Annotated in this window: 33 protein-coding genes and 9 pseudogenes (2 of these 42 running past the window's edge); 16 read left to right on the top strand and 26 right to left on the bottom strand. The window is 71.2% G+C overall.

The annotated features are described in order from the left end of the window. Positions 1-628, top strand: a pseudogene (locus BM536_RS01375) (acyl-CoA dehydrogenase family protein); it begins 511 nt to the left of the window's first position. Positions 629-689: 61 nt separating this feature from the next. Here BM536_RS01375 and BM536_RS01370 read toward each other — a convergent pair. The 7 genes and pseudogenes from BM536_RS01370 to BM536_RS01330 all read right to left on the bottom strand — a co-directional run bounded on the left by BM536_RS01370 (position 690) and on the right by BM536_RS01330 (position 13,786). Further along, positions 690-2,522, bottom strand: a complete 1,833-nt coding sequence (locus tag BM536_RS01370) for an AMP-dependent synthetase/ligase (protein WP_094102385.1) — start codon at positions 2,520-2,522, stop codon at positions 690-692. A 227-nt stretch (positions 2,523-2,749) separates the two neighbouring features. After that, a pseudogene (locus BM536_RS01365) lies at positions 2,750-3,151 on the bottom strand (thiolase family protein); the annotation flags it as partial. Between the two features lie 77 nt (positions 3,152-3,228). Next, a complete protein-coding gene (locus BM536_RS01360; RefSeq protein WP_094102384.1) occupies positions 3,229-4,377 on the bottom strand; it encodes an acyl-CoA dehydrogenase family protein in 1,149 nt (382 codons plus the stop codon). Continuing rightward, positions 4,374-5,397 (bottom strand): annotated as a pseudogene (locus BM536_RS01355) (LLM class F420-dependent oxidoreductase). Before BM536_RS01355 ends, BM536_RS01360 begins: the two are co-directional and overlap by 4 nt. Further along, positions 5,397-7,988, bottom strand: a complete 2,592-nt coding sequence (locus BM536_RS01350; RefSeq protein ID WP_094102383.1) for an SDR family NAD(P)-dependent oxidoreductase — start codon at positions 7,986-7,988, stop codon at positions 5,397-5,399. The pseudogene BM536_RS01355 and the gene BM536_RS01350 overlap by 1 nt, the downstream one beginning before the upstream one ends. A gap of 295 nt (positions 7,989-8,283) precedes the next feature. Continuing rightward, a pseudogene (locus BM536_RS01345) lies at positions 8,284-11,739 on the bottom strand (beta-ketoacyl synthase N-terminal-like domain-containing protein); the annotation flags it as partial. 1,753 nt (positions 11,740-13,492) lie between these two features. Further along, entirely contained in the window at positions 13,493-13,786 is a 294-nt protein-coding gene (locus tag BM536_RS01330) for an IS5/IS1182 family transposase (RefSeq protein WP_073491541.1), read from the bottom strand. A 481-nt stretch (positions 13,787-14,267) separates the two neighbouring features. Here BM536_RS01330 and BM536_RS01325 point away from each other — a divergent pair, with 481 nt between their 5' ends. Continuing rightward, positions 14,268-15,986, top strand: coding sequence for a VanW family protein (locus tag BM536_RS01325; protein ID WP_073491540.1), 1,719 nt, complete (start codon positions 14,268-14,270; stop codon positions 15,984-15,986). Positions 15,987-16,344: 358 nt separating this feature from the next. On the opposite strand, the gene BM536_RS01320 is transcribed toward BM536_RS01325, so the two are convergent. Beyond that, positions 16,345-16,956: a TetR/AcrR family transcriptional regulator gene (locus BM536_RS01320; protein ID WP_094102381.1), complete on the bottom strand. Its 612-nt coding sequence runs from the start codon at positions 16,954-16,956 to the stop codon at positions 16,345-16,347. Between the two features lie 156 nt (positions 16,957-17,112). On the opposite strand from BM536_RS01320, the gene BM536_RS01315 reads away from it, so the two are divergent. Then, a complete protein-coding gene (locus BM536_RS01315; protein ID WP_094102380.1) occupies positions 17,113-18,558 on the top strand; it encodes an FAD-dependent monooxygenase in 1,446 nt (481 codons plus the stop codon). A 380-nt stretch (positions 18,559-18,938) separates the two neighbouring features. Here the strand turns inward: BM536_RS01315 and BM536_RS01310 are convergent, their stop codons facing one another. After that, the gene (locus tag BM536_RS01310) at positions 18,939-20,165 is read right to left on the bottom strand and encodes a WS/DGAT domain-containing protein (RefSeq protein ID WP_094102379.1); all 1,227 of its coding nucleotides are present in this window, start codon (positions 20,163-20,165) and stop codon (positions 18,939-18,941) included. 179 nt (positions 20,166-20,344) lie between these two features. Beyond that, the gene (locus BM536_RS01305) at positions 20,345-21,832 is read right to left on the bottom strand and encodes a pyridoxal phosphate-dependent decarboxylase family protein (protein ID WP_073491537.1); all 1,488 of its coding nucleotides are present in this window, start codon (positions 21,830-21,832) and stop codon (positions 20,345-20,347) included. Positions 21,833-21,873: 41 nt separating this feature from the next. Between BM536_RS01305 and BM536_RS01300 the strand changes: the two genes are divergently transcribed. The 3 genes from BM536_RS01300 to BM536_RS01290 all read left to right on the top strand — a co-directional run bounded on the left by BM536_RS01300 (position 21,874) and on the right by BM536_RS01290 (position 25,088). After that, positions 21,874-22,791: a hypothetical protein gene (locus BM536_RS01300; protein ID WP_143650734.1), complete on the top strand. Its 918-nt coding sequence runs from the start codon at positions 21,874-21,876 to the stop codon at positions 22,789-22,791. A gap of 114 nt (positions 22,792-22,905) precedes the next feature. After that, complete coding sequence (locus BM536_RS01295) at positions 22,906-24,054, top strand: MMPL family transporter (RefSeq protein ID WP_079274889.1); 1,149 nt, start codon at positions 22,906-22,908, stop codon at positions 24,052-24,054. Positions 24,055-24,143: 89 nt separating this feature from the next. Beyond that, positions 24,144-25,088: an MMPL family transporter gene (locus BM536_RS01290; RefSeq protein ID WP_079274888.1), complete on the top strand. Its 945-nt coding sequence runs from the start codon at positions 24,144-24,146 to the stop codon at positions 25,086-25,088. A gap of 577 nt (positions 25,089-25,665) precedes the next feature. Here BM536_RS01290 and BM536_RS01285 read toward each other — a convergent pair. The 9 genes and pseudogenes from BM536_RS01285 to BM536_RS42185 form a co-directional block, all read right to left on the bottom strand. Further along, complete coding sequence (locus BM536_RS01285; protein ID WP_245873213.1) at positions 25,666-26,445, bottom strand: alpha/beta-hydrolase family protein; 780 nt, start codon at positions 26,443-26,445, stop codon at positions 25,666-25,668. Next, a pseudogene (locus tag BM536_RS01280) lies at positions 26,408-26,713 on the bottom strand (PLDc N-terminal domain-containing protein); the annotation flags it as partial. The gene BM536_RS01285 and the pseudogene BM536_RS01280, both read right to left, overlap by 38 nt. A gap of 870 nt (positions 26,714-27,583) precedes the next feature. Continuing rightward, entirely contained in the window at positions 27,584-28,918 is a 1,335-nt protein-coding gene (locus tag BM536_RS01275) for a hypothetical protein (protein WP_073491533.1), read from the bottom strand. Between the two features lie 116 nt (positions 28,919-29,034). Further along, complete coding sequence (locus BM536_RS01270; protein WP_073491532.1) at positions 29,035-29,691, bottom strand: HdeD family acid-resistance protein; 657 nt, start codon at positions 29,689-29,691, stop codon at positions 29,035-29,037. A 532-nt stretch (positions 29,692-30,223) separates the two neighbouring features. Continuing rightward, positions 30,224-30,421: a hypothetical protein gene (locus tag BM536_RS01265; protein ID WP_073491531.1), complete on the bottom strand. Its 198-nt coding sequence runs from the start codon at positions 30,419-30,421 to the stop codon at positions 30,224-30,226. A gap of 137 nt (positions 30,422-30,558) precedes the next feature. Then, entirely contained in the window at positions 30,559-31,050 is a 492-nt protein-coding gene (locus BM536_RS01260) for a hypothetical protein (RefSeq protein WP_073491530.1), read from the bottom strand. A 19-nt stretch (positions 31,051-31,069) separates the two neighbouring features. Then, positions 31,070-32,649 (bottom strand): annotated as a pseudogene (locus tag BM536_RS01255) (MFS transporter). A gap of 200 nt (positions 32,650-32,849) precedes the next feature. Then, the gene (locus BM536_RS01250; protein ID WP_094102377.1) at positions 32,850-35,531 is read right to left on the bottom strand and encodes a winged helix-turn-helix domain-containing protein; all 2,682 of its coding nucleotides are present in this window, start codon (positions 35,529-35,531) and stop codon (positions 32,850-32,852) included. A 139-nt stretch (positions 35,532-35,670) separates the two neighbouring features. After that, positions 35,671-35,970: pseudogene (locus tag BM536_RS42185) on the bottom strand (DUF2252 family protein); the annotation flags it as partial. Positions 35,971-36,486: 516 nt separating this feature from the next. On the opposite strand from BM536_RS42185, the gene BM536_RS01240 reads away from it, so the two are divergent. The 3 genes and pseudogenes from BM536_RS01240 to BM536_RS01230 all read left to right on the top strand — a co-directional run bounded on the left by BM536_RS01240 (position 36,487) and on the right by BM536_RS01230 (position 43,082). Next, positions 36,487-38,322 (top strand): glycoside hydrolase family 15 protein, encoded by a 1,836-nt coding sequence (locus BM536_RS01240; RefSeq protein WP_073491529.1) that lies wholly within the window; start codon positions 36,487-36,489, stop codon positions 38,320-38,322. 318 nt (positions 38,323-38,640) lie between these two features. Further along, positions 38,641-39,918, top strand: coding sequence for a sulfite oxidase (locus BM536_RS01235; protein ID WP_073491528.1), 1,278 nt, complete (start codon positions 38,641-38,643; stop codon positions 39,916-39,918). A gap of 384 nt (positions 39,919-40,302) precedes the next feature. Next, positions 40,303-43,082, top strand: a pseudogene (locus tag BM536_RS01230) (SpoIIE family protein phosphatase). An 82-nt stretch (positions 43,083-43,164) separates the two neighbouring features. Here the strand turns inward: BM536_RS01230 and BM536_RS01225 are convergent. Together BM536_RS01225 and BM536_RS01220 are read right to left on the bottom strand one after the other, a co-directional pair. After that, positions 43,165-44,043: an ABC transporter substrate-binding protein gene (locus BM536_RS01225; protein WP_245873212.1), complete on the bottom strand. Its 879-nt coding sequence runs from the start codon at positions 44,041-44,043 to the stop codon at positions 43,165-43,167. A 327-nt stretch (positions 44,044-44,370) separates the two neighbouring features. Then, positions 44,371-45,363, bottom strand: coding sequence for a LacI family DNA-binding transcriptional regulator (locus BM536_RS01220; protein ID WP_073491526.1), 993 nt, complete (start codon positions 45,361-45,363; stop codon positions 44,371-44,373). 327 nt (positions 45,364-45,690) lie between these two features. On the opposite strand from BM536_RS01220, the gene BM536_RS01215 reads away from it, so the two are divergent. The 3 genes and pseudogenes from BM536_RS01215 (at position 45,691) to BM536_RS01205 (ending at position 49,552) form a co-directional block, all read left to right on the top strand. Further along, positions 45,691-47,415: a discoidin domain-containing protein gene (locus BM536_RS01215; RefSeq protein ID WP_073491525.1), complete on the top strand. Its 1,725-nt coding sequence runs from the start codon at positions 45,691-45,693 to the stop codon at positions 47,413-47,415. A 174-nt stretch (positions 47,416-47,589) separates the two neighbouring features. Then, positions 47,590-48,959: pseudogene (locus BM536_RS01210) on the top strand (DUF1996 domain-containing protein). Positions 48,960-48,985: 26 nt separating this feature from the next. Beyond that, entirely contained in the window at positions 48,986-49,552 is a 567-nt protein-coding gene (locus tag BM536_RS01205; RefSeq protein WP_143650732.1) for a DUF305 domain-containing protein, read from the top strand. 216 nt (positions 49,553-49,768) lie between these two features. Here BM536_RS01205 and BM536_RS01200 read toward each other — a convergent pair whose 3' ends face one another. Both BM536_RS01200 and BM536_RS01195 read right to left on the bottom strand, forming a co-directional pair. After that, on the bottom strand, positions 49,769-50,164 hold the full coding sequence (locus BM536_RS01200; RefSeq protein WP_073491522.1) for a hypothetical protein: 396 nt from the start codon (positions 50,162-50,164) through the stop codon (positions 49,769-49,771). Positions 50,165-50,942: 778 nt separating this feature from the next. Next, positions 50,943-52,193 (bottom strand): MFS transporter, encoded by a 1,251-nt coding sequence (locus BM536_RS01195; RefSeq protein WP_073491521.1) that lies wholly within the window; start codon positions 52,191-52,193, stop codon positions 50,943-50,945. Positions 52,194-52,263: 70 nt separating this feature from the next. On the opposite strand from BM536_RS01195, the gene BM536_RS01190 reads away from it, so the two are divergent. Continuing rightward, the gene (locus BM536_RS01190; protein WP_073491520.1) at positions 52,264-52,650 is read left to right on the top strand and encodes a MerR family transcriptional regulator; all 387 of its coding nucleotides are present in this window, start codon (positions 52,264-52,266) and stop codon (positions 52,648-52,650) included. 718 nt (positions 52,651-53,368) lie between these two features. Here BM536_RS01190 and BM536_RS01185 read toward each other — a convergent pair. Next, complete coding sequence (locus tag BM536_RS01185; protein ID WP_073491550.1) at positions 53,369-53,938, bottom strand: TetR/AcrR family transcriptional regulator; 570 nt, start codon at positions 53,936-53,938, stop codon at positions 53,369-53,371. Positions 53,939-54,054: 116 nt separating this feature from the next. Here BM536_RS01185 and BM536_RS01180 point away from each other — a divergent pair, with 116 nt between their 5' ends. From BM536_RS01180 to BM536_RS01170, 3 genes are all read left to right on the top strand, one after another. After that, entirely contained in the window at positions 54,055-54,747 is a 693-nt protein-coding gene (locus BM536_RS01180; RefSeq protein ID WP_073491519.1) for an SDR family oxidoreductase, read from the top strand. A gap of 84 nt (positions 54,748-54,831) precedes the next feature. After that, positions 54,832-55,278, top strand: a complete 447-nt coding sequence (locus tag BM536_RS42180; protein ID WP_245873211.1) for an aldo-keto reductase family protein — start codon at positions 54,832-54,834, stop codon at positions 55,276-55,278. 103 nt (positions 55,279-55,381) lie between these two features. Continuing rightward, complete coding sequence (locus tag BM536_RS01170) at positions 55,382-56,386, top strand: NADP-dependent oxidoreductase (protein ID WP_073491549.1); 1,005 nt, start codon at positions 55,382-55,384, stop codon at positions 56,384-56,386. A gap of 246 nt (positions 56,387-56,632) precedes the next feature. Here the strand turns inward: BM536_RS01170 and BM536_RS01165 are convergent, their stop codons facing one another. Both BM536_RS01165 and BM536_RS01160 read right to left on the bottom strand, forming a co-directional pair. Beyond that, on the bottom strand, positions 56,633-57,073 hold the full coding sequence (locus BM536_RS01165; RefSeq protein WP_073491518.1) for a hypothetical protein: 441 nt from the start codon (positions 57,071-57,073) through the stop codon (positions 56,633-56,635). Positions 57,074-57,602: 529 nt separating this feature from the next. Beyond that, positions 57,603-57,671, bottom strand: partial view of a TauD/TfdA dioxygenase family protein gene (locus tag BM536_RS01160; protein ID WP_073491517.1) — the 3' end only. Its footprint extends 816 nt past the window's final position; 69 of the gene's 885 nt are visible here — the last part of the coding sequence; its start codon lies beyond the right edge, outside the window; it ends in the stop codon at positions 57,603-57,605.

Here is a 57,671-nt window from a genome sequence, read left to right as displayed (position 1 = left end):
GGCCCGCACGGGCGAGGACAAGCACGGCGGTCTGACCATGTTCCATCTGCCCGCCCGCACCCCGGGTGTGGAGGTGCGGGGCATCGAGACCATGGGCGGCCGGGAGGTCAACGACGTCTTCCTCACCGGCGTGCGGCTGCCAGCGGACGCCGTCGTCGGCCAGGTGGACGACGGCTGGCGGCAGTTGATGGCCGGCCTGAACTACGAGCGGCTCTTCCTGGCCGCGAACATGCTGGGCCTGGCGCGCCGCGCCTTCGACGACGCGGTCACCTACGTTCGCGAACGCGAGCAGTTCGGGCGGCCCGTCGGCTCCTTCCAGGCGCTGCGGCACCGGATCGCCGATCTCGCCACCGAGATCGAGTGCACCCGGCTGCTGGTGCGCGAGGTGGCTCTGGACTGCGACGCGCAGCCGGACAAGCTGTTCCCGCGCGAGGCGTCCATGGCCAAGCTGAAGGCGACCGAGACCGCCAAGCGGGCCGCCCTGGAGGGCATGCAGATGATGGGCGGCTATGGCTACACCACGGAGTTCGACATGGAGCGCCACCTGCGGGCCGCGGTCGCCTCCACGGTCTACGGCGGGACCAGCGAGATCCAGCGGGACGTCATCGGCAAGACCTACGGCCTCTGAGACGGCCCTCGTGTGACAGGGCGGCCGCCCTGTCACATCGGCGCGGAAGGAGACGCCGGGCTCAGCCCTGGTAGAGCCCGGACAGCGAGTCGGCGTACTTGTCCCGGATGACCCGGCGCCGCATCTTGAGCGACGGCGTCAGCTCGCCGGTCGCCGGACCCCACTCCTCGGTCAGCAGCTCGTACCGCTTGACCTGCTCGGTGCGGTTGAGCCGGGTGTTGGCGGCGGCGACCGCGCGGTCCACCTCCGCCCGGACGGCGGGGTGTCGCGCCAGCCCGGCCAGTCCCCCCGCCGCCTCGACACCGTTGGCGGCGGCCCAGGCGGGGGCGGCCTCCGCGTCGAGCACCAGCAGGGCGACCAGGTAGGAGCGGTTGTCGCCGTGCACCATCGCCTGGCCGATCAGCGGGTGTTCCTTGAGCGCGTTCTCCACCAGGGCCGGCGAGACGTTCTTGCCGGTGGAGGTGATGATCATCTCCTTCTTCCGGTCGGTGAGCCAGAGATAGCCGTCCTCGTCGATCCGGCCGATGTCACCGGTGGCCAGCCAGCCGTCGGCGTCCAGGGCGGACCGTACCGAGCCGTCCGGCCGGAGGTAGCCGGAGAAGACGGACGAGCCCCGCACCAGGATCTCGCCGTCCTCGGCGATGCGGATCTCCACGGACTCCACCGGGCGCCCCACCGAGCCGAGCCGGAAGCCGGTCCTCGGGCTGTTGCTGGTGGCCACGCCGGTGGTCTCGGTCAGCCCCCAGGCGTCCATGATGACGATGCCGAAACCGGCCCAGAACCTCACCACGTCGAGCGGCATCGGCGCCGACGCGCTGGCCGACCAGGTCACGCGGTCCAGACCGCCCGCGGCCAGCATGGGCAGCAGCACGTCCTCGCGGGCGCGGCCGTAACGCTCCTCCAACTCGGCGGGTGGCGTCTCGCCCCGCTCGCGGTAGCCGACGTGCTCGCGGGCGATCTCGAACGCCCGGTCGATGAGCACCCGCTGCTCGGCCGGCATCAGCGAGAGCACGGCCCGTACGGCGGCGGACAGCTTCTCCCAGATCCTCGGCACGCCGAAGAACTGCGCGGGGCGCACCTTGCGCACCACCTCGCCGACGCGCGTCGGGTCGGCGCAGAGGTAGACGTGCGAGGCCCGGTGGCACGGCAGGTAGATGCCCAGCATCCGCTCGGCGATGTGGGCGAAGGGCAGGTAGCAGATGTGCTCGACGTGACGGGGCAGCTCCACCACGGCGTCCAGCGCCAGGGCGTTGGCCATCACCTGACCGTGGGTGAGGACGACCCCCTTGGGCTCGCCGGTGGTTCCGGAGGTGTAGACGACGGTCAGCGGATCCTCGGGGCGGGCGCCGTCCAGTTCCTCGGCGAACCGCTCCGGCACCGGCCCACGGAGCAGGGCCGCGTACGGGAGGTGGCTGTCCTCCGCACCCGCCTCGGCCACCACCAGACGCTCCAGCGGGGCGTCGGCGTCGGCCAGCAGCGGCTCCCATACGGCGACCTGCGCCGCCCCCTCCACCACCGCGAGGCGGGCCCGGCAGTTGCGGGCGATGTGGGTGATCTGCTCGGGAGCCGCGGTGCCGTAGACACTGACCGGGACCGCGCCGAGTCGGACCAGGGCCAGGTCGGACAGCCAGTGTTCGGACCGGTTGGCCATCATCAGCAGCACGTGGTCGCCGCGGCCGACGCCGAGGGCCCGGTAACCGGCCGCGAGGCTCCGGGTGTGCTCGTGGACCTCCGCCCAGGTGAACGTCGTCCAGTCGGCGTCCGGTTCCGCCGACTGCCAGGACAGGGCCGGAAGTCGGGGATACGCGCGTGCGTTGCGGGCCAGCAGCTGCGGCAGGGTCCGGTCGGCCGGGTCGTCGGGCAGGTCACCGGTGGTGCGTGGTGCCGATGTCATCGGGGCCTCCTTGCGGGTCGGATGGGAACGTCTGGGAGACCGGGGCGGGGGAAGCCCCTGCGGGCGCGCCCGGTGAAGCCGGGCCGGTGTGGGAATTGAGGTGGGCCGCCCGTGGGGTCCTGGCCCCGGGGAAGGACGGCCCCACCCTCGGGAACCGGGCCGGTGCTCAGGAGGTACGGACTCGGACCAGGCTCCCCCCGGCGCTCGGAAGGTACGGACTCGGATCAGGCGCCGCCGTCACTGCCCATCGGCACCCGTGACATGGACTCCACCCCGCCCGCCAGGACCAGGTCCTCCCAGCCCGAACGGACTTTCATCGCCGCCATGTTGACGGCTTCGAGGCCGGACGCGCAGAAGCGGTTCTCCTGCACGCCGGCCACTGTTTCCGGCAGACCCGCCAGGAGGGCGGCGGTGCGGGCGATGTCCGCTCCCTGGTCGCCGAGCGGGCTGACCACGCCGAGCACCACGTCGTCGATCGCCGCCGGGTCGAGATCCGGGAAGCGGCGGAGGGTCTCGTGGATCAGGCCGACGACCAGGTCGACCGGCTTGGTGCCGTGCAGGGCCCCGCCTGCCTTGCCGCGACCGCGCGGGGTGCGGATCGCGTCGTACACGTACGCTTCGGTGGTCACCTTGGGTGCCTTCCATGTGGGGTCCGAGGACGCGCGCGAACGCGACACAGGTGTCATCGAGGGGAGTCGGCCGGCGCTCAGCCGAGCAGCGAGCGGCCGATGATCTCCTTCATGATTTCGGTGGTGCCGCCGTAGATGGTCTGGACACGGCTGTCGAGGAACGCACGGGCCACCGGGAACTCGCTCATGTAGCCGTAACCGCCGTGGAGTTGCAGACAGCGGTCGACGATCCGCTTCTGCAGTTCGGTCGCCCACCACTTGGTCATCGAGGCGTGCACGGCGTCGAGCCGGCCCTGGCTGTGCTCGGTGACGCAGCGGTCCAGGAACGTCCGGGTGACGGCGGTCTCGGTGGCCATCTCCGCGATCTCGAAGCGGATGTGCTGGAGCTTGGCCAGTGGCCGGCCGAACGCCTCGCGTTCCTTCACGTACCGCGTGGTGACGTCCAGGATCTCCTCGGCCGCGGCGGCGGCGCCGACCGCGATGGCCAGACGTTCCTGGGCGAGGTTGCCCATGAGGTAGGTGAAGGCCTGGTTCTCCTCGCCCAACAGGTTCTCCCTGGGGACGCGCACGTCGTCGAAGAACAACTCGGCGGTGTCCTGGGCCTTCTGGCCGATCTTGTCGAGGTTGCGGCCGCGTTCGAAGCCCCGCATGCCGCGCTCGACGACGAGCAGGCTCTGCCCGGCGCTGCCGCCCTCGGGGGTGGTGCGGGCGACCACGACGACGAGGTCGGCGAGGATGCCGTTGGAGATGAAGGTCTTCGCGCCGTTGAGCAGGTAGTGGTCGCCCTGGTCGGTGGCGGTGGTGCGGATGCCCCGCAGGTCGGAGCCGGTGCCGGGTTCCGTCATGGCGATGGCCGTGACGATGTCACCGGAGGTGAAACCGGGCAGCCAGCGGCGCTTCTGCTCGTCGTCGGCGAGCCTGGTCAGGTAGGGGCCGACGATGTCGTTGTGCAGGCTCAGGGCCAGTCCGGAGGCGCCGACACGGGCGAACTCCTCGATGAGGACGGCGCTGTAGCGGAAGTCGCCGGTCCCGCCGCCGCCGTACTCCTCGCCCACGGCCATGCCCAGCAGGCCCTGGCGGCCCGCCGAGCGCCACACCTCGCGGTCGACGACACCGTCCTTCTCCCAGCGTGGGTGGTGCGGGAGGACCTCCTTGGTGAGGAAGGCCCGCACCGTCTCGCGGAAGGCCTCGTGATCGGGGCCGTACAGGTCTCGTTCCAGGGTCACAGCCAACTCCTGACGTGCTCGATCAGCCGAGCGGGATCGGGGCCGACGGGCGTGACGTTGAGCATGGTCACGCCCGCTTCGCGCAAGACCTCGACGCGGTCGCGGACATGGCCCTCGGGGCCGGCCAGGCAGAGCCGCTCCAGCAGTTCGGCCGGTACGGCGGCCTCCGCGTCCTTCTTGCGGCCCGCGAGGTAGTGCTCCTGGATGGCGGCCGCGTCGGACTCGTAGCCGTAGGAGCAGATCAGGTCGTGGTAGAAGTTGCGGCCGGGCGCGCCCATGCCGCCGACGTAGAGGGCGACGGTGGGGCGCATCAGGTCCCGGACGCCTCGGCGTCGTCGCCGATGGCCAGCGGGCCGCCCGCCACGACCTGGAGCGGGCCGAGCGCCGGGTCGCGGGCGGCGGCGCCTCGGCCAGGGACCGGCCCCAGACCTCGGCGGCGTGCTCGGGGACGTAGAGGAACGGAAGCCAGCCGTCGGCGATCTCGGCGGTCATCCGGACGTTGGCCGGGCCGAGCGCCGCGACGTGGACGGGGATGGTGTGGCGGACCGGGTGGTTCAGCAGCTTCAACGGTTTGCCGAGGGTGCCTCCCTTCTCGGGCGGCAGGGGCAGGTCGGTGATGCCGTGGTGCTCGATCACCTCGCGCCGCCAGATCCGCCGGGACAGCTCGATCACCTCGCGGGTGCGGCCCAGCGGGCGGTCGTAGCGGCGGCCGTGCCAGCCCTCGACGACCTGGGGTCCGGAGGCGCCGATACCGAGGATCGCCCGGCCGCCGGTCAGGGCGTCGAGTCCGGCCGCGGTCTGGGCGAGCAGCGCGGGGGTGCGCGAGTAGACGTTGAGGATGGCCGAGCCGATCCGCATCCGCTCGGTCTTCGCGGCGAGGTATCCCATGATCGTCGGCGAGTCGAAGCCGTACGCCTCGGCCACCCAGACGGCGTCGAGGCCCGCGGACTCCAGAGCGGCGGCCCGGTCCGCGGCGGCGCGCGGGTCGCCGGTGTACGTCAGGGGTGTGGACAGTTCCATCAGCTCGGGTCCTTCAACAGTTCGGGCAGGTCCCAGTCGCGGGCCACATCGGGGGTGTGCGCGCCGGGGACGGCCGGGGGGAGCGAGTCGTCGCTGGGGTCGGGTCCCGGGAGAACTGGCATGGCCGGGGTGGCGGGAGTGGCAGGCGTGCCTGGCATGGCCGGAGTGGCAGGCATGGCGGGATTGGCGGGCATGGCGCGAGTGACGGGGGCACGGACCTCGGCAGGGCCGGCCGGTACTTGTGCCCCCGCTGAGACCTTGATGTCCGTCCGTGCGGGAGTGCTGACCGGGAGGCGGCTGTCCACGCCCGTCAGGTCGGCGATGATCAAATGGGCCGTGTCGACGGCACAGGCCGCGCGCAGCGCGCGCAACGCTTCGGCCGGGGCCAGGGGGACACCGCCGGCTCGCAGAAGCGAACCGTCCCCGACGGCGGCCGCGAGCCCGGTACGGGCCACGGGGCCGAAGTTCAGCGCCAGCCAGCGGCGCCCGGCGGCGCGTTCGGCCGCGGCGAAGGCGTCGAGAAAGGCGTTGGCCGCCGCGTAGTCGCCGAGCGCGCCCGCGGCGCCGGGAAGCACTGAGGCCACCGAGGAGAAGGCCACGCACAGCTTCGGGCGGTGCCCGTGGTGGTCCAGGGCCCGCGCCAGCAGCGGGGTGCCGTGCGCCTTGGCGGCCAGCGAACGGCTCGTGTCCTGCGGGCCGGTACCGCGCAACGACCCCGGCAGGACCACCCCGGCCGCGTGGAAGACGACATCCGGCGCGGGAGCCTCCGCGAAGAGGGCGTCGAGCTGCCGCTCGTCCGTCACGTCGGCCTGCCGGTAGTGCGCGTCGGCGCCGAACTCGGTGAGTTCCGCGAGCAGTCCGGCGGGCGGCTGCGCGGAGCGGCCGGTGAGGACGAGAGTGGGGCGGCCGCGTCCGGCGAGGTCCCGGGCCAGCGCCGCGCCGAGGCCTCCCGTGCCACCGGTGATGAGGTAGACGCCGTCCGCGGGCAGCGGACCGTCTCCGTCGGGCACGGCGGTGGCGGGCAGGGGTTCCACGCCCCGGAGCAGCCGGGTGCCGCGCCGCCAGGCGGTCACGTGGATGTCGCCGCCGTTGGCCCTCACCTCGGCGAGGACTGCGTCCAGCCGCTGCTCCCGCGTGTCGTGGGAGGACAGGTCGGCGCAGACCAGCCGAGTGCCCTCGGTCTCCTGCGGGAACGCCAGCGCGATCCCGGTGAGCAGCGCCTGCTCGGGGCGTGGCCGGGCCTCGCCATCGGCTCCGGTGCGGTGGGCGTCCTCCGTGAGCACCAGCAGGCGCCGTGCGCCGGCCCGGTCGAACTGCCGCACCGTGTGCCGGAAGTCGGTTAGCGCTGCTGATCCGTCGGTGCCCTCCGCCGCCCGCCGCGGAAGGTGCACGACCGTGTGGGCGGAGGTCGTGCCCGCGTGCGTCATCGGCACGCCGCGCTCGGCCAGCCGCGCGGACAGCTCCCGTACCGCCTCGGCATCGGGCCCGGTGACGAGGGTGACCGGGGCGGTTCCGGCGGGCGGGGTGAGCGGAACCGGCGTCCACGTGACCCGGTGCAGCAGCCGGGCGGCGTCTGGGCCGGGCCGGTAGGTGCGCCGCCGGAAGGGGTACGTGGGCAGCGGTACGCGACGTCCCGTCGACGTCAGCGCGGCGTGGTCGACGGCGACTCCGAGCGTCCACAGGCGGGCGACGGTGCGCAGCAGTCCTGCGCGCCCGCTGCCGTCCTCGCGATGTCCGGCGGGCAGGGCGGAGAGTACGGCGGTGGGGGCGCCGGGCAGGTCGGCGGTGGCCGTGCGCAGGGCGGCCGACAGGTCGGTGCCGGGCCCCATCTCGACGAAGGTGTCGTACCCGTCCTGCGCCAGCCGCCGGGCCGCTTCCCCGAACAGGACGGGGCGCAGGGCGTGTTCGCGCCAGTGGGCGGCGTCGGGGGCGGACGTCCAGTCGGCCGTCAGGGTGCTCAGCAGCGGTATCCGGCCGGTACCGCGCGGCAGATCGCGTGCGGCGTTGTGCACCGCCTCGGCGGCCGGCTCCATCAGCGGTGAGTGGAAACCGTGCGAGACCCGGAGTCCGCGCGCGGCCATGCCCCGCGCGGTGAGTTCCGCGACGGCGTCCTCCACCGCCCGTACTGTGCCGGACAGCACCAGACGGCCGGGTGCGTTGCGGGCCGCGACGGCCAGGGTGCCGCCCGAAGCGGCGATCAGCGCCTCCACGGCGTCGTCCGCGCCGAGCACCGCGGCCATCGCGCCGCGTTCGGTCAGCCCGGCGATCGCACGGCCGCGTGCGGCGGCGAAGCGCACCGTGTCGGACAACGGCAGCAGGCCCGCGGCGCAGGCCGCGGTCAGTTCCCCGACGCTGTGGCCGACGACCGCGTCCGGTACGACGCCCCAGGCACCCAGCTGGCGGGCCAGCGCCACGCCGAAGGCGACCAGGAGGGGTTGGGTGATCTCGGTGCGGCCCAGTTCGGCCGGATCGACGCCGGGATCGGTGCACCAGTGGACGAGGGTGCGGCCCCGCAAGGGGCCGAGCGCGGCGGACGCCTCGTCGAGGGTGTCCCGGAACACGGGTGCGGTGGCGTACAGCCGCGCCGCCATGCCCGGAAGCTGGGTCCCCTGTCCGGGGAAGAGGAAGGCGAGGCGGGGGCGGGTGGCGGACGGTTCCGGTGAACACGTCCGTGTCCGGGGGCGGACCGTCCGGCGCGGGGGTGGCGTGCGACGCGGGGGCGGCGTCCAACGCAGGGGCAGCGTCCAACGCGGAGTCGGTGTCCAACGCGGGGGCGGCGTCCACCACCCGGTCGACGGCGACGGCCAAGGCAGCGGCGAGAGCCGTCAACCGCGCGCGTATGTCGCCGTCGTCGTCGCAGACGAGGGCCAGCCGGTGCCGGTCGTCGTCCCGGGACGTCGCGGCGGTCAGGCACAGGTCGGCCGTGGCCATCCCGGGATGGGTGTCCAGGTGGGCCGACAGTTCGCGGACCAGGGCACCCAGCGCGGGCCGGGTGGTGGCGGAGAGCGCCAGCACATGAGGGCCGTCGTCCGGCCGGGGCCCGTGCGGGGGGCGCCCGGTGGCCTGCTGGAGGACGGCGTGCGCGTTGGTGCCGCCGAAGCCGAAAGCGTTGACGCCGGCGACCAGCGGGCCCCCCGAGGGCGGCGCCGGCCAGGCGACGAGCCGGTTGGGCACCTGGAACCCGGACGCGGTGACGAGCGCGGAGGGCGGGTCGGCGTGCAGCGAGGGCGGTACCTGTCCGTGGCGCAGCGCCAGCACGACCTTGACCAGGCCGGGCAGCGCGGCGGCGTTCAGAAGGTGGCCGACGTTGGTCTTGGCGGAGCCCAGCAGCCGGGGGCGTTCGCCGGGCAGCGGCGGGAAGGCGTGGGCGAGGGACTTCAGCTCGACGGGGTCGCCAAGAGCGGTGCCGGTGCCGTGCGCCTCGACGTACGTCACCTCGGCCGGGTCGACGCCCGCCGCGCTGTGGGCAGCGGTGATGACCTCGCGCTGGCGGGCCGGGTTGGGGGCCATCAGGCTCAGCGAGGCACCGTCGTTGTTGACGGCGGTGCCTCGCACCACGGCGAGCAGGTCGTCGCCGGAGCGCCGGGCATCCTCCTCCCGCCGCAGCACGAGCACCGCGCCGCCCTCGCCCGGTACGAACCCGTCGGCGTCGGCGGCGAACGCCCGGCTGCGGCCGGTCGGCGAGAGAGCCTGCGCGGCGTGCAGCATCCGGTGCGCGGTCGGGGTGAGATGCAGGTTGACGCCGCCGACGAGGGCGATGTCGCACTCGCCCGCCGTGAGACTGCGGCGGGCCAGGTGCAGGGCGGCCAGGGCGGAGGAACAGGCGGTGTCCACGGCCAGGGCCGGGCCGTCGAGGTCGAAGTGCCGGGCGATCCGTGCGGCGAGGAGGTTGGGGAGGTTCCCGGTCAGCGCCGAGGGCGGCAGGTCCGTGCCGCTGTCCCCGGCCGCGCGGTCCAGCAGTTCCCGGTAGCCGCTGTCCCCCGCCGTCGTGAAGACGCCGATGCGGTGGGCGCGGCGGCGCGGGCCGGCGTATCCCGCCCGTTCCAGCGCCTCGTGCGCCAGTTCCAGAAGAAGACGGGCCTGTGGATCGAGGGTGCGGGCCTCTTCCTCTGACATCCCGAAGCGTTCCGCGTCGAAGGCGTCCGGGTCCTTGAGGAAGGCGCCCCAGCGGGCCGCGGGAACCCGGTCGCCATCCCAGCGATGCGGCGGCACCGGGGTGACGAGGTCCCGCCCTTCGGCGAGCAGCCGCCAGTACGCCTCGGGCGTGTCGGAACCGGGGAACCGGCAGGCCAGAGCGACGACGGCGAGAGTCCCGCTGTCCTGCGGGACCGGGCCGCCGGAACGAGCGGTGCCGGGCGTGCCGTCCGGACCCCCTCGGTCCCCGGCGTCCGCACGGCTGTCCGCCTGTGCCAGGAGATGGTCGACGAGCCCGGCCAGCGTGTCGGCCCCGCCGCGCAGAGCCGCCGTCTCCAGCGGTGTGCCGAAGACGTCCTCCAGCGCGGCCAGCACCTCCATGGCCTTCAACGAGGTGCCGCCCAGCACGCGGAACGACGCGTGGGCGTCGATCCGCGTGCCGTCCATCCCCAGCACCTCGGCCCATGTCTCGCGCACCACCTGCTCGATGGCCGCCCTCGACCGCGGCACACCGGCGCCGGCCGCGGCACGCCGTCCGGTGGGAGCGGCCGGAGCGCCACCGCGACCGCGTAGGACGACGCGGGGGTACCGGCCCGACTCGAACCGGTCCCGCAGCACGTGGCGGCGCACCTTCCCGCTGGTGGTGCGCGGGAACTGGCCGGGCGGCAGGGCGACGACCCGTACGTCGTCGTGGAAGAGCGCCTCGCCCACCCGGGCGGCGACCCGTCGCAGCACCTCGTCGGCCGAGCGTGGCGGGCGGGCCCAGGAGACGAAGACCACCACGCGCTCACCTCCGCTGTCCGGATCCGTGGACCCCACGACCGCGGCCGTGCCGGGCGGCAGCCCTGGCGTGGCGGCGACGACGTCCTCCAGGTCGGCGGCGTGGTGCTTCAGCCCGTTCAGGAACAGCACGTCCTTGTACCGGCCGGTGACGCACAGGCGGCCGTCACGCAGGAAGCCCATGTCCCCGGTGCGCAGCCACCCCTCTGCGGTGAAGGCGGCGGAAGTGGCCTCGGGCAGACGGCAGTAGCCGCGGGCCGTCTGGGGACCCCGCACCTGGATGTGCCCCACGCGCCGGTCGCCGAGTTCACGCCCGGCGTCGTCGACGATCCGGACGGCACAGCCGGGCACGGGATGACCCAGGTCCATGAGTGCGACGGCGGAGTCGTCGGCGTCCGGAGCGTCCACCGCGCGTCCACGGCTGAACGCCGCGCGGTCCAGCGCCAGCGGTACGGCGATCTCGCCCGCCGGCGGAAACGTCACCGCGAGGGTCGCCTCGGCCAGGCCGTACACGGGCTGGAGAGCGTGCGGCGCCAGCCCGGCTGGCCGGGTGCGGCGGGCGAAGTCGCGCCAGACGGACGCGGAGATGGGTTCGGCGCCCACGACGACCCGCCGGACCCTGGTGAGGTCGAAACGGGCCATGTCCTCGTCGGACAGGCGCCGTGTCGCCAGCGCGAGAGCGAAGTTGGCGGCCGACAGGTGCGTGGCCCGGTGCGCGGTGGCCGTCTCGAACCAGATCCCGGGCCGCCGCGCGAACGTCAGCGGCCCGATCTTGACCTGCTTGGCTCGGGCGGCCAGGGGTGCGAGATGGGTGCCGATCAGGCCCATGTCGTGGAAGTACGGCATCCAGCTGACCACCACGTCGTCGGGGCCCAGGTCGGAGACGGCCACGATCTGACGCAGGTTGGCGGTCACCGCAGCGTGGGTGAGTTCGACGCCCTTGGGCACACCGGTGCTGCCCGAGGAGAACTGCACGATGGCCAGACCGTCGGGCTCGCACTCGGTGGGCCCACCCAGGTCGTCGCCGCCGCGCATCTCCTCCAGCCGCAGCACGGGCGCCCCGGGGGGCAGGTGCCGCACCATGTCCTCGCCCGCCGTGTCCACGAACACCGGCGGCCGGTCCAGGTGCTCCCAGACGGGCAGGACCCGGCGGACGTCCGCGGCGAGCGGCACCGGAACCAGGTCCGCGCATAGCAGGCCCCAGAACATCACCTGGAAGTCCTCGCTGCGGTCGGCGACCAGCGGAACGCGCGTGCCGGACCGGAGCCCGGCCGCGCGCAGCCCTCCGGCGACCCGCCGGGCGGCGGCCAGCAACTCCCGGTATGTCACCTCGACTTCGCTGCCGTCGCCGCGTACATGCGCGGTCACCTGGTCGGGCCGCTCACGGGCGGCGTCCCGCAGGACGTTCCACAGGGTGTTGTCGCTCATGGTCCGTTCTCGAAAATCGGGCCCTGGGCACGGGGGGCCATCCGCCCGTAGGCCGACGGAAGGAAGCCGTGTAGCAGCGCCTGGGGCGTTCTGCGGCACGAATCGTCGAGTCGTCGCCACGCGGCGCCGGTGCCAGTGTCAGTGATGGTGCCAGTGCCATTGATGGTGCAGGCGATGGTGACGGTGCAGGCGATGCAACCGCCGCGTGCGGACTCGTCGGCCGCCTCCACCCTACGCGATCAAGGCCGTTCACCCTGGGCAGGATCTGTCGTTGTCGTGCAGGGCCTGCTCATGGGAAGGACGGGGCGGACAGGATGTGCGGCAGGTCGAATGACAGCGGTCAAGCCACCGCCACCGCCGCCGCCGACGAGGACGAGGACGAGGACGAGGACGACGAGCAACGTGCCGGTGACACAGCCCGACAGGCCCCGCGGAAAGGCCACGCCGAGGGCCGTCTCCTCCGGCCGACCGAGGCTGCGCAACGGCGTGCGCCGGCGGAACCCTTCAACCGCCGCGCCGATACCGGGGGTGTAGCGCAGGAGGAACGCAGGTACCGGGAGCGCGGCGTCGACACTGATTCCGTCCGGGCCGAGGATGTCGGCCAGGGCCTCGGCGGCCTGACCGCGACGACCGCCATCTTCGTTGTCTCAAGGCCACGGCGTCCCCGGTGTGGCGGGAGCGGTGTCGGTGCTGGCTGGCCTGGGCGAGGAATGGATATGGACCCCGGCCGCGTGCATGAGCACCGGTGGCAGTGCGCTGAGCGCTCCGCCGTCACGCGCCAGGCGCACCGCGCGCGTCGCCAGCACGTCCCACGCGTGCAGGTCCCACGCGGAGTGGGTGAAGGGCCTCCAAGGCGACCGCGGGCAAGGGGACCGCGGCCTGGGGCAGCCAGCGCATCGTGGCATCCCGGGTGTGTGCAGTTCCTCGTGCGCGACGAGCGTCCCGCCCGGGCCCGTAGGAGAGTAAGAACCATGAACCGTCACCGACGCCCGCCCCGACGGACTCCGTGGATCGCGGGCGGCGCCCTCATCCTCGCCCTTGGCGGTGTCGGCGTATGGGCCTTGGTGACGCAGGACGGCGACACGCCTCGTCCGAAGCCTTCGTCCTCGACCGACGTGTCCCTGCCGACGCTGAACCCCGTGCCGACCTGGACGCCCAAGCCGCAGGCGCCGAGCACGCCACCGCCGACAGCGTCAGAGCCGCGCTCAACCGGGTCGGCGTCCGCCGGCTCACGCTCGCCCGCGCCGACAGGGTCGGACCGTACCCGTCCGGCCGGACCGTCCGAGGAGCGGTCGGCACCGGCGGACGGAACCGGGCAGCCGCAGCCGTCCGGACACCGACCGACGGCCCACCGGACGACGGCGAGAGCAACGGCAACAGCGGACGCGTCCGCCGGCCGGACGCGGGAAGCGACCCCGACGCACACTCGGACCGCGGCGCCCCGTCCCTTGGACCGGCCCCCGCGGCCCGTGACGACACCGGCACCGGTACGGCCGCCGAGGCCGTCGACTCCCGCACCGTCTCCCTCCGCAACGACTGCCCCGCCCGAGCCGGTGACGCCGGCACCGACGCACGGCGGCTTCGAGCCGGCAACAACCACGTGGTACACGTCCGCGACGGCAGTGGGCGCCGCTCGTCGGATGGCCGTGGCGGGTGTGGTCGGTGACCCAGCGTGCTCCATGGCGGCCGCGGGGCGGCCGGACCCGAGCCTGGTTCCGCAAGGCGGCCGTATCGACATCGGCCGCTATGGCCGTTACTGGTGCCTGATCTGGTAGACGAGGCAGTCCGCGAGGCCGAGGAAGTCTTCGTGGATGTCGTCGCGTCCCTCCCTGCGGATGCGCAGGCGGCGGAAACCGTGGAGCCGGGAGACGGTGCGTTCGACGACCCGGCGGGAGATACCCGGGCCGGTACCGTGCGGCTGGCCGCGTTCGTCGATCGCCGGCCCGATGCCGCGACCGCGCAGGAGTCGGCGGTACTTGTCGTGGTCGTGGCCACGGTCCGGGAAGAGCATGTCGGGCAGGGCCAGGAGCTGGGTGACGTCGCCCACGGTTGCCGCCGGCCAGGGACATTCCCCGCGGGATGCCGTGGTCGGTGGTGACGATGTGGTGCTTGCTGCCCGGCCGTGCACGGTCGGCCGGGCCGGGTTCTCTTTTGGGCCGCGGCAAGCGGACCGGACACGGGAGGATTCGATCGCCCCGCGACCGGCCGAGCTGGTCCTGCGACCGCAACTGCTTCGGCAGGAGCTCGTGCAGTCGGCCCCGGACGTCGGCCTCTTCCGGGCGGCCTGGCGCCGCCAGCGGTCACACCCGAGCCGAAGCCCAGCTCCTGGAAGAGGTACTCCCACCGGGGGATGTCGGCGCTGAGCACGCCGGGTGCCGTTGCGCTCACCTTTGAGGCCGTTGATCCAAAACTCCCAGTGTGATCCGGGATATACGCTTTGGCGCCCGGTTGCGCGTAACCTGACCGACTGCTCTCGCCCACAGTGCCGCGGCATCGGGTACACGTTGTATCGATCGTTCAGGAGACCTATGCGTCCCCGAGTACCCTCCACCACTTGCATAGCCTCTCTCCCGCCCGTCGCCCTGGCGGGCGGTGCGTTGACCGTCGGCATAGGTGGCCTGTATCTCGCCGCGCTGCTGCTCACCGGCGGTGAGATCGAGGCGGGTACGACGGTGCGAGGCGTGGACATCGGGGGCTTGACCCGCGAGGAGGCCGCCCGAAAGTTGGAGAAGCACCTGGTGGCGGCCGGCCCGCGGAAGCTGGCCGTGCGGGTCGGCGACCGCAGCGGCGCGATCGATCCGCGGCAGGCGGGGCTCACCTTTGACATCCGGGAGACCCTTGACCGGGCGGCGTCCACCGGCGCCGATCCGGTCAGCGTGATCGGTGGGCTGTTCCGCTCGGGCGGTGACCTCGAGCCGACGGTGCGGATCGACGGGGACAAGGCCCGTGCCGCCGTCGGGAAGCTGGCGGAGGCTCTCGATGAGGAGGTCCGCGACGGCACCGTCTCCTTCGCCGAAGGCCGTGTCGAGCAGACCGCCCCGCGCACCGGATACGCGTTGGACGTGGACGCCGCGATCGACGCCCTGCGCGCCCCCTTCCTGCACGGCGCGGCTGACTCGATCACGGTGCTGCCCGTACGCGAGACGAAGCCGAAAGTCACGGTGGAGGAGATGCGACGGGCGGTGCGCGAGTTCGCGGAGCCCGCGATGTCGGCACCGGTCACGCTCACCGCGGGCGGCAAGCGGTTCACGATCACCCCGGCGGTGCTGGGCAAGTACCTGACGATGAGGCCGGACGACGCCGGCAGACTCATCCCAAAACTCGACGGCAAGGGCCTGCGCGCCGCCCCCGCAGTGACCGGCGCCCTGAACGGCCTCCCCAAGACACCCCGGAACGCCCGGTTGGGGCTCGAGGGCGACAAGGTCGTGGTGGCCGCCGACGCCAGGCCCGGCACAGAGGTAACCGACAAGGCCCTGAGCAAGGCTGTCCTGCCCCTGCTCACCAAGTCGGACGCCGCCCGCACCGGCAAGGTGACCACGCGGCTGATCCAGCCGGAGGTCACCCGCGAGAACGCGGCACGTCTGGGGCTGACCGAGAAGATGTCTTCCTTCACCGTCAACTTCGAACCGGCCGCCTACCGCACGACGAACGTCGGCCGGGCCGTGGAGCTCATCAACGGCTCCGTCGTCATGCCGAACGAGACCTGGAGCTTCAACCGGACCGTCGGCGAGCGCACCAAGGCGAACGGCTTCGTCGAAGGCATCATGATCCTCGACGACCAGTACACCAAGGCGCCCGGCGGCGGTGTCTCCGCGGTGGCCACGACCGTCTTCAACGCGATGTTCTTCGCCGGCGTCAAGCCCGTCGAGTACGGCGCCCATTCCTTCTACATCGAGCGCTACCCCGAGGGCCGCGAGGCGACGGTCGCCTGGGGCAGCCTCGATCTGAGGTTCGCCAACGACTCCGGCAAGGCCGTCTACATCCAGGCCGAGTCCACCGACACCTCGGTGACCGTCACCTTCCTCGGCACGAAGAAGTACGACGAGATCACGTCCGTCAAGGGGCCGCGCACCAACGTGCAGCAACCGGCGAAGAGGGTGGGCACCGCTGACAAGTGCGTCCCGCAGACCCCACTTGAGGGCTTCGACGTCACCGTCGAGCGGGTCTTCAGCAACAACGGCCGGGAAGTGAAGCGGGAGCCGCTCCGCACGCGCTACACCCCGCGTGACGAGATCACCTGCGAGTAAGGAGCGAGCAAGCGTCAGCCCTGAGCCGGCAGCCGCCTCCCAGCGTTCCCGGGGACTCCGCACCGGTTCCCGGGGACTCCACACCGCAGGCATCTTCCCTTGGTCCGGTCGATGATCCAACGAGACCGCCTGGGCGTCTCAAGGGCCCGGCGGATTCTCGGCTCGGCGGGTTCTCAGCGCGGCGGATTCTCGGCTCGGCGGGTTCTCAGCGCGGCGGGTTCTCAGCGCGGCGGGTTCTCAGCGCTCGGCCGGCCTCCTGGGCCCGAAAATTTCGGCGTCCGGCGGGTCTCAGGTTCTGGGCGGCCTTCCAGCCTCCTACGGTCCCGTCGCCGCGGCGGAAACGAGTGCCCGGCACGTCTCAGGGACTCGGCGCGGTCAGGTACCGCTGGATCGTCGGTGCCAGCCATGCCACGATCTCCGCCCGCGCCAGCCCCACCGCCGGCGGCATCCGCAGCACATACCGCGTGAGCGCCAACCCCAGTAGCTGCGACGCCATGAGTGCCGCCCGTGCCGGAACCTGCTCGGGGTCGGGGCACACCCGCTGGGCGACCGGCAGCAGCTGGTCCCGCAGGATGCCCTGCATGCGCTCCGCCCCGGCCTGGTTGGTCACGCCGACGCGCAGCAGGGCGGTGAGGACCTCGTTGTTCTCCCACATGTCGAGGAAGTGCTCGACGAGGATCCGGCCCGCGTCCTGCCGGCGGTCCGCCCCGCTGACGTCCGGCAGCCGCAGGTCGATGGCGACGGCCGCCGCGAAGAGGCCCTCCTTGTTGCGGTAGTACCGCATCACCATCGACGGATCGATGTTCGCGTCCTTGGCGATGGCGCGGATGGTTGCTCGCTCGTAGCCGTCGGTCGCGAAGCGCTCGCGGGCCGCCGCGAGGATCGCGCCGCGGGTGGCGTCGGAGCGGCGGGGGGCGGCGGATCCGGGAACCGGGGAGGTGCTGTCACTGGTGCTGTCACTGGCGTTCACGCCAACAAGCGTAGGCCAACGTCCGTGGGTCAACAAACGTTTGCCAACGCATGTTGACATTCACCTTGGCGCCTCGCTATCGTCGTCAACGAGCGTTGGCCAACATTTGTTGGCAGGTAGACGACGGCAAGAAGACGTTGGCATCAGGAGGCCACCATGAACGGCACCGCCACCCACCGCCCCGTGATCGTCGTCGGTTCCGGCCCCACCGGCCTCCTCCTCGCCGGTGACCTCGCCGCAGCCGGCGTCACCGTGACCCTCCTCGAGAAGCGGCCGCGCAAGAGCAGCAACCTCTCCCGCGCGTTCGGGGTGCACGCCCGCACCCTGGAGCAGCTCGACGCCCGCGGCCTCGCCGACGAACTCCTCACCACCGGCGACACCATCACCGGCCTGCGGCTCTTCCGCCGCCTCTCCCTCGATCTGAGCATGCTGCCCTCGCGTTTCCCGTTCCTGCTCATCACCCCGCAGTACGAGGTCGAGCGGCTCCTGGAGCGGCGGGCCCGGGAGGCCGGGGTCGAGTTCGCGTACGACAGCGAGGTCGTCGGGCTGCGGCAGGACGACGAGGGGGTCGACCTCGACGTGCGGGGCGCGGACGGGGCGGTCGTCACCCGACGGGCGGCCTATGTCGTCGGCGCCGACGGTCACCGGAGCGCCGTGCGGGAGGCAATCGGCCTGGACTTCCCCGGTGTCTCCGTCATCAAGTCGCTGATCCTGGCCGATGTCCGGATGGCCGAGAAGCCCGAGAGCGTCCTCACCGTCAACGGCCGCGGCGACGCCTTCGCGATGATCGCCTCTTTCGGCGACGGCTGGTACCGGGTCATGGGCTGGAACCGCCGCAACGAGGTCTCCGACGACGCCCCGCTCCGCCTCGACGAGGTCAAGGAGATCACCCGCCGTGCCCTGGGCACCGACTACGGCATGCACGACGCCCGCTGGCTCTCCCGTTTCCACAGCGACGAGCGCCAGGCACCGCACTACCGGGTCGGGCGGGTCTTCCTCGCGGGGGACGCCGCGCACATCCACTCCCCGGCCGGCGGTCAGGGCATGAACACCGGCCTCCAGGACGCCGCCAACCTGAGCTGGAAGCTCGCCGCGGCCGTCCAGGGCCGGGCGCCCCAAGGGCTCCTCGACAGCTACGAGGCCGAGCGCCACCCGGTCGGCAAGGCGGTGCTGCGCAGCAGTGGCGGACTGGTTCGGCTGGCCCGCGCGCACAATCCGCTACTGCGTGCCGCCCGCGCACTGGTCTCCGCGATCGTCGACATGGCCCCGTCCGTCCAGCGCAAGGCCCTGGGTGAGATCACCGGGATCGGCTACGCCTACTCCGCCCCCCGCGGCGCCCACCGTCTCACCGGCACCCGCGTCCCCGACGTCGCCCTGAAGGACGGCCGGCTCTACGAGGCGCTGCGCGGCGGCCGGTTCGTGCTGATCACACCCGGGACGTACGAAGGCCCCGGTGTCCGTGAGGGGTGGCTGACCGTGGAGCGCTGGGCGGGCGACCGCCGGACGACCGTCCTGGTACGGCCCGACGGATACGTGGCCTGGGCGGCGGAGGGTGCGGACGCGGCGGGGATCGAGGAGGCGCGGGCCCGGTATCTGGGCTAGGCCCTCACGGTTGGATCCTCCCGGCGTCGCGGGGCAGGTCGGTCGAGAGTCGCCGCACCTCATGGTCGGGCTTATGCCAACGACAGGACCAGGAGGGCTGGCGTTCGTGGGACAGAGCCCGCCACCTCTCCCCCGATGCCGGCGGGTGCGGAGGGAACAGGCCCCAGTGGCGGCCCGTGGTGGCGCGCGGTAGTGGGACGGCGTGAGGCCGTGGGGTGCGGGCATGACCCGGCCTGGCCCCCGGAGGCCAGATCATCGAGCCGTCATTGCGCGGCTTGGCCCCGGCCCATCGGCTGTCGGGGAGTCCGGGCTCGAAGGACAGGCGCTTCGTCGTGTCCTCGGCCCACAAGAACGAGTCGATGGCGTTGAGCGGGTGACCGTCAGGTGGCTTCCAGTGCGCCGAGTTCGGCGAGCCACCGGGTGGGCAGTTCGTCGAATTCGGGCAGGCTGGGGTCGGCGACGAGGGCCAGGTGTGCGGTTCCGGCGTATTCACCCAGGCAGACCGACAGGTGGTGACCTGCGGGCAGGAACATCATCGGCAGCAAGGCGCTGATGCTGTGGCCGTCGAGTTCGAGGGGACGTGCGGGACCGGGGACATGGGTGGCCACCATAGTGGTGCGCCGCGGGTGCAGGGCCCGCGCCAGGGTCCTGCCGTGCCAGCGCGTGGGCAGGGTCTCGAACAGGACGTCCGCGTCGGGATCGCGGCGGCCGGTCCGGATGTTCGCCGTGGCGAGGTGGGTGGCGGCCAGGCGCTCGGCGGCCGTGGGCAGGTGGCAGGGCAGGGCGACGGGGACGCCGCGGTGGAAGTTGCCCAACGCGGCGCTCGTGTGGCCGCGCCGGGTGTTGAGGGGGACCATCGCCCGCACGGTGCCTGTGGCACGGTCGGACAGCCCGGGGCGCAGGGCGCCGGCGAGGGCGGCCAGGTAGACGTCGTTGAGGCTGGTGCCGGCCGCCCGCGCGATGGCCTTCATACGAGGCAGTGGGGTGTGAACCCACAGGCGCCTGGGTGGGCCGGTCGGGGCCTGGACCCGGGCGGGGCCGAGGCTGATGGCGTGCGCGGGCAGCGCGAGGCCGGCGACTGCTCGTACCAGGGCGCGCACGCGTCCGGTCGTCCAGGAGGGTGAGGGCTTGGGGGGTGTGCGGCGAGGCGGGAGGCCGGGTTCCCGCAGCGCGGCGAGCGTGATCCCGATCAGGGACATGCCGTCCAGGAGGCCGTGGTGGGCGCGAAGGAGCAGGGCGAACTCGTTGTCGCGGTGGCCGTGGAGCAGGGTCATGCCCCAGGTGACGTCCGTGAGCGGCTGGGCGCAGACACGCTCGATCGCCGCGTGCAGCGCGACTTCACCGCTGTGCGCGGGCAGCGTGATCTCCTCGAGGTGATCGGCGGGCTCGGCCGAGCCCCCCGCGTTCGCGCCCCGGGGGCGGGCCCGGTCGCGCAACGGCGGGTGGGCCGCCCGGATCAAGTCGATCAACGCGTGCAGTTCGACGGTCGAAGGGGCGGGGCCGGCGACTACGGCAACTCCGCCGATCTCCATGCTCGAGTGCGGGTGCGCTGCCGCGTAGTCGAACCAGCGTTCGCCCGCCGTGGTCGCGTCGTCATGGTCGTGCACGGTGTTCTCCGCTGAGGGTCGTTCGCGTGGTGAGGATGTGGGTCATGGGCTACGTGCCCAGACGCGTCATGTCCTGGGATGCGGCATCGACGGGGGGCCGATGCGGCCGGCTTCAACTTGCCGACGTCCAGGGTCCGTGGCCTGCCAGGGGCGTGGTGCCGTACGGACGTACTTCCTGGTCACCGGGCGCCCACCGGGGTCGTCAGGGTCGTCGGCGTCGTTTCGGATGACGCGGGCCGGTCGTCGGGGATCGAGGCGGCGGTCTCGCGTACCAGCGCCCAGGCATTGCGTACGGATGTCTGGGACGCCAGGCGTGAGCCCAGGGCCGCGCGCAGGATGTACCGGCCGTCCACGGTGGTGGGGGTCACCAGGATCCGGTGGGTGGCGTCGAGTTCGGTACGCAGTCGCTCGGTGCGGGCGTTGTCGCCGACGAGGCGGAAACACACCAGTCCGAGTGAGTGCGAGATCAGTTCGAAGCCGGGGGTGTCCCGGACCAGGCCGGCCAACAGCGCGGCGTGGGAGAGCTGTTCGCGGATGTGCGCGCGCAGGCCCTCGACGCCGTGGGTGCGCAGGACGAACCACAGCTTCAGGGCACGGAAGGGGTGCATGAGAGGCACCTGCCAGTCCCGGAAGTCGGTGACGTCACCCGAGTCGCTGGCCTGGTTGCGCAGGAAGTCGGGACGGATGTCCATGGCGGCGGTGAGGCTGTGGCGGTCGGCCACCCACATGGCGTCGCAGGGCGGTCCTGTGAGCAGCCACTTGTGGCAGTTCACGGCGTAGGAGTCGGCGTGCTCGACACCCTCGTTGATCCAGCGGTTCTCCGGGCAGACCGCGGCCGACCCGGCGTAGGCGGCGTCCACGTGCAGCCAGGCCCCGAACTCCCGGCATACGGCGGCGACGTCGGCGACCGGGTCGATGGCGCAGGTGCCCGTGGTGCCGACCGAGGCGACCACGATCGCGGGAACGACGCCCGCGGCGCGATCGGCTGCCAGTTGCTCGCTCAGGGCGTGGGGGTCCATCTCGCAGGTGCCCGCCCTGGTGGGGATCAGGGTCGGTTCCCCCAGGCCGGCGATGCGCGAGGCCTTGGGGACGCAGGAGTTCGCCTGGTCGGTGCAGTACAGCCGGTAGCGCCCCTCGGTGCCGTGCTCGCGCCAGCGCCCGCCTGAGGCCCGGTACAGGGCGGCGACTGCGGCCACCAGGACGGCCGAGGACGCGGAATCCTGCAAAACCCCGCCGCCGTCACCGGTACTGAGGAACCGCTCCGGCAGGCCCAGTGCACCCGCGAGATGGTCCAGGACCGCCTCTTCGAGTTCGGTGGCGGCCGGGCCCGTCGACCACATCATGTGCTGGACCGCCAGGCCGGAGGCCAACAGCTCGCCCACCACCGACGCGGGGCTGGTCTGGGTCGGGTAGTAGCCGAGGAACGAAGGGTGCTGCCAGTGCACGAGCCCGGGCATCACCACACGCCGTACATCGGCCAGGACGTCCCGGATCGGCTCGCCGTGCACCGGTACGCGGTCGGGCAGCATCGCGCGTACGTCCCCGGGGTGGAGGTCCGGCGTCACCGGCAGGCGTTCCTCTCGCAGGTCCTCCCAGTAGTCCTCGAGGATCGCGGCGACCTCGCCGATTGCGCTGCGAAACGAATCATCACCAGGAGTCACTGACATGCCGGGTAACGTACCGCATAAAAACGAGCGAAATGGCCCAGATGACAAGCGAATCCCTGCTGTGGCTCGCCCCGCCCCAGCATCTGCCCCACGGCCTGGGGACCCTGCGCGAGGCCGCCAACCGACCAGGCCGTCACCGCACTTCCCCCGGCCATCGCCGGATCCCCGAAAGCGACCCCCGCGAGGCCGCCTTCGACGAGTACTTCGCGGTCGCACGGTGCGCCTGCGCCCCCGCGCCCCTGTTGATCGACGCCCTCGACGACACCCTCGCCACGGTGAGGGCCTTCTCCCGGCGCCCGGACGGCTCCGCAACGGAACCCGACCTCGATCTCGCAGCACACGCGGCCGGCCTGGACTCGCCAAGGGACGATCGCGAGCCCCGGACGCAGGCCACGGTGCGCCAACGCTGGATTCATGGACACCGGCTGTTCTTCGCCCTCACCCAGGCGACCGTCGTCGCCCTGCGGCACGCACTTCGCGCTCCCTCGCCCGCTGGTTCCGCCCTCGGCCTGGAAAGCGCCGCCCACTTCCTGCGCGCCAGCGCGGCCGCCCTGCGCATCACCGCGTCCTTCGACGCACAGGACTACCACGACACCGTCCGGCCCTCGATGGCCCCACCGCAGGCTCCCCGAGGATTCTCCGGCCTGTGGTCGGCCGATCACCGCGTCCTGGTGCAGAGCCTGCGCGAGTGGGGTCTGGCCGCACCGGCGAAGCCCTCCAGCCTGCGCCCCGCCCACAGGCGCCTGGTCGAGGTCCTGACGGATGTGCACCACGCCCATGTGGGCGTCTGCTCGCGCTTCGTCGGCTCCGGCCCCTCCCTGCTTCGCGGCGCGGAACCGGGGGTGCAGGTTCTGGACCGCCTGTGCCGGCGGCGGCGCACCGCTCTGGACGCCGCGCCCGCTGCCAGGCCGGCCCAACTGCCCGACGCCCGGGGCGAAAACCTCACCCTTCACCACTGAACCCGTCCTTGACGCGCCCGGAGCGGGCAGGGGAAGCCGGCTCGGTTCGGTTGCTCGGCAGACTTCCGGCCAGGAGCAACATCACTGTTGTGCGCCTGGATCGTTGGTGCCGGTATGCCAGTACGCAGCGGAGATGGGACAGGGAGGGGGGCGTGGTCGGCGTCCCGGGCCTGGGGGGTGGTGGTGTGCGCGACGGTTGCGCTGGTCGCAGCGATCCTGAGCCTCCCGGCGGTATCCCGAGCCTGCGGCGCTGGGGGGACGATCGCCACAGGCACCGAGTCAGCCAGGGCTCAGTCTCAGGCTGAGCTGCTGGGTGTCGGAACCCCGGATCTGGTGCTCGCCCTGACGGTGCGCGACGGGGGCGCTCGGCCGGCGGTTGCAGCGGGTGCCGGTGTTGTCGCCCGTGTACTGGCGGACGAGCCGGGTGTGCGTACGGTGCGGTCGGCTGCCATGGGAGATCCGTGGCTGGTTTCGCGTGATGGGCGGACCGGACTGGTGACGGTCTCGCTGTCGGGTAGCGACGCGGACCGCAAGGAAGCGGCATTGCGTCTGGTGCCCAAGGCGCGGGCGGCGGCGCCGGGGATGCGGGTGCACGCGAGCGGGGTCTCATGGGCGACGGCCGAGATCGACCGGCAGGGCGCGGCCGATCTGCTGCGGGCCGAACTCTGGGCCGCGCCGCTCATCATGCTTCTCCTGTTGCTGACCTACGGTTCGTGGGCTGCTGCCGCGCTGCCCCTCGTGGTCGCGGTGCTCGCCGTCGTCTGCTGTGCGCCGTTGCTGGGTCTGCTGACCCACGTGACTGATGTGTCAGCGTTCGCGGTCAACGCGGCCGCCGCCATCGGCTTCGGTCTGTCGATCGACTTCACCTTGTTCGTCCTGGCCCGCTACCGCGAGGAGCACGCGAAGGGGATGCCGCGCGCCCGAGCACTGGACGTGGCCCTCGCTACATCCGGTCGCTGCGTGTTCTGTTCCGCCCTGGTGATCTCTTCATGTCTGGTGGCGGTGGCCGCCGTCCCCGTTCCGCTGCTGCGCGCACTGGCTCTTGCGGGTGTGGCGGTGACGCTGCTGGCGGCGCTGGCCGCGTTGACGGTGCTGCCCGCCGCGTTGACGCTGCTGGGTGACCGCGTCGACGCGCCGACCCGCTGCGCAGGCTGCGCCGGGCTCCCATCGGGGGGGCCAGCCGGTTCTGGCGGGAGCTCGCCCGCCGTGTCACCGCCCGGCCTGCGGCGGCGGGCTTGGGGGCACTGGCGGTGCTGGTCGTGATGGCCTGGCCGGCAGGAGGTCTGCGGTTCGGCGCGATCGACGAGCGGACACTGCCGGCCGGGGCCTCGGCCGCCGCCGCAGCCGCGGAGGTGCGCGAGCGCTTCGAGGTGCCCCCGGAGCGAGTCCAGGTGGTGGTGCTGGAACGGCCGGACGCGAACCTTGAGGAGTACACGGCCGCCGTGGCCCGGCTGCCTCATGTGGGTGCGGTGCGCGTCGTGCCTACCGCTCGAGTGGGCGAGTACGGGTACGCGGAGCACAAGCGGCTCCCGACGGTAGTGCTTGTGGCGGCTGCGGTGGGACCCGACACGGCCGAGGGCGCGCGCCTGGTCGACGCGTTGCGGGAGACTCCCGCGCCGGGCTCGGTCCTGGTAGGTGGGCGGGCCGCGCAAATCACCGACACCAACGAAGCGGTGCGTGGCGCACTGCCGTGGGTGGCGGTGGCGATGTGTTCGTCCCTGCTGGCCGCGCTCACGGCGTTCACCCGCAGCGCGATGGCACCCCTGAAGGCACTCACTGTGGCCGTCGTCAGCCTGGGTGCCAGTCTCGGATTGATCGTGTGGACCTTCCAGCAGGGACATGGGGCAGGTGCACTGGGCGATTTCACGGTCACCGGCTCCCTCGACGCAAGTATGTTGCTGTTCACCCTGGCCGTGGCGTTCGGCCTGTCCATCGACTACGAAGTCTTCCTGCTCGGCAGGATCCGGGAAGAGTTCGACAGCGGCCTGGACAACCGGACAGCGGTCGTCGAGGGCATCTCCCGCACCGGACGGCTGATGACCTCCGCCGCGGTGGCCCTTGCCATCTCCACCGCCGCCATGACTACCTCGCACGTGTCCATCCTCAAACTCATCGGCGCCGGCATCGCCTCCGCAGCGATCCTGGACGCACTCCTTGTCCGCGGGATCCTCGTCCCCGCGGTCATGACGCTCCTCGGTCCAGCCAACTGGTGGAAGCCCGTACTCACCGGCCGACGACGTCGCGGCCGGCACATCGCGGCAAGCGATCGACGCGCGGCCTTCAGGAGCGGCACCTAATCTTTTGGGGGAAGCGCCGGTACGCACCGATTCCTGATCGGGGCAAGGACGCGCTCCCCGCCGGACACGCCCAGCTGATCTGCCGCGACCCGCCCGAGAGGCCGGGCCCGGACCGCCCGGGGCCGGCGCCACCGACGTCGGCCCGCTGGCCGCAGGGCACGTCACCCCCCGGATCCGCGGCGGGCCCCCGCCCCGTACGACGGAAGAGAGCAGAAGCGAACCGAAAGATGAAGCGACTGCCGATTGCCTGCGAGACCATGGGGCACCGGCACACCTCACTTCCGGACGGCGCGGCGTCAGGGCTCGAGACGGACCCCGTAGCAGGCCGGATCACGGTCAGGGCCCCCCGCTGTGCCACTCCCCGCAAGACACCTCCCCATGTCCACCCACGACCCCGGTGAGTCCGGGCGCCGCGGGCCTGGGCGCCGCCGTACCCCCGATGGCCTCGGCACGGGGTGGCACCTGAGGCCGGTCGGCACCTGGACGGCTGTGGCTCTGACATTCGCCGTCCTCGTCGCCACCAATCTGGCCGTGCACCGCTGGGGCGATGCCCCCGGGCTCGTCACGGCCGTCCTCGTCAGCGTGTTGCTGCTCGCCGTGCTGCACTGGGCGGACGGCACCTGGGACGACGCGGGGCTGGCACCCGGCACGTTCGCCCGCGGTGCCCGTTGGGCACTGACTCTGATCGGGCTGGTCGGCCTCGTCTACCTGGCCGGAGCTCTCCTCCCGGCACCTCCCAGAACGTCACCACGGGCAGCCACACCATCTCCTCGAGGACGTCGCTGCCCGGTTCCTGGCCGATCCAGTCCGGTTCGGACAGTGCCAGGCTCGGGCTCCACCAGACGATCGGATCGGACGGGTGCATCAGATACAGCACGCGTGTGCCGTCCCACGCCCGGTCCTGCGGAGGTATGCCCGTGGCCGGATCGTCGGTGAACCGGACGGTGCGCCCGTCCTTGTAGACGGGCTCGATCTCGGGACTGGCGGCGTCGCGGTGGTCGCTGAATTCGCGGAAGAGCGTGTTGAAGTTGGGCGGGCCCGCGAAGAGGGAGCCGGCGGTGCGGTTGCGCAGGTCGTATTCCCCGCTGAAGGCCGTCTCACCGCCGAACGAACCCAGGCCCTCCCCCGCGACGAACAGGCGTGGCCGCTGGTCCTGGGGCAGCTTGGACCACGTGTCGTAGACGGCATCGAAGAGTTCACGGCCCGCCGCGCGGGCCTTGGACTGGTCGACGAGGTAGGACAGCCACGACGGCAGGTACGAGTACTGGATCGCGACGGTGGCCGAGTCGCCGTTACCGAGGTACTCGAAGGTGTCCGCGGCCGGATCGATCCAGCCGCTGCCCGTCGTCGTCGCCACGAGCAGGTGCTCGGGCCTGCGCTATCTCCCGGCGACCCATGTTCTTGCCGCGGGCGATCACGTAGACGAAGACGCCCAGGAAGGGCAGCAGGACGGTGAACGCCAGCCAGCCGGCTTTCGCCCACCCGCTCATCGCGTCGTCACGGAAGATGTCGAAGACGACGCGGAAGAGGAGGACGAACCACATGATCCACAGGAAGAACAAGAGCATGCTCCAGAAGACGCTCAGCAAGGGATAGTCGTACGCCAGGTAGGTCTGCGCACTCATGTCTCTCCTCCGTCCCGGGCGGGCGTCCGCCCGGCCGCCATTGCGTACTGCCTTCAGGGTGGGTCCGCAAGCACCGTGTTTCCTCACCCGGTGCGGGTGAGCCTGCGGCAGCCCAGCAGCCGCGGTTGACGTGCTCCGGCGGCCTGGTCAGGGGCCGATTCACCCCCGCCCGGGGGTGCGGATGCCGCCCGGCACCAGGTGGTGGAGGCGGCGTACTCGCTGAGGGCTGGCCCGAGACGGCCCCGAGGAGAAGGGCAACCAGTCAGAAAAGAGGGATGTGAAGACGGGAGGCCAGGAGGCCGAACTCCTCCAGGCCGCGCTGCATGGCCCTGGGCACCAGCACGCGGGGCCGGGCCCAGCAGGACTTTGGCTACCGGTGCTGGCCGGTAGGGCTCCCGGCAGCAGGCTCCGCCAGCCGATCCGACCGCCCGACAGCAGATCCTGACCACCGCCACAGCAGTGTCGCCGAGAGCGGGAGAGTTACCAGCCCGGTCACCGCGCCGGCGTTGGCCCGCTGTGTAACGGTGCCTTGAGGAGTAGGAACGTCAGCGCAGACGACCAGCAGGGGCAGCCGGCGCCAGACGGCGCCCCGCAATCGCGGCACGTGGTGCGGGCATCACGGCTCACAACCGCGGCGCGTGGTGCGGGCATCACAGCTCGCACGCCGCCTCAAGCGCGCGGCGGAACGTGGCCGACACCGGCGTCACCACCACCACGCCCACGACCGCGGCGGAGTCCGGGTCAAGGGAGTGGGCCAGAGGGCCTTGCAGCCGGCCCTGGGGCGAACCCCGGGACGATCATCAGCAGCGGCGCGCGGTGACGCCGGGTGTCTGCGGGATGCGTGCCCGGGGCCGGGTTACCCGTCATCGCTCACGGAGCCGCCCGGTCGGCTGGTCCGGCGGCCGCCGTGAGAATGGCCAGGATGATCAGGATGGCCAGGGCGATGCCGAGGACAAGGGCCACTGCTCCGACCGTGGGGTGGTTCCAGAGGACCAGCGTCAGCGCTCCAGCGGCGATGACGCAGCCGGTGGTCCAAGACTTGTGGTCTGCCAGCCAGCGACCGGGGGTCCCGGTGCGCAGTCCGCCGCGGCTCAGTGCCCGGCCGGCGGCCGTCGTTCCCCGGTCCGTCACCACGCGGACGGCGCGGACGGAGCGTGCGGGACCGTACAGGAACGCGACCAGCGCCGTGATCACTGCCACGACCAGCAGGGTGCGCGTGCTGTCGCGCAGGAACCGGACGAACGTGTCGTAGATCGCCGCGGCCGCGTCGGTGGGCAGCGCCGTGGGCGGAACCGAGTCCAGGTAGACGCGTCTCATGACGGCGAGCGCGACCAGCAGCACGACCATCATCACGCCGATGCCCGTCGCGGTGATCATCAGCATCACCCGGTGTGCCGGAGCGGTCCACACGGCGAGCGCGGCGAACAAGACGGTCACGACGGGCAGCCAGGTGCCGAGGATGTCCAACAGCCGCATCGCGTCCTGTGCCTTGCCCAGCTCCTCCGCCTGGAACAGCGTGATCGTGCGGTCGGTGTCCGGGATGGCGGCGGCCTTGTCGAATCCCGCCTCGACGAGCCGCTCCCGTACCTGGTCGACAACTGCTCCCACGTCCAGCTGGACGGTGTCGCCCTCGGCGCGCACGGCCCCCTCGCGGTCACCGGTGAGCATGTTCACCACCGCGGCGTGTGAGCGGCGGTTGGCGCCCTCCCACACCTGCTCGAAGGCGTCACTGGTGATCACGCGGGTCACAGTGCGGTCCACCACGGTCCTGACAGCGTTGCGCAGCGGAACCTCCAGGGACTCTGCTCCCTCCACCACGCGGGGTGGTGCACCGGATTCCCGGAGGGCCCGGCCGAGCGAGTCCGCCACCGCCGCGACGTCCACGTTGGCCACGACCCGGTCCGTGAGCCGGTTGATCACGACTTCCTGCACGGCCGGCTCGGATGCCAGCGGCGCGACGGTCTCCACGTACCTGTCGGTGTCGGAGACGGTGTTTTGGACCCAGGCCGCGACCACGGCCAACGGGGCGAGCAGCAGGGCCAGCAGGAGGAGGACCGAGGAGCCGACCTGGCGTAGCCGGCGGTGGCGCACCGCCGCGTGACGGCGCAGTCGCTCGTATTCGGCTCGTTCCTCGGCGGTCACGACGTGTTTCTGGGGCGCGGATCCGCCGGAGTCCGGTGGTTCCGGGATCGCGGCCGGGTTCATGGGTGCTCCTCTCGGTGTGCGCCGCGGGTCGCAGCGACAGCCGCTCGGGATGAGGGTGAGGGACATCCCCGCACGGCTTCGGCGTCTGCACACCCGTCGAGGCGGCGGGCGCCGTGTCAGGGCGTCGTGGAGGTGTGCGTCCCCGTGGGGTGCGTCCTGCGGAGCGCGGCGCGCCATGCGAGGGCCACAACCGCCTCGGCCAGGCCGATCAGGACGAGCCACAGGCCGAGCAGCCGGGTCAGGGCGCGAGCGGACTCGGCCGGCAGCGCGAGCACCACGATGCCCGCGACGATGCCGAGCACGGCGGCGCCCAGGACGACCCCACGGTGCGGCAGGTTCTCGGCGGCAAGGGCGGTGTAGAGGGTGAGGATGCCGGACACCAGCCAGACCGCCCCGACGATCAGTGAGAGCGCGTTGATCGTCTGCAGCGGGTTCCGCAGACACAGCACTCCGGCGAGGATGTACAGCACGGCCATGAGGAGCCCAGGGAGCCGTTCGTGCCCCGCCCGTGCGAAGACGTCGACGAACCGGAACGTCCCGCCCACCAGCAGGTACAGGCCGATGAGCACCGCCAGGACGTGCAGCGTCGCATCCGGCCAGACCAGTATCAGGACACCCAGCACCAGGGTCGCGACGGCCGAGGCCAGAAGCCAGGTCCCTGAACGGCCGAGCCGTCCCAGTGCCTTCGCGGGGTCGTCCATCGGACCAGGGGCCGCCTCGTAGGGATCCTGGTCCTCTCCGTTCGGTGGTGCCGGACTACGCGGCATGGTCATGGCGCCTCCTCGTGTGATCGAACGGTCGATGCCGGGCCGCGGACGGGGCGGTGTGCGAGGACATGCCCTCACCAGGGTCACGTCCGCCTCCGGATGCCGGGGTCACCCACCACGGGTGATCCGGCGACGCCACCGTGGCCGTGAGAAGCAGCGCCCGACCATCGGCTCACAGGTCCGGGCAAACGAAGAGACACCAAGTGAACGATCCGCGCTGCCCGGACGGACCGCCCTTGGCCCGGACCCGGCGCGCGCCGTCGGTTCCACCCCGGCGGGTGGGCGTCGTCACCGCCGTCCTTTTTACCGCCCGCTGCCTCTCACGGCCGGAGACCATGGGCCCGGGCCCGCTCTCCGTGTTCAGCCGGCTGCGGGACGGCCCTGGCCTGTCCCACCGCTCGGGCAAGCCCATCGCCCCCGGCGGGATACCAGTGTTGCGGCGACCGCCTCGACCGTGGGTGCGCTCAGCGCGGAGCCCCGCTGAGGACTCCGCCGTTCACGGCGCGAGTGGCTGCCCTGCACCGCATGTCCGCTTCCGCTACTCCGGCAGCTGCCGCATCTCCAGGACATGGAGTCCCAGTGACTGGCAGCGTGCCAGCAGCCCGTACAGGTGTGCTTCGTCCACGACGGGGCCGAAGAGGACGGTCTGGCCGGACATCACCACGTGGCCCAGCTCCGGAAAGGCCTTGGCCAGCGTTTCTGAAAGGTGTCCCTCGACTCGGATCTCGTAGCGCACGAGCTGTCCTCCCATGGACTGCCTGGGACCGGCGGACGGCGCCCCCTCCCTACGATCGTGCGCCGCCGCTTGACCGTGGGGCCTCACCCGGTACAGGTGACCGTGGCCCTGCGGCGGGCCCTGCGGATCGACCGTTCTCAGTGCTTGAGAACGAATTTGAACGATATGATCAGCAGGCCGAGCAGCAGGTTGACCGATGCGGTCGCGGCCACAAGCCGTCGCGAAGCACCGGCGCGGTGTGCCGCAGCCACGGACCAGCCCACCTGCCCGGCGACCGCGACCGATAGAGCCAGCCAGAAGGCACCTCGCACGTCCAGGCCCAGGAGTGGGCTGATGGCCACCGCGGCGGCAGGCGGGACGGCGGCCTTGACGATCGGCCACTCGTCGCGGCACACCTGCAGCACGACCCGGCGGTCCAGGGCCTCTTCCGCCAGCCGCGCCCCGAACAGCTGGGCATGCACATGCGCGACCCAGAACACGACGCCGGTCAGCAACAGCAGCACCACCAGCTCCGCGCGCGGGAACGAGCCCAGGGAGCCGGCGCCGAGAATCACGGAGGCCGCGAGCATGGATCCGTACACGCCGCCCGTGTAGTCGGCGTGGGTTTTGGCCGGTTCGGTTCTGGTCATGTGGTGACTCCCTGCGCACTCAGCGCGTCGATCCGGTCGCTCCGGTCGGACTGTCGGTGCCCGGCTTGCGCGGACGGCTGTCCCGGGCGGTCGGCAGGTGAGGAGTGACCAGGAAACTGGCGAGAGCGATGCCGCCGGTGGCGAGGATCGCCGCCTTCAGGCCGTCCAACTGCGCGGATGCGTAGGAGTCCGCGATGGCGTCGACCTGGGACGACGGCAACCCGGCACGCTCGGCCGCCGAACGCACCTCATCGGTGGGAACGAAAGTGATCCCGGCTTCGAGAGCGACGCCGACCTGCTCGCGAGTCTGCTCGGACAGCTCCGCGTTGTCCGTCACCTGCGAGGTGAAGGCGTGGGCAAGCGCCCCGATGAGGATCGACCCGATGAGCGCGGTGCCCAGCGCGGAGCCCAGGTTCTGTGCCGTGAACTGGAGTCCTCCTGCCTCACTGCGTTCCTCCTCGCCGACGCCGGACTGGACGACGTTGCCCAGTTGTGAGGCGAGCAGGCCGACGCCCACGCCCAACAGGGCCATCGCTCCGGCGAACTGCGCGTCGTCGATGACCGGGTCGACGGTGGCGAGCAGCCACACGATGGCCCCCGCCAGGATGGCCAGGGCAAGCCGGACCACCCTGCGCGGCCCCCACACGCGTCCCAGGGAGGACGCGGAAAGAGAGGTCACCAGCATGGTGGCGGACACGGGGAGCAGACGCAGCCCCGTCTCGAAGGCGTCGAATCCCTGCACCACCTGTAGGTACAGCGGGATGGTGAAGAACAGTCCCAGCAGGATGAGGTTCTGGCTCAGCAGCGTCATCAGGGCGGACCGGAGCACGGGCCTGCCCAGCAGGGCCAAGTGCACGAGGGGGTCGGCGCCCTGGATCTCCCGTCGCCGTTCCCAGTGCCGGAAGAGGGACAGGACGGTCACGCCGGCGCCGACGACGAACAGTGTCGGGGCGAAGCCGAGGACGGTGAAGGGAGGGTTGCGGGGCTCTACCCATCCCCAGGTGCTGCTCTGCAGCACGCCGAGCACGCACAGCCCCAGCCCGGCCGCGGAGAGCGCCGCACCGACCCCGTCCAGCCGGGGGCGCGGGCCGGTCCGGGGGGAATCCGCGATCACCCGACGGCACAGCAGGACGGCCATCACCACCACTACCTCGCCGGCGAAGACCAGTCGCCAGGTCAGGTACGTCGTCACCCAGCCGCCCAGCAGCGGGCCGACGGCGATTCCGGCGCCGGCGAGCCCGCCGATGACCGCGTACGCGACGCCCGGTCCCGCCCGCGGTACGACTCCGCGACGAGGGCGGCCATGGCCGGCAGCACCATGGCGGCTCCGAGTCCCTCGATGACGGACCAGCCCAGCGTGAGGACCCACAGAGTGGGTGCCACGGCGGTCAGGGCCGACCCGACGCCGTAGACGGCCAATCCCAGAAGGAACATACGGCGACGCCCCAGGATGTCCCCGAACCTGCCGCCGATGATCATGAAGGCTGCCATGACCAGCGCGTACAGAGTGATGACGGCCTGGATCGCGGTGACCTCCGTGTCGAAGTCCTCGACCAACTGACTGATGGACACGTTCATGACCGAGGTGTCCAGGACCATGAGGAACTGGGCCGTACCGAGGACGATCAGAGCCCGCCAATGCTTCACGCTGTCCACCTCGCCATCCGGCCGGGCAGTGGCCTTCGCACGCCCCGCGCTCCCGCCCATCGCATCCCGAACACGCGCCTCGTGCCTCACCCGCCACGGGGGAAAGCGGCGTCCCGTGAAACGCGGGCGCCAGAGCTGTCACCAGGGCACGTTCACAGCAGCCGGAGGTCGCGCGCGCGGCGCACCGCGTCGCCTCGCCGGTTCACAGCCAGCTTCCGGTAGACGCTCTTGATGTGGGTCTTCACCGTGTTCACCGACACGTAGAGGTCGGCGGCGACCTCCTCCGTCGACATCATGCGGGCCAGCCGTTCCAGGACGTCGCGCTCGCGTCCGCTAAGCTCCACCGCCACGAGCGGCGGCGGGGAAGGCGATTCCGCCCCGGGTTGGTCACCGTGTCCAGGCAGGCCGGGTGTGAGCCAGCCTGCTGTCAGCTCATGGAGCGCAGGCGTGGCCAGGAGAGGCCGGATCCACGCTCCCGCACCGATGAACGGACGTCGCAGCCGCTCCCGGCGGGCGTCGAGGAGCGCCTGGGTGACGAGCTTGCGGGCGGTGGCGGTGTCTCCCGCGCTCTGCGCGGCCTGGGCTCTCACCAGTGCTGCCCTCACGGTCACCGCCGGCCCGGGCCGACCCCCGGCGCGGATGCTGTCGAGCAGGTCGATGGCCGCCCCGGCACGGCCGGCGGCAACCTGGATCGCCGCGGCCTCCACAGCGCACGCCGGCTGGGCACCGGTCACGCCCTGGAGCACCTCGGCGGCTTCGTCCGGCCGTCCTTCGGCCAGGTGGGCGGCCGAGGCGAACAGCGCTTCATGGGCTGCCGCCCAGGGTGAGACCACGGCGGCAGCGACGGCCGGGTCCGCCGCATCGACGGCGGCTCGTGCCTTGCCCCTGACCGACAGGAGGCGAGCCGTGGCGAGGGCTCGTCCCGCCGCCGTCACCGGATCACGCGTTCCCGACGGGAGCCGGGCCGTCTCGTCGAGGAGGGCCTGGGCCCGCCCCAGCTCATGGCGGTCGACGGCCACGGCGGCCAGGACCAGCTGCCCGATACCGGAGCCGGACGGCCGGGGCAGGCCGGCCCGTTCCGCATCCGGAACAGTCGCCAGAACCCTGCGCTCCGCCCGGCCGGGCCAGCCGTTCAGATAGTCGAGCAGGGCCAGGTGCTGCATCGAGTCCTCCCGGGACAGCACGGTGGCGGCCCCGCCGGGGCCGTCGGCCGCCGCTGTCAGGGCGGCGCGCGCGTCCTCGAAGCGCCCGGCCCACAGGCGGGCCGAGCCCAGATGGGTCAGCAGGAGAGAGTTCAGTTCGGGATGTTTGTCCAGGAGGTGTGCCGGGACCTCCTGGCGCAGTTCATCGGCCTTTTCGGCGGCCTTTTCGGCCCGTCCCGGACACCCGGTCAGTCGGGCGGCCAGCGCTTCGAGCAGCGCACAGCTCAGCCGAGCGGCAACCAACTGGGGCGCGTCGTCGGCCAGGTGCTCCTCGGCGCTGCGCAGGCGGGCCAGTCCGCGGTCGAGGTCGTACCGCGACAGGTTTCGGGCCGCACGCACGAGGTCGGCTGCGGGGCTTCTGGCTTCGAACCCCATGGGGGAGAACAAATCGGTCAGGTCACCTGAGCGCGGGCCGGTGAAGAGCTGTCCGATCGCCAGGTCCTCGACGAGGGCGCCGGCGACGAAATCCCAGTCTCTCGCGGCGGCCCCGTGGGCGAGTGTCTCCGGCAGGAATTCGGAACGGTGCAGCCACCGCGCGGCACGCCGGTGGAGTTCCGGTTCCAGGCCGGGCAGGCGCTCACGCAGATGGGCCCGGAGTATCTCCCCGAACAGCGGGTGGAGCTGGTACCACGAGTGCCCGAGGTGCTCGACGAACGCGTTGGCGCGATGCAGCCCGGCGAGAATGGGCTCGGCATCGGTCCGCAGGGTCAGCGCGTTGGCCAGGCCGGGACAGAAGCGCTCCAGGACACTGACGCGCAGCAGGAGGTCCTGTGTCTCCTCCGGCTGTCCCTTGAGGACCTCCGCCAGCAGGAAGTCCGCGACCGTGCTGCGGTCCGCCTCGAACTCCTTCAGGTAGAGCTCCGGGTCGGCACTGTCCTGAGCGGCCAGTGCGGACAGACGCAAACCGGCGGCCCAGCCCCGTGTGCGGTTCACCAGGGCGCCCGCGGCGTGGACCGGGAGGCTCAGACCGTGCATCTCAAGGAGTGCGACGGCCTCCTCGGGGGTGAAGGCCAGCTCGGCGGCGCGGATTTCCGTCAGCTCGCCGGCCGCCCGGTAGCGGTGCAACGGCAGCAGGGGTTCGGTGCGGGTGACGAGCATGAGGTGCAGGCCCCGCCCGGCGTGGTGCAGGACGAATTCCAGCTGCTCCGTGACTTCGGGAGCGGTCACGCGGTCGTACTCGTCGAGCACGAGGATCACGGGCCGGTCGCGATCGTTCAGCTCGGCGGCGAATGCCGACAGCAGCCTGTGGTCCACGCCGGTCGCGTCCGCGGGGGCCTTGACCGCGTCGGACGGCGGTGCACCACCAGCGCGCAGGGCCTGGAGGAGGTATGCCCAGAACACCCCGGGGCGGCGGTCCCCCACTTCGACGGTGAGCCAGGCGACGGGCGGCCGCTGTCCGGCGGCCCAGGCTGCGGTGAGCAGGGTTTTGCCGGCCCCGGCCGGTCCGTTGACCAGGGTCAGCGGCGTCTCGCGAGCCTGGTCGAGGTGGTCGACGAGCCGCTGCCGTCGCAGGAACGTGGCGGGCCTGGCCGGAAGGGCGAACCGGGTGCTCAGGAACGGGTCTCCGAGGGGATCGGCGAATGGAACGGTCGGTCCTTGGGCGTCCTCGTGCGTCTCGGCCACGGCGATCATCACCCCTGTCCGCAGGGTCACGTCACGGGCGGCGCTCCCTCCTCCAGCATCCCAGCCTCTCCCCCACGGCGCGCGGCACACCGGGCCACTGGCCTGTTCACCAGCCCTTATGTTCCTGCCGGCGGGAGGGTGCAGGGGGCTTGCCGTCGATCCCGTCCACCCGCTCCCTGCCGAGGAAGATGTCGCTGGTGGCCTGCATCAGCCGCCGGCCCGAGACCACCCGCTCGCCCTGATTGCTGGTCGACTCATATGTCTGGCCGAGCGACAGCGCCAGCCTGGTATGCGGGCGAGAAGAAGGTGGGGCGGCCCGGCGGTACCGCGTCCCAAAGCTCGCTTGATCCGTGACGGGGTGGTCCGCTCGGACGCCTACGTGGGTCCCTTCGTCCTGTACGGAGTGCAGAGCGAAGTCCGGGCCCGGGAACTCGCGGCTGCCTCGCATGTCGCCCTCCACGGCGCCCTGGAGCCCTGGCCACCCTGGGCCCGCCGCGCCATGACCAGGGGGCGGGCGCGCAGGTCAGGACCGCGGGTGCAGCACTCGGGGAAGGGGCCGGTGGTGGTCCTCGATTTCGGCGTAGTGGTGATGCGTACGTCGTACGGGCCGGGCACGCCCACCTCGTCGAGTCGGGTGGCGTCCCCGCACAGCACCGGCGAGCCGCGCGGTCGTCTGCCCTGCGGCGGGCGGTTGCGCCAGCCGGGAACTCTGGTGCGAGGGCGTTGTGCCCGCCCGCACTGCGTTGTCCCCGCACGCGCGACACCGAGGACGGAAGGGCTGCTGTCAGCTGTGGTGCCTTTGCCGTACCGGCTGTGGCCCCTATTCGCGGAAGGCATCGGCCTCCGCCCCCCGCTCACCTGCCCGCACACGGCTGCTTCCTTCTAAGCTGGAACGTGCGTGCCCGCGAGCCGTCCAGCCGCTGAAGGGGCCCTGGCCGCCCGCGGTCCGGTGCGGAGGCAGGCGATGGCTGAGACGGGGCATCCCTCAGGCGCTCAGGCGGGTTCTCGCTACCTGCCGATCGCCGATCACGGCCTGATCGGCGACCTGCGTACGGTGGCCCTGGTCGGGACCGACGGCACGATCGACTGGTACTGCTGCCCGTCATTCGACGCCCCCAGCGTCTTCGCGTCGCTTCTCGACGCCGATCGCGGCGGATCCTTCGCCCTGGCCGCCGCTGTGGCGGCGCGGACCAAGCAGTTCTACTTCCCCGACACCAATGTCCTGATCACCCGCTTCTACACCGAGGACGGCGTCGGGGAGGTACAGGACTTCATGCCGGTGACCGACAACCCCTACGAAACGGAACGCCACCGGCTCATCCGCCGCGTCGTCTGCGTGCGGGGCGCCATTCCCTTCCGGGTTCACGTCGCCCCACGCTTCCACTACGGCACCGCCGCGCACACCCTGCGGATGTCCCCCGACGCCGCCGTCTTCAGCTGCGCCGACACCCGCCTCGCCCTGACGGCGACGGTGGCGCTGGAGCGCGACGGCACCGACGTGCGAGCCGACTTCAAGCTGGGCGAAGGCGAGTCGGCAGTGTTCGCGCTCGACCAGATCGGCGACGACATCACCCAACGGGGCTGCGCCCACGCGGAAGCCGAACAGCAGTTCACCGCCACGGTCGCCTACTGGCGAGGCTGGCTGCGCCAGTCCCGATACCGCGGACGCTGGCGGGAAATGGTGCACCGCTCCGCCCTCACCCTCAAACTCCTCACCTACGCCCCGACCGGTGCCATCGTCGCCGCCCCGACCACCAGCCTGCCCGAGCAACTCGGCGGAGAACGCAACTGGGACTACCGCTACACGTGGATCCGCGACGCCGCGTTCTGCGTCTACGCCCTGCTCAGACTCGGCTTCTCCAGCGAGGCCGAGGCATTCATCACCTTCCTCACCGCCCACATCCGCCGTGGCGAACACGACGCCTTGGGACCCTTGCAGATCATGTACGGCATCGACGGCCGCACCGACCTGACCGAGAGCGAACTCCCCCACCTCGAGGGCCACCACGGATCCGCTCCCGTACGGATCGGGAACGCCGCCGCCGACCAGCTCCAGCTCGACATCTACGGAGCCCTCATCGATTCCGTCTACCTCTACGACAAGTGGGCACAGCCCATCTCCAGCGATCAATGGGACGACGTGTGCGCCCTCGTCGACTGGGTGTGCGCCCATTGGGACCAGCCGGACGAAGGGGTATGGGAAACGCGCGGCGGACGTAAGAACTTCACCTACTCGCGCCTGATGTGCTGGGTCGCGATCGAACGGGCGATCCGCATCGCCAACCGACGCGGCCTGCCCGCCGACCTGCCACGCTGGCAGCATTGCCGCAACACCGTCTACCGGCGGATCATGGACCGCGGCTGGTCGGATCGACGCCATGCCTTCGTCCAGCACGAAGGCGCGGACGTCCTCGACGCAGCCGTGCTGATGATGCCCCTGACGAAGTTCATCGCACCCACCGATCCGAAATGGCTCTCCACACTGGATGCGATCACGCGGGACCTGGTCTCCGACTCCCTCGTCTACCGCTACGACCCCCGCTCCAGCCCCGACGGACTGCGCGGCGACGAAGGCACGTTCTCCATCTGTTCCTTCTGGTACGTCGAGGCACTCGTGCGAGCGGGTCGCCTCGGCGAAGCACAGCTGGCTTTCGAGAAGATGCTCACCTACGCCAACCATCTCGGCCTGTACGCCGAGGAGATCGGGCGGACCGGAGAGCAACAGGGCAACTTCCCGCAGGCATTCACGCACCTGTCCCTCATCAGCGCGGCCTTCAACCTGGATCTGGCACTGGGTTAGGCCGAGAGAGGCACGTCGGCATGGAGACCGGAACCGCCTGCCGCGGACGCTCCGTTGACACCTTCCGCCCCCGCATGCTTGCATCCCGCCATGCCGTCGCCTGTGCCTCTGACTCGCCGCCGCACCGTGGACCTCGTCCGCGTGGCCGCGGCGCTGTGTCGGACGTCCGGCTGACCACGCGCTTCCTTCTGCGTCTGACAACCACCTTTCATCGCGGGCTTGTTCGCGCACAAGGCGACCGCACCGACGGGATGCCCGTGCCGGCCCGCGCCCGCACAGCCCCTCTTCCGCTCCTTTGCTCCCATCGCGAGGACCGCCATGCCGTCGCCCACTCCCGCAGGCCATCCCCACGAAACCCACTACGACCGCCGCAGGCTGCACCAGTGGCTCACCGGCGAAGCCAGGGCCGACGGAGTCACACGCCGTCGGCTGCTCACCCTGCTGGCCGCCACCGCCGCCGCCGGGACCGCGTTCGGCACCCCGCGGTCCGCCCACGCAGCCGACAGGCCGATCGTCAAGCCCCTGCCACCCCAGTGGTTCATCGAGCGCGGCACCAACGCGGAGACCCGCTGGGAGGCGCTGCGCGGGACGGGCCACCACACCCCCAACGAGCTGTTCTTCGTGCGCAACCACACCTCCACTCCCGTCCTGGATGCCGACGACTGGCGGCTGAGGCTGTGGGGAAGCGGGCTACGCGGCTCCCCGGGTGAGGACCGGCCGCGGGAGTTCGGATACGACGATCTGCGAGCCCTGCCGGCCGTCACCCGTACCGCCTTCGTCGAGTGCGCCGGCAACGGGCGCTCCTACTTCACGACCCAGCAGGGCCAGACGGTCACCGGCACTTCCTGGACCTTGGGAGCGATCGGCGTCGCACGCTGGCGCGGGGTGCGCCTGGCCGACGTGCTGCGCAGGGCCGGGTTGTCCCCCTACGCCGTGGACGTACAGCCGCGTGGCCTGGACGCCGACTACGTCAGCGGCGGCGAGAACCTGGGGCGGGTACGCCGCCCGCTGCCGCTGGCCAAGGCGCTGGACGACGTACTGCTCGCCTACGAGATGAACGGTGAGCCGCTTCCCTACGACCACGGCTATCCGGTGCGGGTGCTGGTTCCTTCCTGGGTGGGAATCGCGTCGATCAAGTGGGTCGGCGACATCGAGGTGTCCGCGCAGCCGCTCTACTCGCCCTGGAACACCACCTTCTACCGGCTGTTCGGCCCCTCCCACCCGGAGGGCGGCAGTGCGCCGCTCACCCGTCAGGCCACCAAGAGCGCCTTCGAGCTGGCGGCCGGGGCCACGTTCACGGCAGGCCAGAAGCATGTACTGCACGGTCGGTCATGGTCGGGCGCGGGCCCCGTCACCCGGGTCGACGTCAGCACCGACGGCGGGGCGAACTGGCGGCCCGCCCACCTGCACGACCGTCCCCGCGCCGGAACCTGGACCCGCTGGTCCCTCGGCTGGCGGCCCGACGCGCTCGGCGCCACTGATCTGCTGGCCCGCGCCACGGACACGGCCGACCGCACTCAGCCGGATACCGCCGTGCCGAACACGCAGGGCTACCTGTTCGACGGGGTGGTGCGGCATCCGGTGAGCGTGGTCTGAGAGACAACCCTCCCATCCAGCGCCTCCCGGGCGGGCCCGGGCCGCCGCCACAGCCTCGCAGCGCCGGATGGCCAACATGGGCGATGTGGCGGCAGGACGTTCATCGGATCGTTCACGAATCGCCGGTGGGGCACGTGACTCACCGGTGATTCGTCGTTCCTGGAGCCTTCGGTGCCACGGCGAGGGTTCCCGCGGACTCGGTCCGCTTCGCTTCGGGCCACGTCGGTCCGAGACCGCTGCCGAGCACAGGATCCGGGCATCGCGCCACGTCCGCCGCCGGATCCATGCGCGGACGTCCCCCGCCTGCCGCGCACCTGCCCCGTCGCACCAGCACGGGCCCCGTCCTGAGCCGCGCCCGCCGGGCCGGTCACTGATACTGGGAAAATGGGCAAACTCGGGCGCTATGTCCCAGCGAGCCGACGGGCCGACCGCGTGCCACCGAAGGCCGGGCCGCCGGAAGCCGGCCCGAAGGCTCGTCACCGTTCGGCCGGCCGACGTCTGCTGTCGTGGCGGAAACCGCGCAGCGTCGCCAGTCAGGTCTTCCTGCTGCAACTGGTGGTCGTCCTCCTGCTCATCGCCACGGCCGTGGTCGCGCTCGTGGTCCAGGACCGCAACCGCGCGATCCAGGAAGCCGGCGACCGGTCACTGGTCGCGGCCGAGTCGTTCGCGAACGCCCCGGGCACCGCGGAGGCGATGGAGAGCGACGCCCCGACGGCGGCACTCCAGCCACATGCCGAGGCAGTGCGCCGGAAGACCGGCGTCGACTACGTCGTGGCGCTGAGCCCCTACGGCTTCCGGTGGACCCACCCGGACCCGGACCAGATCGGGAAGCACGTCTCCACCTCCTACAGCCAGGCGCTCGAAGGCGAACCCCACCAGAACACGTTCGACAGCAGTCTGGGGAAGGCCGTCGACTCGACGGTGGCCGTCTTCGACGAGAACGGGACCGCCGTCGGCCTCGTCACCGTGGGGGTCACGGTGGACAAGGTGACCAGCGTGGTGCAGCACCAACTGCCGGTGATCTTCACCGCCGGCGGGTCGCGCTCCTGCTGGCCGCGGGTGGGTCGGCACTGGTCAGCGGGCGTCTGCGGCGCCAGACGCAGGGTCTGGGGCCGGTGGAGATGACTCGCATGTACGAGCACCACGACGCGGTGCTGCACGCGGTCCGAGAAGGCGTGATCATCCTGGACGGCGGCGGAAGGCTGCTGCTGGTCAACGACGAGGCGCGCCGACTGCTCGCACTGCCGCCGGAGGCCGAGGGCAGACCGGTCACCGAACTCGGGCTGAACCCGGCACTGGCCGAACTGCTGGGATCGGGCCGGGCGGCCACGGACAAGGTCTTCCTGGCCGGGGACATCCTGCTCGCGGTCAGCGTGCGGCCGGTGGGCCTGCAGGCGGGGAGCGTGGCCACCCTGCGGGACACCACGGAGCTGCGCGCCCTCGCGGGCCGGGCGGACGTGGCGGGCGGACGCCTGCAACTGCTCTACGAGGCCAGCACCCGGATCGGTACCACCCTCGACATGAAGCGCACCGCCGAGGAGCTGACCGAGGTGGCGGTCCCACGCTTCGCCGACTTCGCCACCGTCGAGCTGGTGGAGCCCGTGCTGGAAGGCGGTGAACCGACGGGGGCGAATATGGAAATGCGCCGTATCGCCACCGCGGGCATCCGGGACGACGTGCCCCTTTACCCCGCCGGGAGACGTATGCACTACGCGCCCGGCAACCCCGTGGCCATCGGCATGACCACCGGCCGACCGGTCCTGGTGGCGGACCTCGCCATGGCCGACGGATGGCGGGTCCAGAACCCGGAGCGGGCCCAGAAGGTCATCGAGTTCGGTATCCACTCCATGATCTCGGTGCCGCTCCAGGCCCGAGGTCAGCTGCTGGGGGTCGTGGAGTTCTGGCGTTCGGAGCAGGCCCCCTTCGAGCAGGACGACCTGTCCCCCGCCGAGGAACTCGCCGCCCGGGCGGCCGTGTGCATCGACAACGCGCGTCGATACACCCGCGAGCACACCACGGCCGTCACTCTCCAGCGCAGCCTGCTGCCCGGCACACTCCCCGAGTTGTCCGCCCTGCAGGTCGGGCACCGGTACCTGCCCGCCCAGGCGGGGGTGGGCGGCGACTGGTACGACGTCATCCCGCTGCCGGGAGCCCGGGTGGCCCTGGTGGTCGGCGATGTCGTCGGACACGGTCTGCACGCCGCCGCGACGATGGGTCGCCTGAGGACCGCGGTGCACAACTTCGCCGCCCTGGACCTGCCTCCGGACGAGCTTCTCGCGCACCTGGACGACCTGATCACCCGGATCGACGAGGACGCGGCGGCCGAGGGCGACACCGAGGCCGTCACCGGTGCCACCTGCCTGTACGCGGTCTACGATCCGGTCTCCGGGCAGTGTGTTCTCGCCCGGGCCGGCCATCCCGGTCCCGCGCTGGTCTCGCCCGACGGCTGCGTGACCTTCCCCGACATCCCCGTCGCCCCGCCACTCGGCGTGGGAGGAGGTCTACCGGTCGAGACGGCCGTACTCCGGCTGGCAGCCGACAGTCGGCTGGTCCTCTACACCGACGGCCTGGTCGAGGCCCGCGGCCGTGACATCGACACCGGGCTCGGCATGCTGAGGGAGGCGCTCGCCCACACGGACGGCGCCAATCCCGACGACACCTGCCGGGCGGTGCTCGACGCGATGCTGCGCACCAGATCGAGTGACGATGTCGCCCTGCTCGTCGCACGCACCCGGCTGCTCGACCCGGAGCAGATCGAGGAGTGGGAGGTGCCCGACGACCCCGCGGCCGTCTCCCGGATCCGCGCCGAAGCCACCCGAAGGCTGGAATCCTGGGGGCTCGGCGGGACCGCCTTCACGACCGAGCTGATCCTCAGCGAACTGGTGACGAACGCCATCCGGTACGGAGCGAGCCCCATCAGCCTGCGGCTGCTGCGCGACCGCGACAGCCTGATCTGCGAGGTCGCCGACGGCACCAGCACCTCCCCGCACCTGCGCCGCGCGGCCTTCACCGACGAAGGCGGCCGTGGTCTGTTCCTCGTCGCGCAAATGTCCCGCCGCTGGGGAACCCGGTACACCGACCGAGGCAAGATCATCTGGGCTGAGCAGGCGCTCGACGCCGGAGCCGCCGGGGACCTGAGCGGTCTCCTGATGGCGGACCTGTGAAGCGGCACGGAAGTCGGACGGCCACCCCGTTGGGGTGCGGAAATCGGACCGTCGCCCGGTGGGGTGCGCACGCCCGGAGCGTTCAGGAGCCGTCATCGGCCGTGAAGTACGGGATCTTCGCCGGGTCCTGCCCGAAAGCGGCCCCGAGATAGACGGCCGACAGTTTCGTGAGCGTTCCGTCGTCGATCAGCTGCCTGATGATCCGGTCCAGCTCGTCCTTGTTGAGTGACCCCTTCGGGTACAGGGCGCCGTACCCCTGGTCGGTCCTGTACTGGCCCACCAGGCGCACCCGGCTCTCCCGCTTCTGGGGATACGCCAGCAGAATCGTCGTGTCGTGGATGACCGCGTCGATCCGTCCCTCCTCCAGCGCCGTGACCATCTCCGGATCGTTGGCGAAGGCCGTGACGGGCTTGGTCGGCTTGAGGCGTTTCTCGACGAACTCCTCGCCCGTGGTGCCCTCGGCCACTCCGATGCGGACGTCACGGATGTCGTCCTCGCCGGTCTTCTCACCGTCCCTGATCAGAACTCCCAGAGTCGAGGAGAGGTAGGGCGGGGAGAAGTCGGCGACCTCGCTCCGTTCCGGAGTGATCGTGATCTGTGCCAGGGCCAGGTCGAAGTCCGTGGTCCGGCCGGACACGACCTCCGGAAAGGGGGCGTTCTCCACCTTCAACCGGTCGAGTCCGGACCGGTGGGCGATGTTGGCGGCCATGCAGTACTCGTAGCCGCTCTTGAGGGAGTCCGGGGTGTCGCCGTTCCACCAGCCGGGCGCGGGCAAGGTCGTCTTGACCGTGAGGGCGCCCGCCGTCTCGGGTGACAGGCGAAACTCACCGCGATGCCCGGAGACCGGGCAGTCGCCGTACTGAGGGGTCGACGACTCCGACCCTCCCTGGTCACAAGCCGATGTCGCGACGATGAGCGCCACGCTGACAGCCAGGGAGACGATCGCTGCCGCGGCGCGCATCATTGCACCTCCGGTAGGGGCATAATCTTTGCTTCACCATAAATCACCCCAAACCATACGACTGCCGGAGTCACGCGGGAGGACTCCGGAGCGCGCGTCGGGTCACCCGTCCTGCGGCGGTCTCGGACTGGCCGACCGAAAGCGCGAGCCGTGTCGCCTCCGCGCCGTGTCCCCGTCATGCCGCACCCACCCCGCGTGATCAGCCTGGCAGCTACGGGCTTACAGGGCGAGCGTGACGACGTGCTCTCGCCCGGGCCTGCCGACAGATCTCTGGCGCGGGACACCTCGGACGCCGGCGACAGCCCAGGCAAGCCATGCCGTCAAGGGTCAGCTTGACTCGCGGACGACGAGTTCGTTCGGCATGATCACCGGGTCCGTGGGACCGCCGTCGATGAGGCTGAGAAGCAGGTGTACGGCGGCGGTTGCCTGGTCGGCCATCGGACTGCGCACGGAGGTGAGCGACGGGGTGGTGTAGGAGGCGGCTTCTATGTCGTCGAAGCCGACGACGGCGACGTCTTCGGGGACGCGTCGCCCTGCTTGGTGGAGTGTGCGCAGGGCGCCGATCGCCATCAGGTCGTTGGCGGCGAACACGGCGTCGAGGTCGGGGTCGTCCTCCAGGAGTTGGCGCATCGCTTCGGCGCCGGAGCCCCTGGTGAAGTCTCCCAGCGCCACGATGGAGCGCCGGCCGGTGTCGCGCAGCGTGTGGCGGTAGCCGTCGAGACGCTCGCGTGCCTCGTGGAGTTCGAGCGGTCCGGTGATGGTGGCGATCCGGCGTCGGCCTCGTTCCAGGAGGTGGCGCACGGCCAGCGCCGCTCCGCCGGCATTGTCCAGGGCCACGTACGGGACGTCCTGTGATGAGGTCCGGTTGAAGGAGACGACCGGCAGGCCCTGCCTGGACAGTGCGGCCGGCAGCGGGTCCGTGCCGTGCAGGGCGACGAGCAGCACGCCGTCCACGTGCGCGCCGGCGATGTACTGCTCAACTCTGGTTCGGCTCTGGTCCGATTCGGCGAGCATGAGCACGAGCCGCTTTCCGGCGGTCTCGAGCTCTCTGCTGACGGCGCGGACCACGGCGGAGAAGAGGGGGTCGTCGGAGACGACTCCCTGGGGCGGGTCGGAGACGACCACGGCGAGGGTGTCCGTGCGACGGGTGACGAGGTTGCGTGCCGCCCCGTTGGGGACGTAGCCCAGTTCGTGTACGGCTTGCATGACGACGTCCCGGATCTGGGGGGCAACCGTCGTCTCGCCGTTGATGACGCGGGAGACGCTCGATTTGGACACGCCCGCCCGGGCGGCGACCACTTCGAGAGTGGGGCGCTTCATACCTGTCCGTCCCCTGCGCCGCCGCCCGGGTTCGTGCTCGGGGAGGGGTTTCTCATCAGGGCGACCTCCGGCTCTGCGTCGTGACGATGCAAGCAGCGTATCTGCAGGCAGGGGCGACGCGAGGGTGCCAGGGACCCCATCTCCGTTTGCCTCACCACTGCGGTGCCCACCCGACGCGAGGTTCCCGAGAAATCGCTCCCCGAGAGTGACGTGCCGGTTTCGGCGCTGTTTTTACGAGGTGACAGGGGCCTTGACAGCCTTTACCCACCCCTCCATTCTCCGATGAGGGAGCGCTCCCTCACCTCACCCCCACCTGAGGAGTCGCCCATGCCAACGCTGTTACGTCGCTTCGGACTACTTCTGGCCGTCGCGGCCTCGTTGCTCGCGTTCGTCGCACTGCCCGTTCCCGCTGCCCAGGCGGCGGAGGTGTTGCTTTCCCAGGGAAGGACCGCCGTCGCCTCGAGCACGGAGGGAGTCTTCGGCGCCGGCAGCGCCGTCGACGGCGACGCCGGGACCCGGTGGTCCAGCGCGTTCGCCGATCCGCAGTGGATCCAGATCGACCTCGGAACCACGGCCGAGGTCAGCCGTGTCGCGCTCAACTGGGAAGCCGCGTACGGCAAGGCGTTCAGGATCGAGGTGTCGAACGACGCCCAGAGGTGGACCGTCGTTCACGAGACGGCCACGGGTACAGGCGGCGTCCAGAGCCTGGCTGTCGCCGGGACGGGCCGCTACGTACGCCTGTACGGCACCCAGCGTGCCACTTCCTACGGGTACTCACTGTGGGAGTTCCAGGTGTTCGGTGCCTTCGGCGCAGGCGACCCGGGCGGTGACACCAACAGGCTGCTCTCCTACGGCAGGACGGGCTCGGCCTCTTCGTCGCAGAGCGATCAGAACTGCTGGGAGTGCACGCCGGCCAGGGCCTTCGACCGCGATCCGGCTTCACGCTGGGCGACGAGTGCTACCACGGGTTGGACAGATCCGGGCTGGATCGCCGTCGATCTCGGCGCGACGGCGCACATCAACAAGGTCGTCCTGCAGTGGGATCCTGCCTATGCCAAGTCCTTCCAGATCCAGGTCTCGCCGAACGGAGCCGACTGGACGCCGATCTACTCGACGACGACCGGTACGGGCTTCAAACAGACGCTGACCGTCTCCGGCAACGGCCGCTACGTACGCATGTACGGCACCGAGCGTGCCACCCCTTACGGCTACTCGCTGTGGGAGTTCCAGGTGTACGGCACCGGCGGTGATCCGATACCGGCTCCGCCCCTGCCGAGCGACCCCGCGAACCCGCCACGGCTGGTGTGGAGCGACGAGTTCGACGGCGCCGCCGACACCAAGCCCGATGCCTCGAAGTGGAGGTCCGATCCGGGTACCGGACCTAACAACGAGCTGGAGTACTACACCGATCATCGCAACGCCGCCCTGGACGGCTCCGGGCACCTGGTGATGGAAGCGCGCAGGGAGGCCACCGCCGGATCGTCGTGCCCGCGTGATCCGCTGAGCGGCAGCGGCACGTGCCAGTACACGTCGGCGCGGATGAACACCGGTGCGACGTTCCAGTTCACCTACGGGCGGGTCGAGGCACGCATCAAGGTGCCCAAGGGCAACGGCCTGTGGCCCGCGTTCTGGATGATGGGCGCCGACTTCCTGACAGGCCGGCCCTGGCCGTACAACGGCGAGATCGACATCGTCGAAGTCCTCGGCAAGGACGTGAAGACCGCGTACTCGACCGTCCACGCACCGGCCTACAACGGCGGAGGCGGGATCGGCTCGCCGTACACGCTGCCCGGGAACGCCGACTTCTCCGACGACTTCCACACCTGGGCCGCCGACTGGAACAGCAAGGGCATCACGTACAGCCTGGACGGCCGGACCGTGTTCTCCCTCGACAAGGACGAGGTGGAGCGGACCCGCGGACCGTGGATCTTCGACCACCCGCACTACATGATCCTCAACCTCGCGGTGGGAGGGGACTGGCCGGGCCCGACAGACGCCACCACACCCTTCCCGTCCAGGATGCTCGTCGACTACGTGCGGGTCTATCAGTAGCCTCCCCGGGCTCCGCGAAGCTCCCGGGCCGCTCCGCCGCCTCCTCGGGGCGGCCCGGGACAACTGACCCAGGACCAGGGGACGCTCCTGCTCCTGCTCCTTCTTCTCCACCGCTGTGCTCACAAGGAGCCAGCTGTTCCGTTCCCCTTGATCCGACGCTCGTGAGGAAGTGAGATGCGCAGATATCCCATCCCTGTGTACACGCTGTTGGCGGGAGCCTTGGCGGTCGTGCTGGCAGCTGCCCTGAGTCTGACGGTCTCGGCTCAGCAGGCCCGTGCCGCCACGGTCACCGTCCAGGCCGAGTCCTACGCGGCCCAGTCGGGCGTCGCGTTGGAGGCGACCGCGGACACCGGTGGCGGTCAGAACGCGGCGTTCCTCGCCAACGGCGACTGGATGCGCTTCGACAACGTCGACTTGGGCGCGGCCGGCCGCCTGACCGTTTCGGCCCGGATCGCTTCCGCGGCCGGCTCGGGCACAGTGGAGTTGCGCACGACCAGCCTGACCGGGCCGCTGCTCGCAGTCGTGCAGACCTCACCGACCGGCGGCTGGCAGAACTGGGTGACCCGGGCCACTGACGTCGCCACCCATCCCACCGGGCCGCAGACGGTGTTCGCCGTGCTGCGCGGCGCGACGAGCGACGACTTCGTCAACATCAACTGGTTCTCCTTCGTCGGCGAGGGGGACAGCGCAGCGAGTGGATGGGTCCCTGTCGACCAGGCCAAGTGGAACGCCCAGCTGACGCAGTTCCGTGCGATGACGCCGGCCGCGGTGCCCCCCGGTGTGGTCCGGGTCCCGGAGTTCAACGCCACCTGCTCCTACAGTCACTCCAAGCCGGACGACCCCATCGTCCTGCCGGGGCTTCCCGGTGCGTCCCACATGCACAGCTTCTTCGGCAACAGGAGCACCGACGCGTTCTCCACGACCGAGTCACTGCTGACCAACACTCCCACCAGTTGCGCCCCGGCCAATGATCTCTCGGCGTACTGGATCCCCACTCTGTACGAGGGCGGCAAGGCCGTCGAGGCCGAGGGCATGATCGTCTACTACGGTTCACGGCTGCCCGACCCGTCGGCGACCGTGCCCTTCCCCCAGGGTTTCCGCATGATCGCAGGCGATGCCAAGGCGCAGACGCCCACACCCGCGGGATCGCCCGGCCAGTTCTGGTGCGCCGGCGAGGGCGGCGAGATCGGCCGCAGCGCCGACGGCAACTGGCGGTCTGCGCCCCGAAGGCCCACCTCACCCACCAACTCGTCTTCCCCGACTGCTGGGACGGCAAGAACCTGGACAGCCCCGACCACAAGTCGCACGTCGCGTTCACCTACGACGGCAAGTGCAGCGGCGCCTACCCCGTCGCCATCCCGAACGTCTCCTTCGTCATCAGCTACCCCACGAGCGGCAGCGCGGCAGGTTTCCGGCTTGCCTCGGGCATGGCATCGTCCATCCACGGAGACTTCTTCAACGCCTGGGACAACACCGCTCTCGGGCAGCGTGTGAAGGACTGCATCACCCAGAAGGCCAAGTGCAACTCCGCCGGCGCCTTCTGACCCTGCGGTCGGCATGCGCCGTGGCCATGGCGCTGCTGGCTGTCGGCTGCACCACGCAGCCGACAGCCAGCACGTCGCCGACAGCCGGCGCATCGCCGTCGGTGGCCTTCAACGCCACCGACACCGCATGGATCCAGCTGATGATCCCCATGGACGAGCGTGCACAGCTCCTGACCGATCTGGCTCCCTCACGCACGACAGACCCGGGCCTGACAGCGATGGCAGCCAAGACAGGATCACGACTGCGCGAGGACCTGCGACGCCTGCGCGCCTTGCTGCGACTCTCAGGCGTTCCCGACACCCGCCCTCATGAGGGGCACAACATGCCCGGCATGGTCAGCCTCACCACCATCGAGAAGGCAGCCGCCACGACCGGGCAGACGTTCGACACGATCGTCACCGCCGCGCTGCGCGCCCACTTCACCCAGTCCCGGATGCTCTGCGCCAGCGAACGCACCTACGGCCAGGCCGACAAGGCCAAGGAACTGGCCGCGGACATCGCGACGAACACAGCGGAACAGATCTCCTGGCTGGACAGGCTGCGCCCGGCGCAGGCTGTGCCGGGCGGCAACACTGCGGCGACGCGACCGTAGGCGCGGCAGGCTCGGCAAGGCACCGGCGCCGGAGTTGCCCACGTCATCCACGGAACGCGCGGCACGCATGGCGGCCGAGGACCCTGCCGCATTCGCATGCGCGGCCCTGCGTCGAGCTGGGCTTCGGCTCGGACCTGACGTGTCGGCGGCGCCTGGCCGCCTCCACTGACGTGGACAAGGCCACGACGTACGGCGGCATGCCCTCGGTGCGCTTCGTCACCGAGGCCACCGGCCGAACCAGTCCCTGGCATCCTGACTGGTCAACAGGACGATCACGAGGAATCCGGCTCCGATACCGAAGCTCCAGGAGCCATCATGGACCAGCGCACCGATCGCGCAGAGGCCGGCAACGACGGAGCCGACGACGACCGCGCCGATACGGACGCGATCGCCGCCGTGTCCGAACTGCGCAGCGATGACCACCGAACCCACGGCCAGCATCCCGAACGGGAGCACCTTGAGGAGCAGCAGGCCCACGATCAGCTCGCCCATGGCGCCGGTCCCGAGGGTGCCGGCTTCCGCCACGAACCACAGGGCAGGGAGAAGGCTCCCGGCACCTATGACGAGGAGCAGGGCGCAAACGGACTTGACGCTGCGGGGCATCTGGCTCATGCGGGGTCCTTCGAACGGGCTTAGCTGGAGGGGAGCATGCTTCATGACCGCAGCCGTGGACGCACAGGATACGAGCGGGTGAGCGCCGGACGGGCCATGGCCGCCGAAGTTGTTATCCGGGACCGGTGCCGTTCGCCCGCCCCCTTGCGTAGGAGTCCGACGGCTGCCTCGACGGAGCGCATGCCGGCGGGAATCCGGCCGTGGAGTTCCGATCATCGGCCACCACCGCCACGGAGGGCCGACCGCTCGGGCACCGCCTGTCCGCTCGCCCTCATATCCACATCTCTCGACGCCACCCTCGCAGATGATCACACCCGGCTCTCGGCAAGGAAGGGCGACGAGCGACACGCGCAGGCCTGAGGGGCGGTTGCCAGGCTGTCCGTGGAGGAGGTCGCACGGGGCGATGTCTGTGTGACCAGCCGCCCGAGGAGTTCCGCCAGACGTTCGCGGCCATGTCCGCATGGCTGGACGAGCGGACCGGTCCGGAGTGGCTCATGCTCGACCGGCGGCAGCGAGAGCCCGGCGTGGTTCTCGACCGGCTCGCCGCGGCCGTACCGCGGGCGAACCGGCAGACGAATGAGCAAGCCGGGCGCATTCCCACATCAGCCATCCGCAGGAGTACATGCCCGATTGCGCGGGGAGCCTGGCCGCGGGCCCCCGACTCACGGCACACCCGCTGCGATGCGTCGCCCTGGAGATGCCCGTCTCTGCGGCGCCCTGCGCGACGGGCCGGGTGCGGCAACGTCCGACCGGACGCCGACATCCTTCAGTGCGTGGGTCATGGCGTGGCCCGAGTGTTGCGGAATGCGTGGTGTCGGGCCCCGGCGACGACGAGCAGGCTGACCGCCCCCAGGGCGGCGGCTGACACGGCGACCACGGTGACGCCCGAAATCTGCAGCAGAAGACCACCGACGATGCCACCAAGGGCCATCGCGGCATTCCAGAGCGTGACGAGGACGGCTTGCGCGGTGTCGGCGGCAGCGCTGCTGCGCCGCATTCCGGCTTGTCCGGCTGCGGTTTGCAGCAAGGTCGGGGCACCGCCCCACCCCAGGCCCCAGAGAACAGCGGCGACCCAGACGATCGCGTGTGTCGTGGTGACGGCGAGAGCTGCGGTGGCGAGAGTGAACAGCACCGCGCCGGTGACCATCAGCGTCCGTAGCCGGCGGTCGACATGGCGTCCGACGTACCAGATGCTCACCAGGCATGCGACACCGAAAGCAAGGAGAACCGCGTCGGTCGCTGAACCGAGCCCGGCGTCCTGTAGGTAAGGAGCGATGTAGGCGTAGATGATCGTGTGCCCGAGAACGAACGTCGTGACCGTGACCATGATCGCCGTGACGCCGGGCACCGCCAGGGTCTGCCGCAGGGGCGACTTCGCTGCTTCTGGTGCGGGGTCCGAGGGGCTGGTGTCAGCCTGTGCGATGGCGGGTCGCCCCACGCCGGGGACGGACACGCCGATCCAGCCGATGACGGCAAGAGTGACCACGGAGACAGCGCCGAACGCCGCCCGCCATCCCACCTGTTCACCGATCAGCGTGCCGGCCGGGACTCCCAACGACAACGCCACGGGGATCCCGGTCATCGCCACCGCGATGGCGCGCCCTTCCAAGCCGGCAGGTGCGATACGGCGGGAGTAACCAGCGAGGATCGCCCACGCCAGGCCCGCGGCCACGCCGGCGAGGAACCGGCCCGCAAGCAGGACGATGTATCCCGGTGCGGCCGCGGTCAGCGTGTTGGCCACCAGGAAGACGGCCATGGCGCCGAGCAGCAGTGGTTTCCGCGGAACAGATGCCGTCGCCGCGGCGAGCGGGATCGCGGTCAACGCCGTACCGGCCGCATAGACGGTGACGGCCTGGCCGGTGGCACCCGAACTGGTGCCCAGCGAGGCCGACATCTCAGGCAGCACACCGGCAGGCAGGGTCTCCGTCAAGCTCGTGATGAAGACGGCAGTTCCCAGTGCCAACAGCGCCGACCACGGCAGGCCGGCCTGTCGCGTACAAGGCTGCGGGTCAGAAGACGTGGTGGTCATGGACCGAATCCTCAAACGTTCACATAAATGTGATGGTCAAGCCGAGGTGCGCCGAGTAGTTTCGGCGGGTGTGAGGATCGGTGAACTGTCGCGACTGACGGGTGCGTCCCGTCGGCTACTTCGCTACTACGAGGAGCAGGGGCTGATCGTCCCCGACCGGGGCGCGAACGGGTATCGGGAGTATGACGACCGCTACGTGGACCGGGTCAACCAGATCCGTGGCCTGCTGGATGCGGGGCTCCCCACTCGCATCATCAAGCAGATCCTTCCGTGCCTGGACAAACCTCGATCGATCCACTTTCCCGATGCGACACCGGAGATGCTGGCCTTGCTGGCCTCCGAGCGGGACCGGCTCACCGAGCGGATCGACGTACTCATCCGCAACCGTGATGCGATGAGCGAGTACCTGACCGAGGTCGCACGATGCCGAGCGCTGGAGCCTGGCAGCTCTCACTAGACGTCGGACTCCCCGTCTGTGGTGTCAGCAACGTCATGACCCGCGACAGCCGGAGACCGACCGGCCCGACGCGCTGGGGCGTCGGCGGCGGGCGTGTGCGGGGCGCGAAGCCGGCGCCGGCGTCGTCGGCGACTCTGCCGACCGGTGGCGCGCCCCGCATGCAGGCACCGCGCCCGCCCCGACGACTCCCCGCCGACGTCGCGTACTCCGCAGCCCGGCGCTCTACGGCAAGCCGTCAGCTTCGACGGCGGGCCAGCGGGGAGCAGCGCTGCCCCCTACTGAGGGCCGCGTCCGGTGACGTCCGATGGGGACGTCGGGCAGGGCGATGCGGGCGGTGATGCGTCGTGCAGACCGGCTCCCGCTGTCCCACACGACGACTTCGCACGGCCCACGGTGAAAGACGCGGGGCCCGTGACGGACCCATGTCCCGCCCCGCGCCCGGGTGCACTGGCTGGTCGCCGGGGCTCAGCAGGCGGGCGGCTGCTGTTCGCAGCCCCCTTCGGGAGTCCATCGCGCCGGGATTGTCGGACGGGCCAGGAGGACGCCGCGACGCCGGCGCGCGTCGTGTCCGCCGCACTGTTCCTCGCGATGGTGGCGAGCGCGAATGCCGCCGCGAGCACGGACGAGATCCTTCGCGACGGCCCGGGCAGGTGGCGGCCCTGCTGCCGCGCTGACGCCGACGACGCCCGCGCAGCGCGACGGCGGGACCGGGACCCCGTCAGCGGGCTTCCGTCAGGGCCGCGTGCGCCGCGGCGAGAATCTCCTCGGAGAGCGCGGAGCCCTTGGTGGCCCGGGACAGGACCAGCGCACCGAACAGGAGGCACAGCCGGGCGATGCCGTCCGTGTCCTCGTCCCCGTCGGAGGCGAGGAACGCGGCGAAGTCGGCCACGCCCTCGGCGTAGACACGGCGGGCCTCGCGGTCCTCGCCCCCGCGGGCGACGTCGGCGGCGAGGGCGGCGACCGGACAGCCGTCCGCCGCGTCATCACGGTGTTCGACGGAGAGGTAGGCATCGATCAGGGCCCGTTGAGCGGCATCCCGCTGACCTTCGTACCGCTCGAGCCCGGCCGCATGGCGCCGAGCGAGCTCATCGAAGGCGTGGGTGGTGGCCTCGTCGACGAGCGCCTCCTTGGAGGCGAACTGCTTGTAGAAGGCACCGTGAGTGAGACCGGCCGCCTTCATGAGATCGGCGACGCTGATGTGGGTGCCCTGCTCCCGGAACAGCCGCGATGCCGTATCCACCACCCTCCGTCGATTCTCCGCCGCCTGCGCCTGCGATACGCGGCCCATGACCACCTCCCGTTTGGATGTCGACTGGCATCTATCGTAGTCTGCTGTTTAGATTGTAATCGCAATCTAATTGAGGCGGAGGCCCGACGGCGTCCGCGAAGTACCAGGAGGCATTCATGGAACTCAAGAACGCGGTCGCGGTCGTCACCGGAGCCAATCGGGGCCTCGGACGGCACCTGGCCGCCCAGCTCGTCGAGCACGGCGCGAAGGTCTACGCGGCGGCCCGCCGTCCCGAGACGGTCGACCTGCCCGGCGTCACCCCGCTGCGCCTCGACGTGACGGACCAGGAGTCGATACGCGAGTCCGCCCACATCGCGTCCGATGCGACGCTGCTGATCAACAACGCGGGCATCTCCACCGGCACGACGCTGGTCGGCGGCGACCTGGACGAGGTACGTCGCGAGATGGAGACCAACTTCTTCGGCCCGCTCATCGCCACCCGGGCCTTCGCCCCCGTCATCGAGGGCAACGGCGGCGGCGCCGTGCTCAACGTCCTGTCCGCCCTGTCCTGGTTCCACCCGGCCGGCCTCGGCTCCTACGCGGCCTCCAAGGCCGCCGCCTGGGCGCTGAGCGATGCGACCCGCGAGGAGCTGGCGTCGCGCGGGATCACCGTCTCCGCGCTGCACGTCGGCTACATGGACACCGACATGGCCGCCGGCATCCCCGCCGATCAGAAGGTGGCCGCCGCCGACGTCGCGGCCCAGGCCCTGCGCGGCATCGAAACGGGCATGCCCGAGATCCTCGCCGACGAGACCAGCCGGTACGTCAAGCAGAGCCTGTCCGCCACACTCCAGCCGAACGCGGGCTGACGCTCACCACCCCTGCACCGGATGGGGCGGACGCTCATCTTCTCCACGCCAGCACGAGCGTTTTCCCCTGCTAAGACATCCCTCATGCGTTCCACGGCCTTCGGCCGACGGACGGGACTGCGCGTGTCCGCGTACGCGCTCGGCACCGCGAACTTCGGCACGGGCTGGGGCGCCGGCGCCGAGCCCGGCGGGGCCCGCCGGATCTTCGACCGCTTCGCCCGGGCCGACGGCACCTTCCTCGACAGCGCCGACGGCTACCAGTTCGGCGAGTCGGAGGAGCTGACCGACGAGCAGTACACCGGCTCGACAAGCCCAGCGCCGTGCCGCTCGGCACGCCCCCCGAGGGGATCCCCGGCTCCGTGGATCGCCTTCAAGGCGCCGCCCATACGTCATCGCCCCGGCCCTTTCGGTGGCCTCAGCCCGGAACGCGGCTGGGCGACGTGCGGTCCGGCGGAGGTGGTGGCCCACCGCCGGGCCGACACGGGGCCACCACAGACAGACAGAGCGCCACGGATTGCCGCGTACTGGTAGAAGCCGTGAAGCGTTTATGAACAGCCCCCAGAACGAACAGCCCCCTCGAACGAACAGACCCCCGCCCCTTCTCGGACGGGAGACCGAACAAACGGAGACGATGATGAAGGCCTTCGTGGTCGAGAAGTACGGTGACGCGACCACCATGCGCGCCGCAGGGGTGCCCGACCCGCAGGTGGGCGCCGAGGATGTCCTGGTCGAGATCCACGCGGCCGGCGTCAACCCGCTGGACGTGAGGATCCGCAACGGTGACTTCAAGGCGTTCCTGCCCTACCGTCTCCCGCTCGTCCTGGGCAACGACCTCGCGGGGACGGTCGTCCAGGTCGGGCCGTCCGTCACCCGGTTCTCGGTGGGCGACGAGGTCTACGCGCGGCCCGGCAAGGACCGCATCGGCACCTTCGCCGAACGCATCGCCGTCCACCAGGACGACCTGGCCGCCAAACCTGTCACCCTCACCATGTCCGAGGCCGCCTCCCTTCCCCTGGTCGCTCTGACCGCCTGGCAGGCTCTGGTCGAGCGAGCCCAGGTACAACCGGGCCAGAAGGTACTCGTCCATGCGGGCGCCGGCGGGCTCGGCTCCATCGCCGTCCAGCTGGCCAAGGCACTGGGCGCCCACGTGACCGCCACCGCGAGCACCGCCAAGGTCGACCTGGTCAAGGAACTCGGCGCGGACGAAGTCATCGACTACCGCACGCAGGACTTCACCGAACTCCTCGATGGCTACGATGTCGTCCTGGACAGCCTCGGCGGCGAGAACCTCGCCAAGTCCCTGGGCATCCTCAGGCCTGGCGGTCAGGCCATCAGCGTCGCGGGCCCGCCCGACCCGGCCTTCGCCCGCGAACTCGGTGCGAACCCGGTCCTCCGCCTGGCCATGACCGCGCTCAGCGCCAGGACCCGGCGACAGGCCAAGCGCCTCGGTGTCAGGTACTCGTTCCTGTTCATGAAGGCCAGCGGTGACCAGCTGCGCGAACTCACCCCCCTCATCGATGCCGGGAACATCCGTCCCGTCGTCGACCGGGTCTTCCCCTTCGACCAGACCCTCCAGGCCATGGAGTACGTCGAGAAGGGCCGCGCGAAGGCCGGCAAGGTCGTCGTCTCCATGACGTGAGTGCGGGCGCGGGCCCGCCCGGCACCGAGAAGCCGCCCGTCACGACGAGGAGATCCCGCCGCCGAAGTCGGGTGTCTCGGCCGAGTCGGCCGACTCTGGGTCGTTGCTCAGGGCGGGCCACTCGATGTCGCCCGGCGGGCCGCACCGTCGGACACCCGGCCGCCGCCCGCGGGTCAGCTCGCGCCAGGACTGGTCGATGTGGGCCGCCGGTTCACCTCGACGCGAGTATGCGCTCGTGGTCCCCGGTCAGCGGCGGCCGGTGGCCAGGATGACGAGGAACTGGCCGCCGCCCGCCTCGATGTCGGCGGTCACCGGCAGCCCCGGAACCAGTCGGGAGAACCTGTCCACCAGCCAATCCGCCGCTTCTTGGGCGTCCTGCCTGGTCGGACAACGGCCCACCATCTCGCGGCCCCCCTTGCGCTCCAGTCTCGCGGCAACGGTGATCAGCGGCGCGGGTTCGACCACGTACAGGCGGTCCGGCCAGGCGATGACCGCCTTGACCGCGCCCTTGCGGGTGTTGCACCCGCGGTGCGCGAGCCGCTCGGCGACCTTGGCCTTCCGGTCGGCGGTCCGGCTGTCAACGCTGGGCCCCTGCGGGTCGTTCACCGACTTGTCGGGGTCGACGGGTTCGTCGCACACCCAGCACCGCCAGCCGTCACGCTCAGCCACATCATCAAGAAGACTCACCCGAGCAAACTAGCCTGCCCAGCCGCCACCCCTCGCACCAGGGCCTCGGCAACCAGGTGAGCCGCGGTCTCTGGTGTCCCGGAACAACGTGAGGATGATCAACGATGCACGGCCACCATGACCCTTCGGCGAACGCCTCCGGGTGCACCTGTCCCACGCTCGGGACCCCTTCCTCACCCGCACTCTTCACGATCCCTGGAAGCGCAGTGTGATCTGCTTGAACGCCATGGGGGTTCCTCGTTTGCAGGAACCTGCTCTCCACTCCACGTCAGGCGCGCCCGTCCTGCTGTGCAGCCCGGATCAGGCTCGGAATTCCCAGGTGTGGGCAGGTGGGCCCAGAAGTAGCGTTGAAGGTGAGAGGGCGGTCCCCCCGTCGCGTTGGTCGGCCCGCCGGGCTGGACGGACGCTCCCGCCGCCGGACGAGGAGACCCCGGCACGCCGACCGAATCAGGCCCCATGAGCGCCGACGCGGAACGGAACGCAGGTGACCTCGGGGCCGGCCGCGGGAACGCCGCCGGCCCCGCGTGGGTCAGCGGGCGGCGGTGGCGGGGCCGACGGGGGTGTCCCCACGCAACGTGATGCGGTGCATGACGCGGTG

Origin of the sequence: Streptomyces phaeoluteigriseus (assembly GCF_001896135.2) — a bacterium.
GTDB lineage: Bacteria > Actinomycetota > Actinomycetes > Streptomycetales > Streptomycetaceae > Streptomyces > Streptomyces phaeoluteigriseus.
The sequence above is the reverse complement of the archived record's forward strand: the minus strand, read 5'-3'. Positions and strand labels throughout refer to the sequence as shown.

Coding starts and splice junctions, on each gene's coding strand:
- BM536_RS01315 (WP_094102380.1), top strand. CDS start 17,113: ATGAACGGCACCGCCACCCACCGCCCCGTGATCGTCGTCGGTTCCGGC.
- BM536_RS01275 (WP_073491533.1), bottom strand. CDS start 28,918: ATGAACCCGGCCGCGATCCCGGAACCACCGGACTCCGGCGGATCCGCG.
- BM536_RS01325 (WP_073491540.1), top strand. CDS start 14,268: ATGCGTCCCCGAGTACCCTCCACCACTTGCATAGCCTCTCTCCCGCCC.
- BM536_RS01300 (WP_143650734.1), top strand. CDS start 21,874: ATGACAAGCGAATCCCTGCTGTGGCTCGCCCCGCCCCAGCATCTGCCC.
- BM536_RS01240 (WP_073491529.1), top strand. CDS start 36,487: ATGGCTGAGACGGGGCATCCCTCAGGCGCTCAGGCGGGTTCTCGCTAC.
- BM536_RS01205 (WP_143650732.1), top strand. CDS start 48,986: ATGGCGCTGCTGGCTGTCGGCTGCACCACGCAGCCGACAGCCAGCACG.
- BM536_RS01200 (WP_073491522.1), bottom strand. CDS start 50,164: ATGAGCCAGATGCCCCGCAGCGTCAAGTCCGTTTGCGCCCTGCTCCTC.
- BM536_RS01225 (WP_245873212.1), bottom strand. CDS start 44,043: ATGCGCGCCGCGGCAGCGATCGTCTCCCTGGCTGTCAGCGTGGCGCTC.
- BM536_RS01195 (WP_073491521.1), bottom strand. CDS start 52,193: ATGACCACCACGTCTTCTGACCCGCAGCCTTGTACGCGACAGGCCGGC.
- BM536_RS01185 (WP_073491550.1), bottom strand. CDS start 53,938: ATGGGCCGCGTATCGCAGGCGCAGGCGGCGGAGAATCGACGGAGGGTG.
- BM536_RS01295 (WP_079274889.1), top strand. CDS start 22,906: ATGCCAGTACGCAGCGGAGATGGGACAGGGAGGGGGGCGTGGTCGGCG.
- BM536_RS01180 (WP_073491519.1), top strand. CDS start 54,055: ATGGAACTCAAGAACGCGGTCGCGGTCGTCACCGGAGCCAATCGGGGC.
- BM536_RS01250 (WP_094102377.1), bottom strand. CDS start 35,531: ATGATCGCCGTGGCCGAGACGCACGAGGACGCCCAAGGACCGACCGTT.
- BM536_RS42180 (WP_245873211.1), top strand. CDS start 54,832: ATGCGTTCCACGGCCTTCGGCCGACGGACGGGACTGCGCGTGTCCGCG.
- BM536_RS01260 (WP_073491530.1), bottom strand. CDS start 31,050: ATGACCAGAACCGAACCGGCCAAAACCCACGCCGACTACACGGGCGGC.
- BM536_RS01215 (WP_073491525.1), top strand. CDS start 45,691: ATGCCAACGCTGTTACGTCGCTTCGGACTACTTCTGGCCGTCGCGGCC.
- BM536_RS01170 (WP_073491549.1), top strand. CDS start 55,382: ATGAAGGCCTTCGTGGTCGAGAAGTACGGTGACGCGACCACCATGCGC.
- BM536_RS01270 (WP_073491532.1), bottom strand. CDS start 29,691: ATGACCATGCCGCGTAGTCCGGCACCACCGAACGGAGAGGACCAGGAT.
- BM536_RS01350 (WP_094102383.1), bottom strand. CDS start 7,988: ATGGCGGCGCGGCTGTACGCCACCGCACCCGTGTTCCGGGACACCCTC.
- BM536_RS01220 (WP_073491526.1), bottom strand. CDS start 45,363: ATGAAGCGCCCCACTCTCGAAGTGGTCGCCGCCCGGGCGGGCGTGTCC.
- BM536_RS01305 (WP_073491537.1), bottom strand. CDS start 21,832: ATGTCAGTGACTCCTGGTGATGATTCGTTTCGCAGCGCAATCGGCGAG.
- BM536_RS01370 (WP_094102385.1), bottom strand. CDS start 2,522: ATGACATCGGCACCACGCACCACCGGTGACCTGCCCGACGACCCGGCC.
- BM536_RS01235 (WP_073491528.1), top strand. CDS start 38,641: ATGCCGTCGCCCACTCCCGCAGGCCATCCCCACGAAACCCACTACGAC.